Source organism: Janthinobacterium sp. GW822-FHT07H11, from assembly GCF_058798615.1.
Genome location: NZ_CM179507.1, coordinates 913,430 through 968,732 on the forward strand (window position 1 = coordinate 913,430; position 55,303 = coordinate 968,732).

General features: G+C 64.0%; 57 protein-coding genes (2 of these 57 cut by a window edge). 47 read left to right on the forward strand and 10 right to left on the reverse strand.

The features are described 5' to 3' along the window. The 25 genes from AC3RCJ_RS04050 to AC3RCJ_RS04170 form a co-directional block, all read left to right on the forward strand. Window positions 1-3,174: the 3' portion of a DUF3683 domain-containing protein gene (locus AC3RCJ_RS04050; protein WP_492956827.1), read on the forward strand. Its footprint begins 867 nt before the window's first position; 3,174 of the gene's 4,041 nt are visible here — the last part of the coding sequence; the start codon falls outside the window, past its left edge; the stop codon is at window positions 3,172-3,174. After that, the gene (locus tag AC3RCJ_RS04055) at window positions 3,171-3,620 is read left to right on the forward strand and encodes an HIT family protein (RefSeq protein ID WP_492956826.1); all 450 of its coding nucleotides are present in this window, start codon (window positions 3,171-3,173) and stop codon (window positions 3,618-3,620) included. The genes AC3RCJ_RS04050 and AC3RCJ_RS04055 overlap by 4 nt, the downstream gene beginning before the upstream one ends. Before the next feature lie 9 nt (window positions 3,621-3,629). Then, entirely contained in the window at window positions 3,630-4,094 is a 465-nt protein-coding gene (locus AC3RCJ_RS04060) for a gamma-butyrobetaine hydroxylase family protein (RefSeq protein ID WP_492956825.1), read from the forward strand. A 96-nt stretch (window positions 4,095-4,190) separates the two neighbouring features. Next, the gene (locus AC3RCJ_RS04065) at window positions 4,191-4,535 is read left to right on the forward strand and encodes a YciI family protein (RefSeq protein WP_492956824.1); all 345 of its coding nucleotides are present in this window, start codon (window positions 4,191-4,193) and stop codon (window positions 4,533-4,535) included. Window positions 4,536-4,537: 2 nt separating this feature from the next. Continuing rightward, window positions 4,538-5,779: an RNA polymerase sigma factor gene (locus AC3RCJ_RS04070; RefSeq protein WP_492956823.1), complete on the forward strand. Its 1,242-nt coding sequence runs from the start codon at window positions 4,538-4,540 to the stop codon at window positions 5,777-5,779. 29 nt (window positions 5,780-5,808) lie between these two features. After that, on the forward strand, window positions 5,809-6,543 hold the full coding sequence (gene ubiE / locus AC3RCJ_RS04075) for a bifunctional demethylmenaquinone methyltransferase/2-methoxy-6-polyprenyl-1,4-benzoquinol methylase UbiE (RefSeq protein ID WP_034753359.1): 735 nt from the start codon (window positions 5,809-5,811) through the stop codon (window positions 6,541-6,543). 31 nt (window positions 6,544-6,574) lie between these two features. After that, window positions 6,575-7,522, forward strand: a complete 948-nt coding sequence (locus AC3RCJ_RS04080; RefSeq protein WP_492956822.1) for a Tim44 domain-containing protein — start codon at window positions 6,575-6,577, stop codon at window positions 7,520-7,522. Between the two features lie 152 nt (window positions 7,523-7,674). Next, the gene (locus tag AC3RCJ_RS04085) at window positions 7,675-8,313 is read left to right on the forward strand and encodes a ubiquinone biosynthesis accessory factor UbiJ (RefSeq protein WP_492956821.1); all 639 of its coding nucleotides are present in this window, start codon (window positions 7,675-7,677) and stop codon (window positions 8,311-8,313) included. After that, window positions 8,310-9,881: a ubiquinone biosynthesis regulatory protein kinase UbiB gene (ubiB, locus tag AC3RCJ_RS04090; RefSeq protein WP_492956820.1), complete on the forward strand. Its 1,572-nt coding sequence runs from the start codon at window positions 8,310-8,312 to the stop codon at window positions 9,879-9,881. The genes AC3RCJ_RS04085 and ubiB overlap by 4 nt, the downstream gene beginning before the upstream one ends. A gap of 19 nt (window positions 9,882-9,900) precedes the next feature. Continuing rightward, window positions 9,901-10,503 carry a methyltransferase gene (locus AC3RCJ_RS04095; RefSeq protein ID WP_492956819.1) on the forward strand — a complete coding sequence of 201 codons (603 nt, stop codon included), beginning with the start codon at window positions 9,901-9,903 and terminating at the stop codon, window positions 10,501-10,503. Between the two features lie 91 nt (window positions 10,504-10,594). Next, window positions 10,595-10,900, forward strand: a complete 306-nt coding sequence (locus AC3RCJ_RS04100) for an FmdB family zinc ribbon protein (RefSeq protein ID WP_492956818.1) — start codon at window positions 10,595-10,597, stop codon at window positions 10,898-10,900. 40 nt (window positions 10,901-10,940) lie between these two features. Next, on the forward strand, window positions 10,941-11,564 hold the full coding sequence (locus AC3RCJ_RS04105; protein ID WP_492956817.1) for a DUF502 domain-containing protein: 624 nt from the start codon (window positions 10,941-10,943) through the stop codon (window positions 11,562-11,564). Window positions 11,565-11,627: 63 nt separating this feature from the next. Then, window positions 11,628-13,430 (forward strand): aspartate--tRNA ligase, encoded by a 1,803-nt coding sequence (gene aspS / locus AC3RCJ_RS04110; RefSeq protein ID WP_492956816.1) that lies wholly within the window; start codon window positions 11,628-11,630, stop codon window positions 13,428-13,430. 82 nt (window positions 13,431-13,512) lie between these two features. Then, window positions 13,513-13,977 (forward strand): dihydroneopterin triphosphate diphosphatase, encoded by a 465-nt coding sequence (nudB, locus tag AC3RCJ_RS04115; RefSeq protein WP_492956815.1) that lies wholly within the window; start codon window positions 13,513-13,515, stop codon window positions 13,975-13,977. 19 nt (window positions 13,978-13,996) lie between these two features. Next, entirely contained in the window at window positions 13,997-14,290 is a 294-nt protein-coding gene (locus AC3RCJ_RS04120) for a hypothetical protein (protein WP_492956814.1), read from the forward strand. 97 nt (window positions 14,291-14,387) lie between these two features. Then, window positions 14,388-15,209 (forward strand): endonuclease/exonuclease/phosphatase family protein, encoded by an 822-nt coding sequence (locus tag AC3RCJ_RS04125; RefSeq protein WP_492956813.1) that lies wholly within the window; start codon window positions 14,388-14,390, stop codon window positions 15,207-15,209. Window positions 15,210-15,218: 9 nt separating this feature from the next. Beyond that, the gene (gene clsB, locus AC3RCJ_RS04130; protein ID WP_492956812.1) at window positions 15,219-16,382 is read left to right on the forward strand and encodes a cardiolipin synthase ClsB; all 1,164 of its coding nucleotides are present in this window, start codon (window positions 15,219-15,221) and stop codon (window positions 16,380-16,382) included. After that, on the forward strand, window positions 16,379-16,768 hold the full coding sequence (locus tag AC3RCJ_RS04135) for an RNA-binding S4 domain-containing protein (protein WP_492956811.1): 390 nt from the start codon (window positions 16,379-16,381) through the stop codon (window positions 16,766-16,768). Before clsB ends, AC3RCJ_RS04135 begins: the two co-directional genes overlap by 4 nt. Window positions 16,769-17,027: 259 nt before the next feature. Next, the gene (locus AC3RCJ_RS04140; protein WP_492957016.1) at window positions 17,028-17,636 is read left to right on the forward strand and encodes a TetR/AcrR family transcriptional regulator; all 609 of its coding nucleotides are present in this window, start codon (window positions 17,028-17,030) and stop codon (window positions 17,634-17,636) included. Window positions 17,637-17,728: 92 nt separating this feature from the next. Further along, window positions 17,729-19,519: an acyl-CoA dehydrogenase C-terminal domain-containing protein gene (locus AC3RCJ_RS04145; RefSeq protein WP_492956810.1), complete on the forward strand. Its 1,791-nt coding sequence runs from the start codon at window positions 17,729-17,731 to the stop codon at window positions 19,517-19,519. A gap of 14 nt (window positions 19,520-19,533) precedes the next feature. Beyond that, complete coding sequence (locus tag AC3RCJ_RS04150) at window positions 19,534-21,933, forward strand: 3-hydroxyacyl-CoA dehydrogenase/enoyl-CoA hydratase family protein (RefSeq protein WP_492956809.1); 2,400 nt, start codon at window positions 19,534-19,536, stop codon at window positions 21,931-21,933. A gap of 11 nt (window positions 21,934-21,944) precedes the next feature. Further along, on the forward strand, window positions 21,945-22,442 hold the full coding sequence (locus AC3RCJ_RS04155; RefSeq protein WP_492956808.1) for a PaaI family thioesterase: 498 nt from the start codon (window positions 21,945-21,947) through the stop codon (window positions 22,440-22,442). Between the two features lie 68 nt (window positions 22,443-22,510). After that, window positions 22,511-23,707 carry an acetyl-CoA C-acyltransferase gene (locus tag AC3RCJ_RS04160; RefSeq protein ID WP_070221628.1) on the forward strand — a complete coding sequence of 399 codons (1,197 nt, stop codon included), beginning with the start codon at window positions 22,511-22,513 and terminating at the stop codon, window positions 23,705-23,707. Window positions 23,708-23,779: 72 nt separating this feature from the next. Continuing rightward, complete coding sequence (locus AC3RCJ_RS04165) at window positions 23,780-24,559, forward strand: enoyl-CoA hydratase (protein WP_492956807.1); 780 nt, start codon at window positions 23,780-23,782, stop codon at window positions 24,557-24,559. A 200-nt stretch (window positions 24,560-24,759) separates the two neighbouring features. Further along, complete coding sequence (locus AC3RCJ_RS04170; protein WP_492956806.1) at window positions 24,760-25,578, forward strand: hypothetical protein; 819 nt, start codon at window positions 24,760-24,762, stop codon at window positions 25,576-25,578. A gap of 29 nt (window positions 25,579-25,607) precedes the next feature. Here AC3RCJ_RS04170 and AC3RCJ_RS04175 read toward each other — a convergent pair whose 3' ends face one another. Next, window positions 25,608-26,195: a TetR/AcrR family transcriptional regulator gene (locus tag AC3RCJ_RS04175; RefSeq protein WP_492956805.1), complete on the reverse strand. Its 588-nt coding sequence runs from the start codon at window positions 26,193-26,195 to the stop codon at window positions 25,608-25,610. 41 nt (window positions 26,196-26,236) lie between these two features. Between AC3RCJ_RS04175 and AC3RCJ_RS04180 the strand changes: the two genes are divergently transcribed. After that, window positions 26,237-26,764: a dihydrofolate reductase family protein gene (locus AC3RCJ_RS04180; RefSeq protein ID WP_492956804.1), complete on the forward strand. Its 528-nt coding sequence runs from the start codon at window positions 26,237-26,239 to the stop codon at window positions 26,762-26,764. Here AC3RCJ_RS04180 and AC3RCJ_RS04185 read toward each other — a convergent pair. After that, complete coding sequence (locus AC3RCJ_RS04185) at window positions 26,761-27,564, reverse strand: metallophosphoesterase family protein (RefSeq protein WP_492956803.1); 804 nt, start codon at window positions 27,562-27,564, stop codon at window positions 26,761-26,763. The two genes, AC3RCJ_RS04180 and AC3RCJ_RS04185, sit on opposite strands and share 4 nt — an antisense overlap. Window positions 27,565-27,704: 140 nt before the next feature. Here AC3RCJ_RS04185 and bla point away from each other — a divergent pair, with 140 nt between their 5' ends. Further along, on the forward strand, window positions 27,705-28,649 hold the full coding sequence (gene bla, locus AC3RCJ_RS04190) for a subclass B3 metallo-beta-lactamase (RefSeq protein ID WP_492956802.1): 945 nt from the start codon (window positions 27,705-27,707) through the stop codon (window positions 28,647-28,649). Between the two features lie 386 nt (window positions 28,650-29,035). Here the strand turns inward: bla and AC3RCJ_RS04195 are convergent, their stop codons facing one another. Together AC3RCJ_RS04195 and AC3RCJ_RS04200 are read right to left on the reverse strand one after the other, a co-directional pair. Then, window positions 29,036-29,839: a metallophosphoesterase gene (locus AC3RCJ_RS04195; protein ID WP_492956801.1), complete on the reverse strand. Its 804-nt coding sequence runs from the start codon at window positions 29,837-29,839 to the stop codon at window positions 29,036-29,038. 45 nt (window positions 29,840-29,884) lie between these two features. After that, the gene (locus AC3RCJ_RS04200) at window positions 29,885-30,790 is read right to left on the reverse strand and encodes a LysR family transcriptional regulator (protein WP_492956800.1); all 906 of its coding nucleotides are present in this window, start codon (window positions 30,788-30,790) and stop codon (window positions 29,885-29,887) included. 118 nt (window positions 30,791-30,908) lie between these two features. Here AC3RCJ_RS04200 and AC3RCJ_RS04205 point away from each other — a divergent pair, with 118 nt between their 5' ends. Together AC3RCJ_RS04205 and AC3RCJ_RS04210 are read left to right on the forward strand one after the other, a co-directional pair. Further along, window positions 30,909-31,775: a pirin family protein gene (locus tag AC3RCJ_RS04205; protein ID WP_492956799.1), complete on the forward strand. Its 867-nt coding sequence runs from the start codon at window positions 30,909-30,911 to the stop codon at window positions 31,773-31,775. A gap of 53 nt (window positions 31,776-31,828) precedes the next feature. Further along, the gene (locus AC3RCJ_RS04210) at window positions 31,829-32,530 is read left to right on the forward strand and encodes an isochorismatase family protein (RefSeq protein ID WP_492956798.1); all 702 of its coding nucleotides are present in this window, start codon (window positions 31,829-31,831) and stop codon (window positions 32,528-32,530) included. 4 nt (window positions 32,531-32,534) lie between these two features. Here the strand turns inward: AC3RCJ_RS04210 and AC3RCJ_RS04215 are convergent, their stop codons facing one another. Next, on the reverse strand, window positions 32,535-33,311 hold the full coding sequence (locus AC3RCJ_RS04215) for a substrate-binding periplasmic protein (protein ID WP_492956797.1): 777 nt from the start codon (window positions 33,309-33,311) through the stop codon (window positions 32,535-32,537). Between the two features lie 161 nt (window positions 33,312-33,472). Between AC3RCJ_RS04215 and pnuC the strand changes: the two genes are divergently transcribed. Both pnuC and AC3RCJ_RS04225 read left to right on the forward strand, forming a co-directional pair. Beyond that, window positions 33,473-34,051, forward strand: a complete 579-nt coding sequence (gene pnuC, locus AC3RCJ_RS04220) for a nicotinamide riboside transporter PnuC (protein WP_492956796.1) — start codon at window positions 33,473-33,475, stop codon at window positions 34,049-34,051. Window positions 34,052-34,381: 330 nt separating this feature from the next. Then, window positions 34,382-36,940 carry a TonB-dependent receptor gene (locus tag AC3RCJ_RS04225; RefSeq protein WP_492956795.1) on the forward strand — a complete coding sequence of 853 codons (2,559 nt, stop codon included), beginning with the start codon at window positions 34,382-34,384 and terminating at the stop codon, window positions 36,938-36,940. Window positions 36,941-36,963: 23 nt separating this feature from the next. Here AC3RCJ_RS04225 and AC3RCJ_RS04230 read toward each other — a convergent pair whose 3' ends face one another. Together AC3RCJ_RS04230 and AC3RCJ_RS04235 are read right to left on the reverse strand one after the other, a co-directional pair. Next, complete coding sequence (locus AC3RCJ_RS04230) at window positions 36,964-37,749, reverse strand: response regulator transcription factor (protein WP_492956794.1); 786 nt, start codon at window positions 37,747-37,749, stop codon at window positions 36,964-36,966. Window positions 37,750-37,782: 33 nt separating this feature from the next. Then, window positions 37,783-38,091, reverse strand: a complete 309-nt coding sequence (locus tag AC3RCJ_RS04235) for a hypothetical protein (RefSeq protein WP_492956793.1) — start codon at window positions 38,089-38,091, stop codon at window positions 37,783-37,785. A 202-nt stretch (window positions 38,092-38,293) separates the two neighbouring features. Here AC3RCJ_RS04235 and AC3RCJ_RS04240 point away from each other — a divergent pair, with 202 nt between their 5' ends. The 3 genes from AC3RCJ_RS04240 to AC3RCJ_RS04250 all read left to right on the forward strand — a co-directional run bounded on the left by AC3RCJ_RS04240 (window position 38,294) and on the right by AC3RCJ_RS04250 (window position 39,694). Next, on the forward strand, window positions 38,294-38,458 hold the full coding sequence (locus AC3RCJ_RS04240) for a hypothetical protein (RefSeq protein ID WP_492956792.1): 165 nt from the start codon (window positions 38,294-38,296) through the stop codon (window positions 38,456-38,458). 74 nt (window positions 38,459-38,532) lie between these two features. After that, on the forward strand, window positions 38,533-39,090 hold the full coding sequence (locus tag AC3RCJ_RS04245; RefSeq protein WP_492956791.1) for a winged helix-turn-helix transcriptional regulator: 558 nt from the start codon (window positions 38,533-38,535) through the stop codon (window positions 39,088-39,090). Window positions 39,091-39,253: 163 nt separating this feature from the next. Beyond that, window positions 39,254-39,694 (forward strand): CHRD domain-containing protein, encoded by a 441-nt coding sequence (locus AC3RCJ_RS04250; RefSeq protein ID WP_492956790.1) that lies wholly within the window; start codon window positions 39,254-39,256, stop codon window positions 39,692-39,694. 259 nt (window positions 39,695-39,953) lie between these two features. On the opposite strand, the gene AC3RCJ_RS04255 is transcribed toward AC3RCJ_RS04250, so the two are convergent. Together AC3RCJ_RS04255 and AC3RCJ_RS04260 are read right to left on the reverse strand one after the other, a co-directional pair. Next, entirely contained in the window at window positions 39,954-40,607 is a 654-nt protein-coding gene (locus AC3RCJ_RS04255; protein WP_492956789.1) for an FMN-binding negative transcriptional regulator, read from the reverse strand. Further along, window positions 40,608-41,069, reverse strand: a complete 462-nt coding sequence (locus AC3RCJ_RS04260) for an OsmC family protein (RefSeq protein ID WP_492956788.1) — start codon at window positions 41,067-41,069, stop codon at window positions 40,608-40,610. A 107-nt stretch (window positions 41,070-41,176) separates the two neighbouring features. On the opposite strand from AC3RCJ_RS04260, the gene pdxR reads away from it, so the two are divergent. The 11 genes from pdxR (at window position 41,177) to AC3RCJ_RS04315 (ending at window position 52,606) form a co-directional block, all read left to right on the forward strand. Next, the gene (gene pdxR, locus AC3RCJ_RS04265; protein WP_492956787.1) at window positions 41,177-42,661 is read left to right on the forward strand and encodes a MocR-like pyridoxine biosynthesis transcription factor PdxR; all 1,485 of its coding nucleotides are present in this window, start codon (window positions 41,177-41,179) and stop codon (window positions 42,659-42,661) included. Window positions 42,662-42,699: 38 nt separating this feature from the next. After that, on the forward strand, window positions 42,700-43,269 hold the full coding sequence (locus tag AC3RCJ_RS04270; protein WP_492956786.1) for a DNA-3-methyladenine glycosylase I: 570 nt from the start codon (window positions 42,700-42,702) through the stop codon (window positions 43,267-43,269). Then, window positions 43,266-44,894, forward strand: a complete 1,629-nt coding sequence (mnmC1, locus tag AC3RCJ_RS04275) for an FAD-dependent 5-carboxymethylaminomethyl-2-thiouridine(34) oxidoreductase MnmC1 (protein ID WP_492956785.1) — start codon at window positions 43,266-43,268, stop codon at window positions 44,892-44,894. The genes AC3RCJ_RS04270 and mnmC1 overlap by 4 nt, the downstream gene beginning before the upstream one ends. 204 nt (window positions 44,895-45,098) lie before the next feature. Then, complete coding sequence (locus AC3RCJ_RS04280) at window positions 45,099-45,596, forward strand: rhodanese-like domain-containing protein (RefSeq protein WP_492956784.1); 498 nt, start codon at window positions 45,099-45,101, stop codon at window positions 45,594-45,596. Between the two features lie 19 nt (window positions 45,597-45,615). After that, window positions 45,616-46,599, forward strand: a complete 984-nt coding sequence (gene epsC / locus AC3RCJ_RS04285; protein WP_492956783.1) for a serine O-acetyltransferase EpsC — start codon at window positions 45,616-45,618, stop codon at window positions 46,597-46,599. Between the two features lie 7 nt (window positions 46,600-46,606). Beyond that, window positions 46,607-46,831 (forward strand): helix-turn-helix domain-containing protein, encoded by a 225-nt coding sequence (locus AC3RCJ_RS04290; RefSeq protein ID WP_436543391.1) that lies wholly within the window; start codon window positions 46,607-46,609, stop codon window positions 46,829-46,831. 121 nt (window positions 46,832-46,952) lie between these two features. Then, window positions 46,953-47,885, forward strand: coding sequence for a family 2A encapsulin nanocompartment shell protein (locus AC3RCJ_RS04295; protein ID WP_092801784.1), 933 nt, complete (start codon window positions 46,953-46,955; stop codon window positions 47,883-47,885). Then, window positions 47,860-49,674, forward strand: a complete 1,815-nt coding sequence (locus tag AC3RCJ_RS04300) for a family 2A encapsulin nanocompartment cargo protein cysteine desulfurase (RefSeq protein WP_492956782.1) — start codon at window positions 47,860-47,862, stop codon at window positions 49,672-49,674. The genes AC3RCJ_RS04295 and AC3RCJ_RS04300 overlap by 26 nt, the downstream gene beginning before the upstream one ends. Before the next feature lie 172 nt (window positions 49,675-49,846). Beyond that, a complete protein-coding gene (locus AC3RCJ_RS04305) occupies window positions 49,847-50,575 on the forward strand; it encodes a sensor histidine kinase (RefSeq protein ID WP_492956781.1) in 729 nt (242 codons plus the stop codon). Between the two features lie 11 nt (window positions 50,576-50,586). Beyond that, complete coding sequence (locus tag AC3RCJ_RS04310) at window positions 50,587-52,314, forward strand: response regulator (protein WP_492956780.1); 1,728 nt, start codon at window positions 50,587-50,589, stop codon at window positions 52,312-52,314. A gap of 76 nt (window positions 52,315-52,390) precedes the next feature. Then, a complete protein-coding gene (locus AC3RCJ_RS04315; RefSeq protein ID WP_010394693.1) occupies window positions 52,391-52,606 on the forward strand; it encodes a hypothetical protein in 216 nt (71 codons plus the stop codon). Window positions 52,607-52,626: 20 nt separating this feature from the next. Here AC3RCJ_RS04315 and AC3RCJ_RS04320 read toward each other — a convergent pair whose 3' ends face one another. Continuing rightward, window positions 52,627-53,346, reverse strand: a complete 720-nt coding sequence (locus AC3RCJ_RS04320) for a PhaM family polyhydroxyalkanoate granule multifunctional regulatory protein (RefSeq protein WP_492956779.1) — start codon at window positions 53,344-53,346, stop codon at window positions 52,627-52,629. A 148-nt stretch (window positions 53,347-53,494) separates the two neighbouring features. Between AC3RCJ_RS04320 and AC3RCJ_RS04325 the strand changes: the two genes are divergently transcribed. Then, complete coding sequence (locus tag AC3RCJ_RS04325) at window positions 53,495-54,604, forward strand: DUF3108 domain-containing protein (RefSeq protein WP_492965272.1); 1,110 nt, start codon at window positions 53,495-53,497, stop codon at window positions 54,602-54,604. Continuing rightward, window positions 54,605-55,303, forward strand: the 5' portion of a protein-coding gene (locus AC3RCJ_RS04330; protein WP_492964754.1) for a DUF3108 domain-containing protein. 69 nt of this gene lie beyond the right edge of the window; only the first 699 of its 768 coding nucleotides appear in the window; its start codon is at window positions 54,605-54,607; its stop codon lies off the right edge, out of view.

A 55,303-nucleotide genomic window follows, 5' to 3' on the forward strand; every position in this document is an offset into this window, starting at 1 on the left:
GAAGCGGCGGAAAAGGCCGGTTTCGTGTTTGCCGTCGACCCGACGTCCGCGCACGCTTCTTGCATCGGCGGCAATGTCGCCATGAATGCGGGCGGCAAGAAAGCCGTGCTGTGGGGCACGGCGCTGGACAACCTGGCGTCATGGCGCATGGTCGACCCGAACGGCGACTGGCTCGACGTGACGCGCCTCGACCACAACCTGGGCAAGATCCACGATATCGCGTTGGCACGTTTCCAGCTGGAATGGCGCCACCCGAGCACGCGCGACGCCACAAAGCCGAATGCGCCGTTCAAGACGGAAATCCTGGAAATTCCTGGCCGTAAGTTCCGCAAGGAAGGCCTGGGCAAGGATGTGACCGATAAATTCCTCGCCGGCTTGCCGGGCATCCAGAAAGAAGGCTGCGACGGCCTGATCACGTCGGCGCGCTGGATCTTGCACAAGATGCCGAAATTCGCCCGCACCGTCTGCCTGGAATTCTTTGGCCAGGCGCGCGACGCGATCCCATCCATCGTGGAAATCAAGGATTACCTCGATGGCTTGCCGGCCAAGGGCGAGCAATACACGAGCATCCGCCTGGCGGGCCTCGAGCATTTGGACGAGCGCTATCTGCGCGCCGTCGGCTACGCCACCAAGTCGAAGCGGGGCGTGCTGCCGAAGATGGCCCTGTTTGGCGACATCGTCGGCGACGATGAGAACGCCGTCGCGCAAGCGGCGTCGGAAGTGGTGCGCATCGCCAACACCCGCGTGGGCGAAGGTTTCGTGGCCGTCAGCCCCGAGGCGCGCAAGAAGTTCTGGCTCGACCGTGCCCGCACGGCGGCGATCGCCAAGCACACGAACGCCTTTAAAATCAATGAAGACGTGGTGATTCCGCTCAATCGCATGGGCGAATACACGGATGGCATCGAACGCATCAATATCGAGCTGTCGATCAAGAATAAATTGCAACTGGCCGAGGCCCTCAGTGAATTCTTTGCCAAGGGTAATTTGCCAGTAGGCAAGAGCGACGATGCGTCCGACGACCGCGTCGACGATGCGGAAATGCTGGGCGACCGCGCCGAGCAGGCGCAGCAGTTGCTGGCGCAAGTGACGAGCCGCTGGACCTATCTGCTGGCCAATCTGGACCGTCCGTTGATGGATGTGAAGGGCGAATTGGCCGAACTGGGCATGGAGCGCTTGCTGCCCGTCTTCGATGCGCGCCTGCAAACGCAGCCGAACGCCACCCTGTTCGACGTGGTGCAGGACCGCACGGTGCGCGTGACTTGGAAGCAGGAAATCCGCGCCCAGCTGCGCCAGATCTTCAATGGCGCCGCCTTCAAGCTGATCCTCGACGAGGCGACGGCGATTCACGCGCGCATCTTGCGTAGCCGCGTGTTCGTCGCGCTGCACATGCATGCGGGCGACGGCAACGTGCACACGAACTTGCCCGTCAACTCGGACAATTACGCAATGTTGCAGGACGCCCACGAAGCCGTGGGCCGCATCATGATCCTGGCCCGCTCGCTCAATGGCGTCATTTCCGGCGAACACGGTATCGGCATCACCAAGCTGGAATTTTTGACGGAAGAAGAGATCGGCGAATTCCGCAGCTACAAGCAGCGCATCGATCCGGAAGGCCGTTTCAACAAGGGTAAATTGCTGAACCTGCCGGGCATGGGCGCCGACTTGCGCAATGCCTACACGCCATCGTTCGGGCTGATGGGGCACGAGTCCTTGATCATGCAGCAAAGCGATATCGGCGCCATCGCCGACAGCGTCAAGGATTGCTTGCGCTGCGGCAAGTGCAAACCCGTGTGCTCGACCCACGTGCCGCGCGCCAACTTGCTGTACTCGCCGCGCGACAAGATTTTGGCGACTTCGTCGCTGATCGAAGCCTTTTTGTACGAAGAGCAGACGCGGCGCGGTATTTCCATCAAGCATTGGGAAGAGTTCGAGGACGTGGCCGACCACTGCACGGTCTGCCATAAATGCGTCACGCCGTGCCCGGTGAACATCGACTTCGGCGACGTGTCGATGAACATGCGCAATTTGCTGCGCAAGATGGACAAGAAGAGCTTTAATCCGGGCACCAAGGCCACGATGATGTTCCTCAACGCCACCGATCCCGTGACCATCAACGCCACGCGCAAGGTCATGATCGGCTGGGGTTACAAGGCGCAGCGCCTGGGCCACGATCTGTTGAAGAAATTTGCGAAAAAGCAAACCAAGGCGCCGCCGCCATCGACGGGCAAGCCGCCCGTCAAGGCGCAGGTGATCCATTTTATTAACAAGAAGATGCCGGGCAACCTGCCGAAGAAATCGGCGCGCGCGCTGCTCGATATCGAAGACGACAAGGTCATTCCGATCATCCGCAATCCGAAGACGACCACGGCCGATACGGAAGCCGTGTTCTACTTCCCCGGCTGCGGTTCGGAACGGCTGTTCTCGCAAGTGGGCCTGGCCACGCAGGCAATGCTGTGGGAAGTGGGCGTGCAGACGGTCTTGCCGCCGGGCTACCTGTGCTGCGGTTATCCGCAGCGGGGCGCGGGCGAGTTCGACAAGGCCGAGAAGATGATGACGGACAACCGCGTCCTGTTCCACCGCATGGCCAACACGCTCAATTACCTCGACATCAAGACGGTGCTGGTGTCCTGCGGCACCTGCTACGACCAGCTGGCCACGTATCAGTTTGAAAAGATTTTCCCCGGCTGCCGCATCATGGATATCCACGAGTATCTGCTGGAGAAAAACGTCAAGCTGGAAGGCGTCAACGGCACGCGCTATATGTACCACGAGCCATGCCACAATCCGATGAAGCTGCAAGAGTCGGGCAAGACCATCAATTCCCTGATCAGCACGGTGGATAACGTGAAGATCGAGAAGAATGACCGTTGCTGCGGCGAATCGGGCTCGCTGGCCGTCACGCGTCCCGATATTTCCACGCAAGTGCGTTTCCGCAAGGAAGAAGAGATGGTCAAGGGCGCCGACAAGCTGCGCGGCGACGGTTTTACTGGCGACGTCAAAATCCTCACCAGCTGCCCGTCGTGCCTGCAGGGACTCTCGCGCTACAATGACGATTCGGGCACGACGGCCGATTACATCGTCGTCGAGATCGCCAAACACTTGCTGGGAGAAAACTGGATGCCCGATTACGTGAAACGCGCCAATGACGGCGGCATTGAACGGGTGCTCGTGTGAGTTCCACCTGCGAGCTGTGCAACTTGCTCGATGGCTACGCCAACAAGCAGGGTTGTGAAACCTTGCTGTGGCGCAGCGAGCGCCTGTCCGTGGTGGCCGTCGATGACCCTGCATATCCTGGCTTTTGCCGCGTGATCTGGAACAAGCACGTGAAGGAAATGACGGATTTGACGCCGGGCGAGCGCAATTACGTGATGGAAGTCGTGTGGCAGGTCGAGCTGGCCGTGCGTGAAGTGATGGCGCCGGAAAAGGTCAACGTGGCCAGTTTCGGCAACATGACGCCGCATGTGCACTGGCACGTGATTCCCCGCTACCGCGACGACGCGCATTTCCCGCACCCCAGCTGGGCCGTGGTGCAGCGCGAGACGGCGCCCGGGGTGCTGGCCGCGCGCCGCGCCCTGTTGCCGGCCTTGCGCGACGCCATCATTCAACGTTTATCCGCATAAAGTATTGTCATGACTGAAAAAGCAGCAACACCCCAACCGACCGGCTTGACCGTGCACAACCAGTCGCGCGTGCTCGACGTGGCTTTCGACGATGGCAGCACATTTGCGCTGCCGTTCGAATACCTGCGCGTGTACTCGCCATCGGCCGAAGTGCAGGGCCATGGCAAGGGCCAGGAAACTTTGCAATTAGGCAAGCGCCTGGTCGGCATCACGGGTCTGGAGCCCGTCGGCAACTACGCCGTGCAGCCGACCTTCAGCGATGGCCACAATTCCGGCCTGTACACCTGGGCTTATCTGTACAAGCTGGGCGCCGAACAAGCGACCTTGTGGCAAGCCTACCTGGACCAGCTGGCGGCCGCCGGCTACCCGGGCGACAGCGGCCGCGACGCCAAGGCCGACATGACGGTCAAGCAATCTTCCGGCGGCGGCTGCGGTAGTGGCGGCAATGGCGGCGGTTGCGGTCATCAACATTGAGTTAAAAATAATGCGGTAAGCTTGTCGGATAACCGCCGCCCCGTTCGTCGTATGAATGCCCGCGCTTGCGGGCATTTTTCTTTTGGAGAAGAGACTATGGAATACATGATCCTGATCTACGCCGACGAGGCGCACTACGAAGCCATGGCAGAGGGCCAGATGGCCAGCCTGATGGCCGACTTTGCCAGCTATACGCAGGCGCTGGAAGCGGCCGGCGTGCTGCGCGGCGGGGGCGAGCTGGCGCCCGTGGGCAGCGCCACCAGCGTGCGTGTGCGCAATGGCAAGCCTGTCATCACGGACGGGCCGTTCGCGGAAACCAAGGAGCAGCTGGGCGGCTACTATCTGCTCGATTGCGCCCATCTGGACGAAGCGCTGGCCTGGGCCGGGCGTTGTCCGGCGGCGTCCCTGGGCACCATCGAAGTGCGGCCCGTGACGGCTTGAGCATGGCCGGCGACGCCATTGCGGCCGTCGAGCAGGTCTTTCGCCAGGAAAAGGGCAGGGTGCTGGCCGGCCTGATGCGGCGCTTCGGCGACCTGGGCCTGGCGGAAGACGTGCTGCAGGAGGCGTGCCGCAAGGCGCTGGAATGCTGGCCGCGCACGGGCATCCCCGATCATCCGGCCGCCTGGCTGACGTCCGTGGCGCGCAATGCAGGCCTCGACCAGGTGCGCCGCGCGGGCAAGAACATCGGCGATGCCGCCGCCGTGCTGTCCTGCCTGCCGGCGGCCATGCTTGAGGAAGCGCAAGCCATCGAAGACGACCGTTTGCGCCTGCTGTTTATTTGTTGCCATCCCGCGCTGGCGCCCGAGGCGCAGGTGGCGCTGGCCCTGCGCACCCTGTGTGGCTTGTCCACGGCCGAGGTCGCGCGCGCCTTCGGCGTGGCGGAAGCGGCCCTGTCGCAGCGCTTGTTGCGCGCCAAACGCAAGATCGCCGAGGCGCGCATCCCTTTCGAGTTGCCACTGGAGCAAGAATTGCAGCCACGGCTGGCGCAAGTGCTGCACGTGATTTACCTGGTGTTCAGCGAAGGCTATTGCGCCAGCGGCGGCGATAGCCTGCTGCGTGCGGACCTGTGCGCGGAAGCGCTGCGCCTGGGGCGGCTGCTTGACAGCCTGCAGTCCGGCCAGCCGGAAGTGCAGGGGCTATTGGCCTTGATGCTGCTGCAGGCGTCGCGCGGCCCGGCCCGCCTGTCGGCTGGCGGTGAACTGCTGACCCTGGAAGAGCAGGACCGCGGCCTGTGGGATGGGGGCCTCATTGCCGAGGGACTGGCCGCGTTGGCGCTGGCCTTGCCAGTGCGCGCACCGGGGCCATATCAGTTGCAGGCGGCGATTGCCGCCTTGCACGCCCAGGCGCCCACGGCCAGCCAGACGGACTGGCGCCAGATCAGCGCCCTGTACGGCGCCTTGCTGCGGCACAAGCCGGAACCCTTGATTTTGCTCAATGCCGTGATCGCCTGCGCCATGGCGCACGGTGCCGCACACGGGCTGGCCTGGCTGGCGCGGCTGGAAGCCGTGCCCAGCCTTGCCAACTCGCATTATCTGCATGCGGCCAGGGCCGACCTGCTGCGCCGCCAGGGCGACCGGCCGGGGGCGCTGGCGGCGTATGCGCAGGCGGCACTGCTGGCCGTGAATGCGGTGGAAAGGCAATACCTTCTCCGGCGTCACGGGGAAATGCGCCTGCCGCTTGTATAATGCTCGCAAGTTCAAACAGACTGCCTACCATGACCAATACGACCCATTTCGGATACAAAACAGTTGCAGAAGACGACAAAGTGCGCGAAGTCGCCAAGGTGTTCCATTCCGTCGCTGCCAAATACGACGTGATGAACGACTTGATGTCGGGCGGGCTGCACCGTCTGTGGAAGACGTTCACCATTGCCAATGCGGGCGTGCGCCCCGGCTTCAAGGTGCTCGACATCGCCGGCGGCACGGGCGACCTGTCGAAGGCCTTCGCCAAGCAGGCGGGCCCTACCGGCGAAGTCTGGCTGACCGATATCAATGAATCGATGTTGCGCGTGGGCCGCGACCGCCTCTTGAATCGCGGCTTGCTCACCCCCACCTTGTTGTGTGACGCGGAAAAACTGCCATTCCCCGACAATTATTTCGACCGTGTCAGCGTGGCCTTCGGCCTGCGCAACATGACGCACAAGGATGTGGCGCTGGCGGAAATGCGCCGCGTGCTGAAGCCGGGCGGCAAGCTGCTGGTGCTGGAGTTTTCCAAGGTGGCGGCACCGCTGCAAAAGCCGTACGACCTGTATTCGTTCTCGGTCTTGCCGTGGTTTGGGCAGAAAATCGCCGGCGACGCGGAAAGCTATCGCTACCTGGCGGAGTCGATCCGCATGCACCCGGACCAGGAAACGCTGAAGACCATGATGGAAACGGCGGGCCTGGAGCGCGTGCAGTACTACAATTTGACGGCAGGCATTGCCGCTTTGCATACCGGCATCAAGATGTAACTCACCCTTGCCGGTGATTTTAGGAGATGGAATGAAATTGAAGAAATTTATGGTTGGCATGATGCTGGCCGCGACCACGGTATCCATGCTGGGCGAGGCGCTGGCCCGTCCCATGGGCGGTGGCCGTTCGATCGGCCGCCAGTCGCAGAACGTGGGCCGCCAGGCTCCCGCTCCTGCGCCGACCCCGGCACCGGCTGCGGCGCCACGCCAGGCGCAACCGGCGCCGGCCCCCGCACCGGCACCCGCCGCCAAGGCACCGAGCCGCTGGAAGGGCTTGCTGGGCGGCGCCTTGCTGGGCCTGGGCCTGGGCGCGCTGCTGTCGCATTTCGGCCTGGGCGGTGCCCTGGCCAGCATGATCAGCACCCTGCTGATGGTGGCCTTGCTGGCGGGCGCGGCCTTCTTCATCTACCGCATGGTGCGCGGCAAGCGCGATAGCAATGGCAACGCCGGCAATGCGCCGTTCGCGGGCTTTGGCGGCAACCAGCCTGCGCCAGCCGGCAATACCCCGGACATCGGCTCGCGCATTCCGCCGCTGCCGCCGCTGCAGCCCGTCTCGTCCGGCGTCGGCCTGGACAAGCCGGCGCCTGCCGCCGCGCCATGGGGCGTGCCAAGCGACTTCGACCAGAATGCCTTCCTGCGCCACGCGAAAAGCAATTTCATTCGCCTGCAGGCGGCCTGGGACAAGGCGGACGTCAACGATATCCGCGAATTCACGTCGCCGGAAGTGTACGCGGAACTGCGCATGCAGATCCAGGAGCGGGGCGCTCAGCCGGACTTTACCGATGTCGTCACCATCGACGCCGAATTGCTCGGTATCGAGACCAGCGTCAACGATTACCTGGCCAGCGTCAAGTTCACGGGCCTGATCCGTTCCGCGCCGGGCGCCGCGGCGGAGCCGTTCGCGGAAGTGTGGAATATGTCGAAACCCGTCAGCGGCAACAGCGGCTGGGTCCTGGCAGGCATCCAGCAATTGAATTAATTGTCAAAACTTGCTGAATACTGGCTTAAGTCCATGCGGAATGCATGATGCTTGACAGATATTTCCTGCTGAACTGGTAAGATCGAAACCGCCCGCGTTGTTTTACGGGCGGTTTTTCATTTTTAGGGGCGCGCGCGGCGCGCAGTATATCCATGGCTCCATTCTCCGACCTTACACCGATGACCCCCGTCATCGCGACGATTAACCATTTGCTGGCGCAGGAACCGTGGGCGCGCCAGCAGCTGGCCGTGCACGCCGGCAAGCTGGCCTGCATCGATACGGGCGCCGTGGCGCTGCGCCTGCGCGTCGACAGCGCCGGCATGCTGGCAGCGGCGCCGGCCGACATGCCGGCCCATGTCACCATCCGCGTGAAATTGTCCGATGTGCCGCTGATCCTGCAAAACCGCGAGCGGGCGTTTTCCTACGTCAAGATCGAAGGCGATGCCGAATTTGCCAATGCGATTTCGCAATTGAGCAAGGGCTTGCGCTGGGAAGCCGAGCATGACCTGGAAAAGGTCGTCGGTCCCATGCTGGCCACGCGCCTTGTTTCCGGTGCGAAAGATGCCGCCGCCTTTGTCCGCACGGGCCAGCAAAAGCTGGCGGAAAACGTGGCCGAATATTTTCTCGACGAACAGCCCATGCTGATCCGTCCTTCCACCCTGCAAGCGTATTCCGCCGGCGTGACGCGCGTACGCGATGACGTCGAACGCCTGGCCAAGCGCCTCGCCCGCCTGGAAAAGGCGGTTGCCGCCGCCCAGGTGCCGCACCCTACACCGGATTTGTCTACATGATATTGAAATTCCTGCGCCTGTTTAAAATCATCCGTGTTTCCATCAAGTACGGCCTGGATGAGATAGCGATTTCTGGTTTGCAAGTTCCCCGCACGGCCAAGCTGATCGATACCCTGATTTTCTGGCGCGACCTGTCCTCGCCGCGCGGCCTGCGCCTGCGCCTGGCGCTGGAAGAGCTGGGCCCGATTTTCGTCAAGTTCGGCCAGGTGCTGTCGACCCGGCGCGACCTGATGCCGCCCGATATCGCCGATGAACTGGCGCGTTTGCAGGACCGCGTCCCGCCCTTCGATTCCGACCTGGCCGTGGCGCAGATCGTCAAGTCGCTCGGTGCGCACCCGGACCAGCTGTTCGCCCGCTTCGAGCGCGAACCGGTGGCCTCCGCCTCGATCGCCCAGGTGCACTTCGCCACCTTGAAAGACGGCCGCGAAGTGGCCGTGAAGGTCTTGCGTCCAGGCATGAAGAAGCTGATCGACGAAGATGTGGCCCTGATGCACATCGCGGCCGACTGGACCAGCCGCCTGTGGGCCGACAGCAAGCGCCTGAAACCCAAGGAGGTGGTGGGCGAGTTCGACAAATACCTGCATGACGAGCTGGACTTGATGCGCGAGGCGGCCAACGCCAGCCAGCTGCGCCGCAACTTCGCCAACTCGGACTTGCTGCTGGTGCCGGAAATGCACTGGGATTATTGCTCCAGCAGCGTCATCGTGATGGAACGCATGGTTGGCATTCCCGTGTCGCAGATCGACCGCCTGGTGGCGGCCGGCGTGGATTTGCGCAAGCTCTCCAGCGACGGCGTGGAGATTTTCTTCACGCAAGTGTTCCGCGACGGCTTTTTCCACGCGGATATGCACCCCGGTAATATTCTCGTGTCCGTCGCGCCCGAATCGTTCGGCCGCTACATCGCGCTCGATTTCGGCATTGTCGGCACCTTGAACGACTACGACAAGGATTATTTGTCGCAAAACTTCCTCGCCTTCTTCCGCCGCGACTACAAACGCGTGGCCGAGGCGCATATCGAATCGGGCTGGGCGCCCAAGGAAACCCGCGTCGATGAGCTGGAAGCGGCCGTGCGCGCCTGCTGCGAACCGATCTTCGACCGTCCGCTGAAGGATATTTCCTTTGGTCAAGTCCTGCTGCGGCTGTTCCAGACCTCGCGCCGTTTCAACGTGGAAGTGCAGCCGCAGCTGGTGCTGCTGCAAAAGACCCTGCTCAATATCGAGGGCCTGGGGCGCCAGCTCGACCCGGAACTGGACCTGTGGCAAACGGCCAAGCCCTACCTGGAAAAATGGATGAGCAACCAGGTGGGACCGCAGGGCTTCATGGAACGCCTGCGCGCCGAGGCGCCCCGTTATGCGCACATTTTCCCGCAACTGCCGCGCTTGCTGCACCAGGCCCTGACCGTGCACGGCGAACCGCGCGAGAACGACGTGGAATTGATGAAAACCTTGCTGGCGGAGCAACGCCAGACGAACCGCTTGCTGAGCTTTATCGTGTACTTCGTGGGCGCCTTCGCGCTCGGCGCGCTGGGCTTGCAAGTATTCATGCGCTGGCATCAACTGCCGTTTTAACTGTCTGAGGACGTAAGTGATGGCTGACTTCCACAACCGCGATCCCTCGTCTCCCGCCTTCTGGGACGAGCGTTTCGAGAAGCAATTCACGCCCTGGGACCAGGGCGGCGTGCCGTCGCGCCTGCGCAGCTTCGTGGCCGGCAGCCCGGCGCCGCTGCGCTGCCTGATTCCCGGCTGCGGCTCGGCCTATGAACTGGTCTTCATGCTCGATCACGGCTGGGATGCCACGGCCATCGACTTTGCGCCGGCCGCCGTGGCCGCCGCGCGTGCCCAGCTGGGTGAGCGGGCAGGGCAGGTGGCGGAGGCGGATTTCTTTGCCTGGCAGCCAGCAGCGCCCTTGGACCTGATCTATGAACGGGCCTTTTTGTGCGCCATGCCGCGCGCCATGTGGCCGCAAGTGGCGGCCCGCTGGGCGCAGCTGCTGGCGCCGGGCGCCATGCTGGCCGGCTATTTCTTTTTTGACGAGAATGCCAAGGGGCCGCCGTTCGGTATTTCGCGTGAGACACTGCAGGAATTGCTGGCGCCGCATTTCGACTGCCTGGCAGACGAAGCCGTCAGCGATTCCATCGCCGTTTTCGCGGGGCGCGAACGCTGGATGAGCTGGCGCCGCCGGGCGGACTGAGCATGGCCAGCCGAGCGGCTGGGCAATTTCCGTAGGGGATGATGGAAAAGCTTTATAATTCAGGGTTTTTGATGATTTTCTCGGAGTAGAGATGCCGATTTACGCTTACCGTTGTGACGAGTGTGGTTTTGCCAAGGATGTCTTGCAAAAGATCTCCGATCCAGTACTGACGGTGTGCCTGTCGTGCGGCAAGCCCAGTTTCAAGAAGCAATTGACGGCTGCCGGTTTCCAACTGAAGGGCACCGGCTGGTACGCCACCGATTTCCGTGGCGGCACGGCGCCCACCACGGCCATTCCGACGGGCCCGGCCGACAGCGCCAAGCCGGCTCCTGCCGCCGAGAGCACGCCTGCCGCCGCCGCGCCCGCGCCCGTGGCCGCCGCGCCGAAAGCGGACTGACGGCTGCGTCGCGCCGACCGATTCCCTTACCGAGAAACCGATGCGTAAATACTTCATTACCGGATTGCTGATTTTGGTACCGCTGGCCATTACCGTCTGGGTGCTCAACCTGGTGATCGGTACCCTGGACCAGTCGCTGCTGCTGGTGCCGGCGCGTTTCCGTCCGACTTCGCTGTTTGGCTTTGACATTCCTGGCCTGGGCACGATACTGACCATCGTGATCGTCTTCCTGACGGGCTTGCTGACGAATAACCTGGTTGGCAATTACGTGGTGAAACTGTGGGAAAAGTTGCTGCAGCGCATACCCATCGTCAATTCCCTGTATTCGAGCGTCAAGCAGGTATCGGATACCCTGTTTTCCTCGTCGGGCAATGCCTTCCGCAAGGCAGTGCTGGTGCCGTATCCGCACCAGAACTCCTGGACCATCGCTTTCCTGACCGGCGTGCCGGGCGGCGATGCGGCGAACCACCTGGTGGGCGATTATGTCAGCGTGTATGTGCCGACGACGCCCAACCCGACGTCAGGCTTTTTCCTGATGATGAAGCGCAGCGATGTGGTCGAACTCGACATGAGCGTCGATGCGGCGCTCAAATACATCGTCTCGATGGGCGTGGTGGCGCCCGCGGAAGTTGTCGCTGTAACGGCCCCGGCAGCCAAAGAATAAAGGCAGGCGTCCCACGGGGGACGTGGCCGGATTGAACACTCACTAACCTGAACTGAGAATTTTATGTCTATGCGTACTGAATACTGCGGCCTCGTTACCGAAGCCATGCTGGGACAAACCGTCAGCCTGTGCGGCTGGGTACATCGCCGCCGCGACCACGGCAGCCTGATCTTCATCGACTTGCGCGACCGCGAAGGCCTGGTGCAAATCGTCTGCAACCCGGAACAAGCGGACATGTTCAAGGTCGCCGAAGCCGTGCGCAACGAATTCTGCCTGCGCGTGACGGGCGTCGTGACCAACCGTATCGAAGGCACCATCAACAACAACCTGAAGTCCGGCAAGATCGAAGTGGTCTGCTCGGAGCTGGAAGTGCTGAACGCCTCCGTGCCCGTGCCGTTCCAGCTCGACGACGACAACCTGTCGGAAACGACGCGCCTGACGCACCGCGTGCTGGACCTGCGCCGCCCGCAAATGCAGAACAACCTGCGCCTGCGCTACAAGGTGACGATGGAAGTGCGCAAATACCTCGACGCGCTGGGCTTCATCGACATCGAAACGCCGATGCTGACCAAGTCGACGCCGGAAGGCGCGCGCGATTACCTGGTGCCATCGCGCGTCAACGCGGGCAACTTCTTCGCCTTGCCGCAATCGCCACAGTTGTTTAAGCAACTGTTAATGGTTGCCAACTTTGACCGTTACTACCAGATCACCAAGTGCTTCCGCGACGAAGACTTGCGCGCCGACCGCCAGCCTGAATTCACGCAGATCGACTGCGAAACCTCGTTCCTGACGGAACAGGAAATCCGCGACCTGTTCGAGGACATGATACGCGTCGTCTTCAAGAACACGCTGGACATCGACCTGCCGAACCCCTTCCCGGTCATGGATTACGCGACGGCCATGGGCCTGTATGGTTCCGACAAGCCGGACATGCGCGTCAAGCTGTCCTTCACGGACTTGACCGCCGTCATGAAAGACGTGGACTTCAAGGTCTTCTCGGGCGCGGCCAACATGCCGAACGGCCGCGTGGTCGGCTTGCTGGTACCCGGCGGCGGCGCCATGCCACGCTCGGAAATCGATGCCTACACACAATTTGTCGCCATTTACGGCGCCAAGGGCCTGGCCTACATCAAGGTCAATGAAAAAGCCAAGGGCCGTGACGGCCTGCAATCGCCTATCGTGAAGAACCTGCACGATGCGGCATTGGCGCAGATCATCGAACTGACCAACGCGCAAGACGGCGACCTGATTTTCTTCGGCGCCGACAAGGCCAAGGTCGTCAACGACGCCATCGGCGCGCTGCGCGTGAAGATCGGCCACAGCGATTTCGGCAAGAAAGCCGGCCTGTTCGACGACGTGTGGAAGCCATTGTGGGTGGTCGACTTCCCGATGTTCGAACACGACGAGGAAGCGGACCGCTGGACGGCGACCCACCATCCGTTCACGGCGCCGAAAGATGGCCATGAAGACATGCTGGAAAGCAATCCAGGCGCTTGCATCGCCAAGGCCTACGACATGGTCCTGAACGGCTGGGAACTGGGCGGCGGTTCGATCCGTATCCACCGCGAAGAAGTGCAAAGCAAGGTCTTCCGTGCCCTGAAGATCGATGCGGAAGAAGCGCAGCTGAAGTTCGGCTTCCTGCTCGACGCGCTGCAATACGGCGCGCCACCGCATGGCGGCTTGGCATTCGGCCTGGACCGTATCGTGACCATGATGACGGGTTCCGATTCGATCCGCGACGTGATCGCTTTCCCGAAAACCCAGCGCGCCCAGTGTCTGCTGACACAGGCGCCGTCGGAAGTGGACGAGAAGCAACTGCGCGAACTGCACATCCGTTTGCGCGGCGCCGAGCCTAAAGTAGCGTAAGGCGACAGCCTGACCCGTTGAGGGCTGGGGTCAGACGGGGACGCCGAGTCCCGACGGGTCTGACCCCTTTTTTATTGTTGACATGACTCATAAAATTCCCGTTTCCGTGCTGGTCGTCATTCATACGGCTGAGCTCGAGGTGCTGCTGATCGAACGCGCGGGCCAGCCAGGCTTCTGGCAATCGGTGACCGGTTCCGTCGACGCCGTTGATGAACCGCTGCCGCAGACGGCCGCGCGCGAGCTGGCCGAGGAAACGGGCATCGTCGCCGACGGCGAGCGCATCGTGCTGCGCGACTGGAACTTGTCGAATGTGTACGAGATCTACCCGATCTGGCGTCATCGCTATGCGCCTGGCGTGACGCACAACACGGAGCACGTGTTCAGCGTGCAAGTGCCGCGCGACACGGTGATTACGCTGAGTCCCCGCGAGCACCTGCAATATGCATGGCTGCCCTGCCTGGCGGCGGCCGACCGGTGTTTTTCCTCTTCCAACGCGGAAGCCATCCTGCAATTACCGGCCGTGACGGGCCTGGCGCACCATCGTTGATCTCATTCGAAAGCTTTTCATGTTGAATTGGTTTAATCTGTCCCTGCAACAAAAACTGGCCGGCACATTCTGCCTGGCGCTGTGCCTGGTCGTGATTCTGGCGGCCAGCCTGTACACGCCGCCCGAACGCACGCCGCCCGTCGGCTTGCCGCTGATGGTGGTGGGACTGCTGTTGCATCCCGGTATGTTTAGCAAGGGCAAGCGCACGGTGGCCTGGCGCGGCGCGCCGTTGCTGGTCAAGGTGGTGTGGTCCGCCGGCATCGCGGCGGCCGGCGTCAGTGTCGCCAGCGGCCTGGCGCGCATGTTTGCCTGAGCCTGGCGAGGCCGCAGGCGAGCCTATCGAGGAATTAGGTGCGCACGCGCACCTACGGGGGCGCCGCGCGACCCCTGTCTGGGAGTAGAATCAATGCATGAAAATCCGCGTAGCAACTTATAATATACACAAGGGCGTTTCGTCCGTGCGGGGCTTGCCCCGCGTGCATGCCCTGAAGCAGGCGATCGCCCTGTTCGATGCCGATGTTGTCTTCCTGCAAGAGGTGCAAGGCAAGCATGACCGCAATGCGGCCCGCTTTGGCGCCGAGAATAATGGCCACAAGCATTGGCCGGAAGCATCGCAGCATGAATTCTTTGCCGGACCCGAGCATCACACGGCATATGGCATGAATGCCGTGTATGACCATGGTCACCATGGCAATGCCTTGCTGAGCAAGTTTCCCATCGCTTCACAGACCAACCACGACGTTTCCGACCACGCCTATGAACAGCGCGGCATCCTGCATTGCGTGCTGCAGACGCCGCGCGCGGACGTGCACTGCTATGTCGTGCATCTGGGCCTGTTCGAATCGGGCCGGGGCCGCCAGACGCAGGCGCTGATCGAAGCTGTCATGGCGTCGGCGCCCGATGGCGAACCGGTCATCATTGCCGGCGATTTCAACGACTGGCGCAATACGCTCAGCGACAAGCTGCGCAATGCGCTCGGCGTGGTGGAAGTGTTCGACCAGCGCGCGTCGAACTCGGCCTTGGGCGACCTCGTGCGCACCCTGGCGCGGCGCCAGACGAAAACGCCGGTGCCCGTGCCGGCGCGCACCTTCCCCGCCGCCCTGCCATGGTTCCGCCTGGACCGTATCTATGTGCGTGGTTTCCATGTGGAAGGCGCGCAAGTGATGCACGGCACCCTGTGGGCGAAACTGTCGGACCATGCGCCTATCGTTGCTGCACTGAAACTCGCGTAGACTGCCGGCATGCGCTCAGTCAATTTCACTGCCCATAACGATATCCAGCTGCTGTATTGCGGCACCGATTACTTTCCCGCGCTGATAGCGGCCATCGACGGCGCCCGCGCGGAAGTCTATTTCGAAACGTATATCTTTGCCGACGATGCGACGGGCGCCCTGGTGCTCGACGCACTCAAGCGGGCGGCCGCGCGCGGCGTGCTGGTGTGCATGATCACGGACTGGTTCGGCACGGGCAACCGCCGCGTCAATGCCATGCATGCGCAGCTGGAAGCGGCTGGCGTGCATCACCGCATCTTCAATCCGTGGTTCCGGCGCGGCATCACGCGCACGCACCGCAAGATCTGCGTCGTCGATTTCGAAGTGGCGCTGGTGGGCGGCATCAATATCAACGACGACATGTTTTGCGATTACGACCACAGCATCAGCCTGGAAGCGCCGCGCTGGGACTTCGCCGTGCAGGTGAAGGGGCCGCTGGTGGACGCCATCCACGCGGAAGCGCAGGCGCAGTGGGCGCGCCTGGGCAAGATGAACCTGGTGCGGCGCATCAAGCTGTACCGCAAGATGCGCGTGGTCAGCAAGGAACTGGCGAAAAATCCCGTGGTGGCCGGCTTTGTCGTGCGCGACAACCTGCGCAACCGCCGCACCATCCAGCGCGCCTATCTGCAGGCGCTGGGCCAGGCGAGGAAAAGCGTGATGCTGGCCAATCCGTATTTCGCGCCCGGGCACAAGCTGCGCCACGCGCTGGCCCAGGCCGCCCAGCGCGGCGTCGACGTGGTCTTGCTGATCGGCGTGGGCGAATTTCGCATGCAGGATGCCGTGGCGCACTCGTTTTATCCGAAGCTGCTGGCGGCCGGCGTGAAGATCGTCGAATACCGCAAGACGCAATTGCACGCCAAGGTGGCCGTCGTCGACGATGACTGGGCCACGGTGGGGTCGAGCAATATTGACGCGCTGAGCCTGTTTCTGAACCAGGAAGCCAATGTGGTGATCAAGGACGTTGCGTTTGCGCAAAGTTTGCGCCAGCACATAGAGCAGGGCATCGCCGACGGCATCGTGATCCACCAGGATGATTTCAAGCACATCGGCCGTTTCCGGCGCATCGGCTACGAAGCCGCCTTCCTCGTGTACCGGCTGGTGATGCGCATTTTTTCAGTAGGCAAGTACGCATGAACGAGATGACAACGGTCAGGCTGGACAAATGGCTGTGGGCGGCGCGCTTCTTCAAGACGCGTTCGCTGGCCAGCGAGGCCGTCGACACGGGCAAGATCAAAGTGGGCGGCGAGCGCGTGAAACCGGCGCGCAGCCTGCGCGTGGGCGACGAACTGGCCATCGACAATGGCGCGGAAACGTGGGAAGTGGCCGTGCTGGGCCTGTCCGACAAGCGTGGCGCGGCCCCCGTGGCGCGCCTGCTGTACGGCGAAACGCCGGCCAGCATCGCCCGCCGCGAGCAACTGGCCGAGGAACGCAAGCTGTTCCGCGAGCCGGGCAGCACCATCAAGGGGCGGCCGACCAAGCGCGACCGCCGTCAATTGAGCAAGGCAGGCGGCCTCGACTGAGGCGCGCTTGTTGCTGTAAGGCAAGGGCGTGCGCCGCTTTTGCCTGCCTGAAATCGATACAAACACGCAGCCCAAGAATGCTGCGCTGCACCAATAGAACGCCCGCTCTAAAGTTCCCGTTTGACTTTTACGTGGTAGTGGATAATAGTACGAGCGTTCGGATTTTTTCGCGGCGTGCTTTTTTTTACTCGCCGCACCAGTCCGCCAGATCGGCAACTTCACTTTGAGAACGGCACTCTTGAATACCTCAGTCAAATTCATGCGCAAGGGCGAACTGACCCGTGCAGCCATCCTCGACGTGGCACTGGACCTGTCCAGCCGCGACGGCCTGGAAGGCCTGACCATCGGGCTGCTTGCAGACAAAATGAACATGAGCAAGTCGGGCGTGTTTGCCCACTTCGGCTCGCGCGAAGATTTGCAGATGGAAGTGCTGAAGCTCTACCACCATCGTTTTGAGCAGGAAGTCTTTTTTCCCAGCATGAAAGAACCGCGCGGCATCGCCCGCCTGCAATCGATGTATGCGCGCTGGGTCAAGCGGGTCAGCGTGGAAATTGCTTCCGGCTGCATCTATATCAGCGGCGCCGTCGAGTATGACGACCGTCCGGGTCCGATCCGCGAGGCGTTGGTGGCCATGGTACGGGCCTGGCAGGGCGCGCTGCTGCGCTGTGTCGAGCAATCGATCGCCACGGGCGACCTGAAGGCGGACACGGACGCCCAGCAGCTGGTGTACGAGATGTATGGCCTGATCCTGGCCCTGCATCACGATGCGCGCTTCTTGCGCGTGCCGGGCAGCATCGAACGGGCGCAGGCAGGCTTTGTGCGCCTGCTGGCCTCGTACCAGAATCCGGCCGCGGTCAGCCAGGCATAAAGCGTCAAGCAGCAATCGCAGGAATTATCCGCAGCAACGAACAAGCAGTTCACAAGTAAAACACTTTAGCTAAACGCCTTCAGGAGAAAATTATGGGTCAATACGTCGCGCCAATCCGGGATATGCAATTCGTCCTGCACGAGTTCCTGCAAGTGGAAGAAGAACTGAAGCAAATGCCGTCGTACGCCGACGTCGACGCCGACATCATCAACCAGGTGCTGGAAGAGGGCGGCAAATTCACTTCCGAAGTATTGTTCCCGCTGAACCACTCCGGCGACCGCGAAGGCTGCCAGCACGACCCCGTCACGAAAAGCGTGACCACGCCGAAAGGTTTCAAGGAAGCCTACAAGCAGTACGTCGAAGGCGGCTGGGCGGCGCTGGCTTGCGATCCGGAATACGGCGGCCAGGGCTTGCCTGTCGTGCTGAACAATTCGTTCTATGAAATGCTGAACTCGTCGAACCAGGCCTGGTCCATGTACCCCGGCCTGTCGCACGGCGCCTATGAGTGCCTGAAGGAACACGGCACCGACCACCAGAAGGAAGTCTACCTGCCGAAACTGGTGTCGGGCGAATGGACGGGCACGATGTGCCTGACCGAACCGCATTGCGGCACCGACCTGGGCCTGCTGCGCTCGAAAGCGCTGCCTGAGGCGGACGGTTCCTGGACCATCACCGGCAACAAGATCTTCATCTCGGCCGGCGAGCACGACATGGCGGAAAACATCCTGCACCTGGTGCTGGCCCGCGTGCCGGACGCGCCGGAAGGCTCGAAAGGCATTTCGCTGTTCCTGGTGCCGAAATTCCTGCCGAACGCGGACGGCACGGTCGGCGAACGCAACCCGATCACCTGCGGCGCCATCGAAGAAAAAATGGGCATCCACGGCAATTCGACCTGCCAGATGAACCTGGACGGCGCGAAAGGCTGGATCATCGGCCAGCCGAACAAGGGCCTCAACGCCATGTTCGTCTTCATGAACGCGGCCCGCCTGGGCGTGGGCATGCAGTCGCTGGGCCTGACGGAAATCGCCTACCAGAACGCGCTGATCTACGCCAAGGACCGCACGCAGATGCGTTCGCTGTCCGGCATCAAGAACCCGGAACTGCCGGCCGACCGCATCATCGTGCACCCTGACGTGCGCCGCATGCTGTTGACGGGCAAAGCCTACGCCGAAGGCGCGCGCGCTTTCACTTCCTACGTGGCGCTGCAGATCGACCGCGAACTGCACCACCCTGACGCCGACGTGCGCAAGGAAGCGGCCGACGAAGTGGCGCTGCTGACGCCCGTCATCAAGGCTTTTATTACCGACAATGCCTGGATCGCCACCTCGGACGCGATGCAAGTGTTCGGCGGCCACGGCTACATCTCCGAATGGGGCATGGAGCAGTATGTGCGCGATGCGCGCATCAACATGATCTACGAAGGCACGAACACGATCCAGTCGCTGGACCTGCTGGGCCGCAAGATCCTCGGTGACAACGGCGCCAAGCTGCGCAAGTTCGGCGAAAAGATCAAGGCCTTCGTCGAAGACAACGGCACCGATGAAGCGATGAGCGAATTCGTCACCCCACTGGGCGACCTGGGCGACAAAGTCACCAAGCTGACCATGGAAATCGGCATGAAAGCCTTCCAGAATCCTGACGAAGTGGGCGCGGCCTGCGTGCCTTACCTGCGTGTCGTCGGCCACATGATCTACAGCTATCTGTTCGCGCAGATGGCCAAGATCGCCCTCGAAAAAGAATCCAGCGGCGACAAGTTTTATACCGCCAAACTGGCTACCGCACGTTTCTACTTCGCCCGCTTGCAGCCTGAAACGGCAACCCTGATCCGTCAGGCGCGTTCCGGTTCGGCCAACCTGATGGCACTCGACGCAGACCTGTTCTAAGACTTGAGGAAAATATGACCAATTTCATCGTTAAAAAAGTAGCCGTCCTCGGCGCCGGCGTGATGGGCGCGCAGATCGCCGCCCATTGCATCAACGCGAAAGTGCCGGTCGTGCTGTTCGACCTGCCTGCAAAGGAAGGTCCAAAGAATGGCATCGTGCTGCGCGCCATCGAGAACCTGAAAAAGCTGTCGCCTGCGCCGCTGGGCAACAAGGACGATGCGTCCCTGATCCAGGTCGCCAACTACGAAGACAACCTGGACCTGCTGGCCGGTTGCGACCTGATCATCGAAGCCATCGCCGAGCGCATGGACTGGAAACATGACCTGTACCAGAAGGTGGCCCCGCACATCGGCCCGAACGCGATCTTCGCCTCGAACACCTCGGGCCTGTCGATCACCAAGCTGGCCGAAGGCTTCGACGCCGACCTGAAATCGCGCTACTGCGGCGTGCACTTCTTCAACCCGCCGCGCTATATGCACCTGGTCGAGATCATCCCGACCGCGTTCACCAAGCCTGAAATCGCCGACCAGCTGGAAGGTTTTTTGACCACCACCCTGGGCAAGGGCGTGGTCCGCGCCAAGGACACGCCGAACTTCATCGCCAACCGCGTGGGTGTGTTCGGCATCCTGGCCATCGTGCACGAAGCCGAGAAATTCGGCCTGTCCGTGGACGTCGTCGATGACCTGACCGGCTCCAAGCTGGGCCGCGCCAAGTCGGGCACCTTCCGCACGGCGGACGTGGTCGGCCTGGACACCATGGGCCATGTAATCAAGACCATGCAGGACTACCTGCCGAACGACCCGTTCGCCGCCGTCTACAAGACGCCGGAAGTGCTGGCCAAGCTGGTGGAAAAAGGCGCGCTGGGCCAGAAGAGCGGCGCAGGCTTCTACAAGAAGGTCGGCAAGGAAATCCAACGTCTCGATTTCGCCACCGGTGAATACGTGGCCGGCGGCGCCAAGGCGGCCGACATCATCGCCCGCATCCTGAAGGAAAAGGATCCGGTCAAGAAGATGAAGGCGCTGCGCGAATCGACGAATCCGCAAGGCCAGTTCCTGTGGGCGATCTTCCGCGACGCTTTCCACTACATCGCCATCCATCTGGACACCGTGGCCGACAATGCGCGCGACATCGACTTCGCCATGCGCTGGGGCTTCGGCTGGAACGTCGGTCCGTTTGAAACGTGGCAGGCATCGAACTGGCTGCAAGTGGCCAACTGGGTCAAGGAAGACATCGACGCCGGCCACGCGCTGTGCAACGCACCGCTGCCTGCCTGGGTATTCGAAGGCCCGGTCGCTGAAAAAGGCGGCGTGCACACGCCGGAAGGTTCGTATTCCGCCGTGTCGAACAGCTTCGTGCCACGCTCTAACCTGTCCGTGTACGACCGCCAGCAGTTCCGCGCGCCCGTGCTGGGCAGCGGCGCCATCGACGGCAAGACCGCCGGCACCACCGTCTTCGAAGACGAATCCGTGCGCGTCTGGCATACGGGCGACGATGTATTGATCATCTCGTTCAAGACCAAGATGCACGTGATCGGCGAAGGCGTGATTAACGGACTCAAGCTCGCGTTGGCCGAAGCCGAGAAAAACTTCAAGGGCCTGGTGATCTGGCACGCCGACGCGGCCGAAGGCGGCGCCTTCTCGGCCGGCGCCGACCTGCAATCGGCCCTGCCGGCCTTCATGCAGGGCGGCGTGAAAGCCGTCGATCCGATCATCGCCGAACTGCAGAACACCTTCATGTCGCTGAAATACGCGAACGTGCCGGTGATCGCCGCAGTCGCTGGCCTGGCCCTGGGCGGCGGTTGCGAGCTGGCGCTGCACGCGTCCAAGCGCGTGGCCTCGATCGAGTCGTATATCGGCCTGGTGGAAGTGGGCGTGGGCCTGATTCCTGCCGGCGGCGGCTTGAAGGAAGCGGCGCAGCGCGCCTACAAGGAAGCCAAGGGTAACGATATCCTGCAATTCCTGAAGACGGGCTTCACCAATGCGGCCACCGCCAACGTGTCGAAATCGGCGCTGGAAGCGAAGAAGATGGGCTACCTGAAAGAAGACGACGTCATCGTGTTCAACGCCTACGAGCTGCTGCACGTGGCCAAGGTCGAAGCGCGCGCCATGTTCGACGCGGGCTTCCGTCCGCAACTGCCATCGCTGATCCAGGTCACGGGCCGTTACGGCTGGGGCACCATCAAGGCGCAGCTGGTCAATATGCGCGACGGCGGCTTCATTTCGGCGCACGATTTCAAGCTGGGCGAGATGATCGCCGAGATCGTATCGGGCGGCGACGTGGACCAGGGCAGTTTCGTCAGCGAACAGTGGCTGCTGGATATGGAACGCAAGGCATTCCTGGAGCTGTTGAACCATCCGAAAACCCAGGAACGGATCATGGGCATGATGCAGACCGGTAAGCCGGTACGCAACTAAGCACAGCGTCGATGACGATCCTGTCCCTCGTATTTAAAGTACTGCTGCGCGTGAGGCCAAGCATGGTGTATGACCGTATCAAACAACAGATGATGGACACCTTGCCCTTCGTGCGGCTGCTGGGGATCAGCATCGACGAGATCGGCGCCGGCACCTCCAAGGTGTCGCTGCCGGACGATCCCAAACTGCATAATCACCTGGGCACGCAGCATGCGGGCGCCTTGTTTACCCTGGCCGAAACGGCTTCCGGCGCGGCCATGGCTGGCGGCTTCGCCGAGCTGATACTGGGCTTGCGCCCGGTGGCCAAGGAGTCGCGCATTCAGTACCAGAAGGTGGCCCGGGGCGCGACGCGCGCCGAAGGCCGCGTGCCGGGCGACCTGGCTGCCTTGAAGGCGCAGCTGGCGCAGGATGGCAAGGTGGCGTTTCCCGTGGCGGTCGATATCTTCGACTCCGAAGGCACGCTGGCGGCACAGGTGACGGTGGACTGGTATTTGTCGCAGAAGCGCTAAGCGGCAACCTGACTACCCCGGACATTCGACAGAACACGAACCTCGTTCAACATCTTTGAAAGCATAAAATGAGCAAACAACTTCAAGACGCCTACATCGTCTCTGCAACCCGCACCCCGATCGGCAAGGCGCCACGCGGCATGTTCAGAAACACCCGCCCGGACGACCTGCTGGTGCGCGTGCTGCAATCGGCCCTGGCACAGGCGCCTGGCCTGGACCCGGCCTTGATCACCGACGCCATCATCGGCTGCTCGTTCCCGGAAGCGGAGCAGGGCTTCAATATTGCGCGTAACTCGGTGCTGCTGGCCGGCTTGCCGAAAACCGTGGGCGGCGTCACCGTCAACCGTTACTGCGCCTCGGGCATCACGGCCATTGCCATGGCGGCCGACCGCATCCGCGTGGGCGAAGCCGACGTCATGATTGCCGGCGGCATCGAATCGATGTCGATGGTGCCGATGATGGGCCACCACCCATCGATGAACCTGGACATGTTCAGCGACGAGAACATCGGCATGGCCTACGGCATGGGCCTGACGGCAGAAAAAGTGGCGCAGCAATGGAAAGTGTCGCGCGAACAGCAGGACGCGTTCTCGGTCGAATCGCACCGCCGCGCCATCGCCGCGCAGCAAGCCGGTTTCTTCAAGGCGGAAACGACGCCCGTCGAAATCATCACGCGCACGCCGAACCTGGCTACCGGCCAGGTGGATGTATCGCGCCGCACGGTCGACACCGACGAAGGCGCGCGCGCCGATTCGTCGATGGAGTCGCTGGCCAAACTGAAACCGGTCTTCGCCGCCAAGGGCACCGTCACGGCCGCCAACAGCTCGCAGATGTCCGACGGCGCCGGTGCGCTCCTGATCGTCAGCGAAAAAATCCTGCGCGAGCATAACCTGACCCCGCTGGCGAAATTCTCCTCGTTCGCCGTGCGCGGCGTGCCGCCGGAAATCATGGGCATCGGTCCGAAATTCGCCATTCCAGCCGCCTGCGCCGCCGCCGGCATCACGCAAGACCAGCTGGACTGGATCGAGCTGAACGAAGCGTTTGCCGCACAGGCATTGGCCGTCATCGGCGACCTGGGCCTGGACCCATCGAAGGTCAACCCGATGGGCGGCGCGATCGCCCTGGGCCACCCGCTGGGCGCCACCGGCGCCATCCGCGCCGCTACCGTCATCCACGCGCTGCAGCGCACCAAGCAGAAGTACGGCATGGTCACGATGTGCGTGGGCGCCGGCATGGGCGCCGCCGGAATTTTTGAACGCGTCTAAGTTCGACGGGCTAAAGCAATAAAACAGGGCGCTGAGGGATGACTCCGGCGCCCTTTATCATTTGGAGACGACATGGATATTTTGTGCAGCAAGAGCGAGGGCGTTCTGACCCTGGAATTCAACCGTCTGGAACGCAAGAATGCGATCACGGGCGCCATGTACCAGACCCTGGCCGATGCGCTCGTGGCGGCCGAGACGGACGACGCCGTGCGCGCCATCCTGATCTGCGGCAAGCGCGAGATTTTCACGGCCGGTAATGACCTCGATGACTTCATGAAGACGGCGCGCCCGAAGGATGGCTCGCTCGACCATGACCGTCCCGTGTTCCAGTTCATGCGCGCCCTGTACGGCAGCAGCAAGCCCGTGGTGGCGGCCGTGTCCGGCCCCGCCATCGGCATCGGCACGACCTTGCTGATGCACTGCGACCTCGTGTACGCGGCCGACAACGCCAGCTTCTCGATGCCGTTCACGCAGCTGGGCCTGTGCCCGGAATTCGGTTCCAGCCTGCTGCTCACGCAATTGGCCGGCTACCCGCGCGCGGCGGAAAAACTGATGCTGGGCGAAGCATTCCCGGCCAGCGAAGCGCTGGAAATGGGCCTGGTGTCGAAAGTCGTGCCCCTGTACGACTTGATGACGTTCGCGCAAGGCCAGGCGGCCAAGCTGGTGGCCCTGCCGGCGGCCTCGATCCGCGCCACCAAGCGCCTGATGAAGCAAAGCCGCATGGAGCCGATGAAGGCGGCCATTGCGGAAGAAAACACGCTGTTCAGCGCCATGCTGGGCGGGGCGGAAGCGAAGGAAGCGTTTACGGCCTTCTTTGAAAAGCGCAAGCCCGATTTCAAGAAGTTTGCCTGAAGACGGCAGCTGAATGAAGGCGAGGCGCGCGGGGCCTGGCCAGACCCGGGACATTTTTCGCCAACGATACGATGTCCGGCACCGCACTTACGCCTTGCCCGCCATCGCCGCGCATCGTCAGTGATGCGGTAGCGCCCGGGCATGCTGCGTGCTTTTTTTGTATTTATTGTATTATGACAATATTTATCAAGGAGCGTGCGATGGTGAATATTGCTGCGGCAGGAATGCCGCCTTGGCGGGAAAACCACGCCTCTTCCATTTATGCTGCCGAAGGCAAGACAGCGCTATCGGAAAAGGCAGCGCCTGCGCAGGCGAACAGCGGCGTCGGCGCTACTGCGCAAGACACGGTGATTTCCACCCTTGCCTCGCGCCTGTCCATGGCGGCATCGGTCACCGGTGCGAACATGCAGGGATTGGATCGCCAATCGCTCGCTGCCAGGATCAACAGCAATACCGATGCCATCCTTTACACGCTCGATGACGAGCATAAAGCGGCCGCCGCAAGGCAGGTGCCGGAACCGAATGATGCGGCCTCCGCAAGGTCCGCCGCCGCGGCCACCGCGTATGTGGACGGCAAGGCGCCGAATCCTTTCGCCGGCTTGTCGCGCGAGCAATTGGCGACCATCGTCCAGGATGAAAGCGGGGCATTTACGGTCAACGAGCGGCGCGCCGCCTTCATGCAGGCATACCGGGAAGAAGAAACCTGGCGCGAACAAGTGGTGGCCGAAGCCATGCGGGAATACAACACAACCGGCAAGATGACCATTTTCTTCAAGTCGGTACTAGCGCATTTCAATGACCTGCCCAAGCTGGAACAAGCTCTTTATCCCGAAAACTATGCCAGCGACCTGGAAGATAAAATCGAGCTCGATTTTAATTATTTTAATCACGCTGCCGGGGATGCTCCGGCAACGCCAGGCTCGCTTGCCGACCTGCTGAAAAAACAGGATTCCCTGCATGCTCTGGATCTGTTCGACTTGCTGGGAGCGGGGGCGGACAATATGCGGAAAAAGCGCTAGTCCCGCTCGCCCCGTATCGCGGGTCGCTTTCAGCTTGTTGCCCGCATGCCCGCCAGGATCAGGCCGACCGAGGCGTGCCAGTGCGTCTCGCTGGCCGGCCTGCCCGCCAGCGCATGGCCGTGCAGGAAATCGACGATGGCGTCACGGCCGCGCAGGCGCATCTTTTGCGGCAAATCAAGGCCTTCCAGGGCCAGCTCGAACAGCGCCGTAAACCGCTCGGCGACATCGGCTTGCGTGACCAGCCCGCGCGCCATCAGGCGCACGAAATACGGCGTGGCACTGACCAGTTCCAGGTATAGCGCGCACAGCGCGAGCAGGCGCCGCCGCGGTGCCTGGCGCCGCGTAAACGGCGGCTGGCACGGATCGAGCGCGGCAAAGCGCTGCGCCATCAAGGCCAGCAGCAAGTCTTCCTTCCCCGCATAGTAGTGATACAGGGCCATGGCATCGACGCCCAGGCTTTGCGCCAGCGCGCGCATGGAAAACGCTTCGCCTTTTTCTTCCAGCAGGGCCAGGGCCGCCTGCAGGATGGCGGCGTTGTCCAGCGCGGGCGCGGCGCGGCGCGGACGGCCCACGCCGCGCACGGGAGATTCCATGGCTTGAAGTTTTGGGGTTTTCATGGGCATAATTCTACACTGTAGAATTAATTGAAGGAGCACCCATGCAAAAAACTTTGGTCAGCGTTTTTCTCGGCATCAGCATCGACGGCTGTATCGCGGGAGAGGATGGCGACCTGTCCTGGCTGGCCGAGCTGGCCCCCGACTCGCCCGACGCCACCGGCTACACGGCCCTGATGGCGCAAGTCGATACCCTGCTGATCGGCCGCACCACGTATGAGGCCGTGCTGGGATTCGATCCTTGGCCGTACGCGGGCAAGCGCGTGGTGGTATTGAGCCACCGCGACTTCGCGCCGCGCCATGGCGAGCAGCGCCGCGAAGGCAGCGTGCGATCAGTGCTGGAGGGGCTGGCAGGGGAGGGCTGCCGCCACGTGTACCTCGATGGCGGCGCCGTCATCCGCGCCGCTTTGCGCGAGGGCGTCATCGACAGCCTGACCCTGTCCGTGCTGCCCGTGGTGCTGGGCAAGGGCGTGCGCCTGTTCGAGGGCGGCTTGCCGCGCAGCGACTGGCGCCTGGACGCAACGCGCCAGCTGCCCAGCGGCGTGGTGCAGCTAAGCTATCGGAAAAATTAAACCGCGCTGGCGATGTCGACGATGAAGCTGGGATCGTAGCGTTCGTTTTCCGGCGTGCCGTCGGGCCGCTTGTAGCCGCAGGGGTTGCACACGACGCGGCAGTCCTGGACGCGGTAGTCGAGCGAGGCGTGCATGTGACCGTGTACCCACAGGTCGGCCTGCGCCACCAGCTCATCGAGCTGCGAGGCGAAGGCGGGTGAGCCGAGATTGTTGGCGTATTGCGCTTCCACCGACAGCATCGAGGGCGCCATGTGCGTGATCACCACCGTCTTGCCGTCGAAGGGCTGCGCCAGCTGCTGTTCCAGCCAGGAGCGGTGCTGCGCGTGCAGCCGGGCCGTGTCGGCGGCGCACAAGAGGCGCGGCGCATCGCCGCCCGTGCTGATGCGCTTGTAGTCGGGCATGTAGGCTTGCGCCGCCTGCAGTGCCTCTTCCCGGCGCTCGGCGCCGAACAGCAGGAAATCCGTCCACAGGGTGATGCCGAGGAAGCGCACGCCGTCCAGTTCCACGGCGTCGCCGTCGAGCAGGCGGATGTTGGCGCCATGTGCATTGGCGCTGGCGCAGGCGTCGCGCACGGCGTCCTGCATGTGTTCGAGCTGATGCCCATAGCCTTCGTGGTTGCCGTGCACGTACAGCACGGGCAGGGCGCCAAAGGTGCGCGCAGCCCAGGCGATGGCATTGCTGCCCGTGTCGATGTCGCCGGCCAGGATCACCAGGTCGGGGCGGCTGGCGGGCAGGTTGATGGCGGGCGTGTCGGCACCCCAGACTTCCAGGTGCAGGTCGGACAGGATCAGCAAACGCATGGCAGGAGGTGCGGCGAGGCGCACGGCAGTGTATGGGCCTCTATCGTAGCGCAAGTCGCTGCGCCCGTCTGCTTGACCGCGCCAGGGTGACAACGGTACCCTGTGGCATCCATTCATCGAGCCTATTTTCCTGGAGCCACATGCCGCCTTTCTTCTTTCCCAAGACCCTGCTCTGCGCCGCGCTGGCCGCCATGGCGTTGCCGTTTGGCGCGCATGCCGCCCCGCCCGCCGTCGATCCCCTGACGCAACCGATCGCCTCGCCGTATGCGGCGCAGTGGAACCGCCCGCAGCAGCCGGCGCGCATCCACGGCGACACGTATTACGTGGGCGTGGGCGGCTTGAGCGTGGTGCTGGTCGACACGGGCGAAGGCTTGATCCTCATCGATGGCGCGCTGCCGCAATCGGTGGCCGCCATCAAGGAACATATTCTCGAACTGGGCTTTCGCCTGCAGGACATCAAGTTCATCCTGAATACGGAAGCGCATTTCGACCATTCGGGCGGCATCGCCGCGCTGGCCCGCGACAGCGGCGCGCAAGTGGTGGCCAGCCCGCTCGGTGCGCAGGCGCTGCGCGCCGGCTCGGTGCTCGCCATGGACCCGCAGGCGGGTGAAATCGATCCCATGCCGGCCGTGGAAAACGTGCGCGAGATCGCCGATGGCGAAACCCTGCAGCTGGGCGACGTGGCCATCACGGCGCGCTACACGCCCGGCCATACGCCAGGCAGCACCAGCTGGACCTGGGTCTCGTGCGAGGATGCAGAGCGCAAGGAATGCCTGAACGTGGTGTTCGGCGCCAGCCTCACGCCGGTGGCGGCCGACGATTTTCATTACCTGGCCGATGAGCGCCATGCGGACCTGACGCCGGCCTTCCGCCGCGTCATGCAGGACTTCGCCAGGCTGCCGTGCGACATCCTGATCTCGGCCCATCCCGACCACTCCGGCGGCGACCTCAAGCTGACGCAATTGCTGGAAGGCGTGACGCCGAATCCCTTCATCGATACGCAGGCGTGCCGCAACTACGCCGCCAGAAATGAAGCCAAGCTCGATGCCCGCATCGCCAAGGAAAAGGCGGCTGCGACAAAATGACGACGTAGGCGCATGCGCCATGCCAGGCGGTTGACGCACTGCCGCATCCGGCGCGGAATCGTCATCCGTAGTGCAGATCTAGCAGACAAAGGAAGCCCCATGTTCGAGCAGGCTGGCAGCAAGTTCTACAAGCATTAGCCCCGCGCATGGCGCCCGGGGCCATCGGCAGCATTGCCGATCCCGAGCCGGTGTCCTATCAACCCCGGTGAGGAAACTCGCCGGGGTTTTTTGTTTTGGACGACCGGGTTGAAAGGAAACACCATGAAAATCAAGGTGAAAGCCACGCCCAGGCCGCGCAACCCGCTGGTGGCGGCCGCCGGGCTGGCAAGCACCGCCTGCAGCAGTGGCTGGCGGGGCGTCTGAAGCCTGACGATTCGCGCGCTGGATTAACGCGATTGCAGCTCGACGATGAAGTTCGGATCAAAACGGGGATTTTGCGGCGTGCCGCCGCGCGTCTTGTAGCCGCAGGGGTTGGCTATGACGCGGCACCGGCCGATCCGGTAGTCGCGCGAGACGTGGAGGTGGCCATGCACCCACAGGTCCGCCTGCGCGGCCAGTTCATCGAGGCGCGAGGCATAGGCGGGCGAACACGCCTCGCTGCCGTACGCATCGTCCACCGACAGCAGCGACGGCGCCATGTGGCTGATGACCACTGTCGCGCCATCAAAGGGTTGCGCCAGTTCGCGCGCCAGCCAGGCCTTTTGCTGTGCGTGGAACATGGCGGTGTCGGCCGCGCGCAGCTTGCGAAAGCCCATGTTGGCCAGGCGGATGCGCCTGTAGTCGTTCATGACGGCTTCGGCGTCGCGCATGGCTGCTTGCCGCGTGTCGTCGCCGAGCAGGCGGAAATCCGTCCACAGGGTGGCGCCCAGGAACCGCACCTTGCCGCCGGCGGGGTCTTCGATGACGTGCGTGCCGCAGTCGAGAAAATGCACGTTCTGCGTGGCGGCGCACGCTGCGTGCAGCTCCTGGCGTACCTTGTCGAGGTGATGGCCATACGCTTCGTGGTTGCCATGCACGTACAGCACCGGCAGGCCCGCAAACGCGGTGGCGGCCCAGGCGACGGCACGGGTGCCCGTGTCGATATCGCCGGCCAGGATCACGGCATCGGGACGGCTGAGCGCGAGGTCGCCTTGCGGCGCATCCTCGCGCCACAATTCATGGTGCAGGTCCGACAGTATCAATATACGCATGCGGTATCGGGGCGATTGGAGAAGATGCCATCGTACCTGAGTGCCTCATTCTTCGCCCAGCGCGGCGAATTCGTGCGCCAGGTAGTCGATCAGCGCGCGCACGGCCGGCAGCAGACCGCGCCGCGAGGGGAAGACGGCGTGGATGATTTCGCGCTGCGGCCGCCACTGCGCCATCAGCGGCAGCAGGCTGCCATCGGCCACCTGCCCGGTGATCATCATGGTCGGCAGCTGCACCAGGCCCACGCCGGCCACGGCCGCGTCGCGCAGGGTCAGCATGTCGCCCGTGACGAAGCGCGGCGTGTGGCGCAGCTGGGCGCGCGCGCCGTCCGGGCCATGCAAATCCCAGTGGTACTGCTGTTGCGGCATGCCCAGGGCCAGGCTGGGCCAGTCGGCCAGGTCGGCCGGCGCTTTCGGCAGCGGGGCGCCGGCGAATAGCAACGGGCTGCCCACCATGCACTGGCTGCGTTCGGCCAGCACGCGCAGCACCAGGTCGCTGTCGGGCAGCGGCGGCGGGCGCACGCGGATGGCCACGTCAAAACCTTCTGCCACCAGGTCGACGCGGCGGTTGCTCGCTTCGAGCAGCAGCGTGACCTGCGGATGCTCGCGCATGAAGCGGGCCAGCATGGGCGCGACCAGCGAATGCAGCAGGGCGATGGGACAGGACAGGCGCACCGTGCCGCGCGGCGCGGCGCGCGTCAGCTCGATCGCTTCCTGCGCCGCTTCCGCTTCCACCAGCATCGCCTTGCAATGCTCGTAAAACGTCTGCCCCACGTCGGTGACGGAGAAATGCCGCGTCGTGCGCTGCAGCAGGCGCACGCCGAGGCGTTCTTCCAGCAGCGCGATGCGCCGGCTCAGTCTTGATTTCGGCATGCCCAGCGCGCGCCCGGCCGGCGCGAAGCCGCCATGGTCGACCACCTGCACAAAATAATACAAGTCATTCAAATCCTGCATGCCGCCTCCTGGCTGTTCTATTCATGGAACGCTGATGGCTGATTTTACCGTCTACCGCCTTGATCGTTGCAAGTCTATTCTGTCTCCATCGTAATGCAAACCCCAACAGGAGATCGAGATGAACAAAGTCACAGGTATCTACAGCGCACCCCGCCAGCACTGGGTTGGCGACGGTTTCCCCGTGCGCTCGATGTTTTCGTATAACGGCCATGGCAAGCAGCTGAGCCCATTCCTGCTGCTCGACTACGCCGGCCCCGCCGAATTTGCGCCCGGCACCCGTCCGCCCGGCGTCGGTTCGCATCCGCACCGCGGCTTCGAAACGGTGACCATCGTCTACAAGGGCGAAGTGGCGCACCGCGATTCGACGGGCCAGGGCGGCGTGATCGGCCCCGGCGACGTGCAGTGGATGACGGCCGGCGCCGGCATCCTGCATGAAGAGTTTCACTCGCCTGCCTTCACGCAGTCGGGCGGCACGCTGGAAATGGTGCAGCTGTGGGTGAACCTGCCGGCGAAAGACAAGATGACGGCGCCCGGCTACCAGGCCATCACCAGCGAGACGATACCCACGCTGGCGCTGCCCGATGGCGCCGGTTCGGTGCGCGTGATCGCCGGTGACTTCGAAGGCCAGCACGGACCGGCCCGCACGTTTTCGCCGATGCAGGTGTGGGATCTGCGCCTGGCCCAGGGAAAGCAGACGGAGTTGCCCGTGAGCAGGGGCTGGAGCACGGCGCTGATCGTCCTGCACGGCACGCTGCTGGTCAACGGCGAGAGCGTGCTGCGCGAAGCGCAGATGGCGCTGTTCGAGCGCGATGGCGACAGCATCACCGTCGAAGCGAACAGCGACGCCGTGGTGCTGCTGCTGAGCGGCGAGCCGATCAAGGAACCCATCGTCGGCCATGGTCCGTTCGTCATGAATACCGAGGCGGAAATCGTGCAGGCGTTCGAGGATTTCAACAGCGGCCGCTTCGCCCGCATCGCGAAGTAATTTATGCAGTACCCATGCCGCATCCCGCGGCATGGTTTTTTCAGGAGACCACCATGAGCACCCCCGCCAACTTCCAAGGTTTGCCACCGATGATCGATCCCGACGACGCCGTCATGCTGCTGATCGACCACCAGAGCGGCCTGTTCCAGCTGGTGCGCGACATCGAGCAGCATGTGCTGCGCGGCCACGTCACGGCGCTGGCCAAGCTGTCGCGCCTGGCCAACATGCCGACTTTTACCACCGCTTCCGTGCCCGACGGCCCGAATGGCCCCTTGATCCCGGAAATCCACCATTTCAACCCGGAAGCCGTCTATATCCCGCGCACGGGCCAGATCAACGCCTGGGATAATCCGGCCTGGGTCGAGGCCATCGAAAAGACGGGCCGCAAGACCCTGCTGATCGCCGGCACGCTCACCAGCGTGTGCATGGCCTTCCCCACCATCAGCGCGCTGGCGGCCGGCTACAAGGTGTTTGCCATCATCGACGCCTCGGGCAACTGGTCGAAGATGGCCACCGACATCACCATGGCGCGCGTGGCGCAGGCCGGCGCCGTGCCGATCGACACCTATGCCGTGCTGGCGGAAGTGATGAGCACCTGGAACCGCGCCGATGCGATGGCATTCGCCGCCATCATGACCGACCACATCGTGCCGCCGTACCGCGCGCTGATCGAAAGCTACGACAAGGCGCAGGGCGTGCAAAAGAATGGCCGCGAAACGAAGCTGGAAATCCTGGAAGCGGCTGCCAAGGGCTGATCGCTTACGGCGCTTCGTAGCGGGCACGTATCGCCGCCAGCGTGCCGCGCTGTTCCAGGCGTGCGATGGCGGCGTTCAGGCGCGCCAGGTCGGCGCTGCTGGTGCTGCGCGCATTGAGCATCAGGTGGACCGGTGCGCGCAGCGCCAGGAAGGGCAGGGCGGACAGCGCCATGCCTTGCTGGCGCGCTTCGTGGCGCACGGCCAGCACGTCGCCCAGCAGCAGGTCGGCACGGCCCGCGTCGAGCATGCGGATGCCCTGCTGGAAGCTGCCGAACACATTGAGCCGCATGTCTTTTTCCAGCGCGGGCCGGGCGGCCGCATATTCCTCCCCATACCAGCCCACCTTGGGCGCCAGCAAGGTGGCCTTGCTGTGCAAAAGCTGGCTGATGCTGCCGATATGGCGCAAGCTTGCCATCTTGCCCGGCTTGCTGAAAACGCCGACGGTCTCGTCGCGATAGCTGACGGAAAAGCGCGCGTAAGCCTCGCGCTCGCGCGTGTAGGAAGCGGCCGGCATCAGGTCCAGGCCCCCCTGCTGGAACAGCAACTGGCGCCGTGCCGTGGGCAGTTCGGGCAGGGTGACGAGGCTGCAGCGCGCCTCCTTGAAGATGGCGCGCAGCAATTCCAGGTCGAGCCCGGTAGTGCCGCCACGCGCATCGCGGTACAGATAGGGCGGCCATTGTTCCAGCGCCATTGTCATGCGGCAGGCCAGGGCGGGTGTTGCGCATATGCCGAGCATTGCCGCAAACAGGAAATGGCGCAAGCGCATACGGGGTGTTTCCATAGAGTTTCAACTTGATATTCAATTTGCCAGAATGGCCAGGGAAGTCAAGTGGCATGTGCGACATGCCGCCTTTCCTGGATGCATGGCCTGCGGCGACGGGCAGCCCAAATCGGCTATAGTGGCGCGGTGCATCCACCCTCCGCCCCGCAAAGGATTACCGCTTGACTCCCCCGCTCGAGATCGCCGCCAATGTGCTGATGACCGCCTCCATCGTCCTGGCCGGACGCAACAACATTCATTCCTGGTGGATCGGCATGGTCGGCTGCGTGCTGTTCGCCGTGCTGTTTTACCAGGTCAACCTGTATGCCGACGTGCTGCTGCAGCTGTTTTTCATCGTCACCTGCGTCATCGGCTGGCTGCAATGGCGGCGCGGCGCGGGCGGCAAGCCGCTGCCGATCACGCGCACGGGCTGGCGCAGCCTGGCCTGGATCGTGCCTGCCGGTGTTGCCGCCGTGTTCATCTACGGCATGCTGCTGCACCGGTTCACGAATGCCTACGCGCCCTTCATCGATTCAGCCGTGCTGGTGTTCAGCATCATCGCGCAATTCCTGCTGATGAGCCGGCGCATCGAAACCTGGGGCTTCTGGCTGCTGGTCAATACGGTCGCCGTGCCGCTGTACTACAGCCGTGGCCTGCACCTGACGGCCGTGCTGTACGCCGCCTACTGGATCAATGCGCTGGTCTCCTGGTACTGGTGGCGCCTGCAGGCTGGCCGCGCGGCCGCCGTGGCCGATGCCTGACCTGGCATCATCGGCAAGGCCTTAGATTCAAATCATATATACAATCAATTTTTAATTCGTTCACGCCATAAAGACACCGCGATATAGTGGCATTTCCCCGCTTACCGGTGTCTTTTATGTTGCGCTTTACTCTTTCTGCCATTTTTTCCGCCACCCGGCATCAGCTGACCATGCAATGCATGGCGCAGTGGATGCCGATGCGTGCGCGTCCACGCATCCCGTAATTTCTTAACACCCCCGTCGTCGCTTGCCCGTAGGCCCATCCGGCCCGCGTGCCCCTGCTCGGCCTTTTTTATCTGAAGAAGGCTGCAATCCCAATAAGAGGAAACCATGTTCAAACCACTCGCCATCAGTCTTGCCATCGCCGCCGCCTTCCCCGCCTTCGCCCATGCCGAGGAGGAGATCGCCAGGGTCAACGTCACCGGATCGAATATCCGCGTCAGCGAAAAAGAGGGCGCCAGCGCCGTCCAGGTCATTACCGCCAAGGAATTGAAAGCCAGCGGCAAGACCAGCGTGTCGGACGTGCTGCGGTCGATTTCCGCCAACAGCGGCAACAGCTACAACGAACAGTACACGGGCAGTTTCTCGGCCGGCACCTCGGGCCTGTCGCTGCGCGGCATCGGCCAGAAAAATACCTTGATCCTGGTCAATGGCAAGCGCGTGGCCAGCTATGCGACGGCGCAAAACCTGCAGGAAACCTTTGTTGACCTGAACAGCCTGCCGATGGCGGCCGTGCAGCGTATCGAGGTACTCAAGGATGGCGCCTCGTCCGTGTACGGCTCCGATGCCGTGGCCGGCGTGGTCAACATCATCCTGTACAAGGAATTCACGGGCACGGACATCACGGCGCAGTGGGGCGGCTCGACCGAGGGCACGGGCCAGCATGAAAAGAGCGCGGCGCTGCAGACGGGCTTTGGCAAGCTCGAGGAAGACGGCTACAGCCTGGTCTTCTCGGTCGATGCGCAGCAGCGCGACAAGCTGCAGCAAAGCGACGTGGCGTGGATGCGCGATGCCGACTTCCGCAAGCAGCAGCGGGGCAGCCTGGGCTGGGCCATCACCAACTACGCGGGCACGGACCCGACCCGGACCTTGGGTGGCGTGCGCGGACCATTGCAACTGGTCAATTATGGCGACATCACGCCCGGCAAGACGGGGCAAGTGCTGGCGTATAACCCTTCGCCATACAAGACCCTGATTCCCGGCATCCAGCGCATCCACTCGGCCGCGCGCGGCACCCTGAAGCTGAATGCGGACACGGAAGCGTATGTCGACTTGCTGCACAGTTACTCGCGCGCCGACCAGACCTTCAGCGCGCCCTTGACGGTGAACAATGCCACGCGCGTGTGGAACAATGCGACGCAAGCGCTCGACACGATTCCCGTCGTGCTGCCCGTGGGCCACCCGAATAATCCCGGCGCCACGCCCCTGCCGTTCACGGCCACCCTGTTCGACCTGGGACCGCGCCTGAAGCAGGACAAGGTCACGTTCTACCGCGCGCTGGCGGGCGTCAAGGGCACCCTGGCGGGCTGGGACTGGGATGCGGCCGTGGGCCACTCGAGCAGCAAGCTGGAGGAAACCGTGCAGAACTTCGTCAACCGCTACGCATTCCAGCAGGTGCTGGCCGACGGCAGCTATAACTTCTTTGACCAGGCGCAAAACAGCGAAGCGGTGCGCAACCGCCTGCGCCTGTCGACCCTGCGTCCGGCCGAGTCGACGCTCGACACCGTCGACTTTTCGGCCGCGAAGGATTTGTGGCAATTGCCTGCCGGCCCGCTGGGCTTTGCCGCCGGTGCCCAGTGGCGCCGCGAAAAGATGGATTCGCAAACCTCGACGGCCGTGCTGTCCGGCACCGAGCTGCGCCCGGCGATCAACATCATCAACGGTGCGCGCAGCGTGTCGGCCCTGTTTGCCGAATTCAACGTGCCGGTGGTCAAAGACCTGTCCGTCAACCTGGCGGGCCGCGCCGACCATTACAGCGATTTCGGCAATGCGTTCTCGCCGAAAGCCAGCGCCCGCTACCAGGCCGCGCCGTGGCTGCTGGTGCGCGGCACCGTGTCGCGTGGCTTCCGCGCGCCGTCGCTGCCGGAAATCACGCAGAGCACGGCCGTCAGCTATGTCAGCGTGCTCGACCCGCGCGACCCGATCACGCCGACGCAGACGCGCGGCGTGACGGCCATTACCATCGCCAACACCGCCTTGCGTCCGGAACGGTCGAACAACCTGAACCTGGGCGTGGTGGTGTCGCCCACCAGCAGCTCGAGCATCGGCCTCGATTACTACCGCATCAGGCAAGATGGCGTGATCGGCACGGAAAGCGCCACCACCACCATCGCCAACGAGGCGACGGCGCCGCAAAAGATCACGCGCGACGCCGACGGCCGCATCACGACCCTGTACCGCCAGTACCGCAACCAGGGCCAGCGCGAAGTGTCGGGCATCGACCTGGACCTGCGCCAGCGCTTCACCGACAAGGACTGGGGCAAGCTGACCCTGGCCGGCCAGCTGAGCCGCGTGCTGCGCTTTGCCGAACCGCTGTCCGACGGCGCGCCGCTGACGGACGGCGCCGGCACCAATTATTTCGGCTCCATCCCGAAATGGCGCGGCGTCACCTCGGCCACCTGGGAACAGGGCAAATGGTCGTCCACCCTGACCTGGAATTACGTGGGCAGCTATGCGCAGAACACGCACCTGGACGAGTCGGTGGCCGCCTTCAGCACGTTTGACGTGACCACCAGCTGGCAGGTGACGCCCGCGGCGAATGTCACCTTCATCGTGCAGAACCTGGCCAACAAGCGCGCGCCGTGGGATTACTCGGCCTCGGGCTTTGACTATACGCAAGCCGATCCGCGCGGACGCTTCGCCTCGCTCAAGCTGAACTATAAGTTCTAAGGCGCGGGGGGCATGCGTGCCCCTCAGTGCCCGTTCGACACCTGCCGCTGGCCCGTCTGCTCCTGCAGGCGCTGGCGGTAGGCGCTGGGCGTGACGCCCATGCGCTCGCGGAAGGCCGTGGCGAAGTTGCCCGCGTTGTGAAAGCCGATCAGCAGGGCGATATCCTGCACGTCGATCTCGGTCTGCTGCAGCAATTCCACCCCGCGCGCGATGCGCGCCTCGCGGATGAAGGCGAAGACCGTCATGCCCGTCTGCTCGCGGAACATCAGGGTCAGCTTTTCGCGGTAGGTACCGACGCTGCGGGCGATTTCGGACAGGTTGGGCAGGCTGCCCAGGTTATCGAGGATCAATTGCTTGACGGCATTGACGAAGACCAGGTCGGGATGCTGCTGTTTCTCCGCGATGTCCAGCACGCCGGGCAAGGTGATGTTGCTTTTGCGCATCAAGCCGAGGTGGATATGGATGCGCGCGGCCAGTTCCGCCGGCGTAAACGGCTTCGAGATGTAATCGACGCCACCGACCTGCAAGCCCATGATGCGCTCGTTGGCGGCATCGGCGCCACTGAGGAAGATCACGGGTATCTGTTCCGTTTCGGGGTTGGCCTTGAGCAAGCGGCACGCCGTGTAGCCGTCCATCTCGGGCATGCGCACGTCGAGCAGGATCAGGTCGGGTCGCGTGGCCAGCGCCAGCTGATAGCCTTGATAACCATTGAAGGCGATGCTGAAACGGTAGGGCTGCTCGCTCAGCAGTTCCATCAGCATGCGCTGCTCGAACGCAGAATCGTCCACGATCAAGATGTTTTTTTTCATGGTTTCGCTGGTCGATGGCATGGCATGGATGACTTAACCAAATAGCAAGTTGTGGTTTATTATGCCTCGCTTTTCTTTTTTTTTCTGTTTTTCTCGTATTTCAAAAGATGTTTCTCCGCAAGAAGAAGCAGCGATTTCGCGGATCGCTAATAATTCAATCGTGCATTGATTTAGAGCAATGTCGATTATTAAAAAATCTGTTTTGCCTATGCTGCAAAAACGCTGAAATCCCGCTGTCTCGCGACTCTCGGCCCAAGGATTTTGTTGTCTTGGTTTGCGTGCCCAAAAAAACGCCGGCAATACCGTGACTATCCTCGAATCCTGCACTTTTGAAGGGTTCATTCATGATGTTTCATCATCAGGAGGTTTCATGTTGCGAGCTACGTTCCCCCGTCTTGATCACGGTGCACTGGCTACTGCCGTTAACGTCAGTACGACGCTCAATGCCCGGTGCCGCAATACCACGCCGTACGCGGTGGACTGGCATGCGGGCACCTGCAAGCGGGCCATCCCGGCCGCCGTCCACTTTTAAGCCGAGTCCGCCATGACGGTCCATCTTGCCGCCGTGATGCGCCCGTCCCTGGCCGCCACCATGCAGATCTTGCCCCTCACGATACCTTCCTGCGCCGAGCGGCATGCGGCGGCCATCCAGCGGCAAAAGACCGGCTTGCCACGGCGGCCGGTACGCACGGTGACGGCCACGATGTAGTTGGCGCGAATGTTTCTGTATGGGAATTAGAATTTTTTCGATCGCTGTGCTGGAATTTACGGGAGGAGATGGTCATGAAACATACCAATTTTAATAATTTGCCTTGCCCCATCGCACGCAGCCTGGGCAAGGTAGGCGAATGGTGGAGCATCCTGATCCTGCGCGAGGCGTTTTATGGCAAGACGCGCTTCGACGAGTTTGAGAAAAGCCTGAAAATCGCGCCCACCATCCTCACGCGGCGCCTGGCCGACCTGGTGGAAGGGGGCCTGATGACGCGCCGCCTGTATTGCGCCAAGCCGCCCCGCTACGACTACGTGCTGACCAAGCCGGGGCGCGCCTTCAAGCCTGTTTTGCTGGCCTTTATTGCCTGGGGTAATGAAAACTTCGCCCCGGAAGGCGCCAGCCTCGTCATCGCCAGCCGCGATACGGGCCTGGCCGCCGATCCTGTGCTGGTCGATGCCATGACGGGCTTGCCCATCAATGACGAGTATTACGCGTTTGCGCCCGGGCCGGCCGCCAGCGACAGCATGCGCAGCATCATCCTGGAAGCGGAAAAAAGCAGCGGCATCGCGCCCAAGCCGAAGGCGCCAGCCGCCAACCGGGGCTGGGTGGCGGAGGGGCACCTGGCTTGATGCCCGCCGCAGGCTAGATGTTTGGTCAAAAGCAAAACGGGTGTCGCGGCGCGGCGTTACTGTTGCACGACGCAAGCGTTTTTTGCGCGTGACAAGTGCGGCGCAAGCCCGGCTATCGCGGCATGGCGCCTTCCGTGACCTGTTATCCGTAAGGAGTACCGCGATGAGCTTATTGCCCCCACCCGCATGCCGCGCCGCCATGGCGCTGGCGCTGGCCGCCATGCTGGGCGCCTGCACCCATGGTCCGCATCATCCCGGCGGGCACGACGTCACCCTGAGCGGCGCGCAGGAAGTGCCGGCCAATACCAGCACGGCCAGCGGCAGCAGCAATATCCGCGTGGGCCACGACCGCAGCGTCAGCGGCGGCGTGCGCTACACGGGCATGGTGGCCACGGTGGCGCATATCCATGAAGCGCCGGTGGGCGTGAATGGCCCCGTCATCGTGCCGCTGCTTAAAACCGCCGAAGGCATGTTTGCCGTGCCGCCCGACACCATGCTGACGCCGCCACAGTATGCGAGCTACCAGGCCGGCAAGCTGTATGTCAACGTGCATAGCGCCGCCTATCCGGCCGGCGAGATCCGCGCCCAGCTCAAGCCGGAATAAGCGCTGGCAGCCTTACTTCAGGACCTCCTTGGGGCCGCGCGAGCGGCCCTTTTTTTGCGCCAGGCGGGCCGTGGGCGGACGCGCCGCTACGAGGGCTGTCCATGCTGTCCATCCTTGCCATCACGTTTCCCTTCTTCGTCCTGGTGCTGTGCGGCGACCTGGCCGTGCGGCGCGCGCCGCTGCCGCTGGCCGCCATCGGCGGCTGGAACAGTGTTGCCCTGTCCTTCGCGCTGCCCTGCATGCCCGTTTTCGGCGGCCGTCAGCTGGCTGGCGTGAGGTTGGCGGCGATCAGCGCGCCCAGCGCTTGCGCCGCGCCGGCCTGGTGGTCGAGCGCCAGGCCGCGCGCCATGCTGGCCTGGTCTTGCATGCTGCGGTTCTGCCCCAGCTTCCATTTGCCCTCCAGGCGCGTGAGGGGAATTTCGATGCCGACGATGGCTTTCAGCAGCTTGTCGATATAGCCGGCCGGCGCGTCGCCCACTTGCCACGGCGTGGCTAGCCCCGCCTCATGGCGCGCCGTCAGCCGCGCCACCAATCCCAGCAGCCACGCCGGGTCATCGATGGCGCGCAGGGGGCCGTGCGCATGCACCACCGCGTAGTTGAAGGTGGGGACTTCCTTGCCGCTGCGCTGCTTTTCCGCATACCAGGCGGGCGTGATGTAGGCGTGCGGTCCCTGGAAGATCACCAGTGCTTCATCGTTCCCGCCGGCCGCGCGCCACAGCGGGTTGGCGCGCGCCACGTGGGCGCGCAGGATGCCGAATGGCGCATCCGGCGTGGGCGCGGCGATCTCGAACGGCAGATGGTCGGCGCACAGGCCATCGGTCCCGTGGCGCACCAGCGCGCCCAGCGGATGTGCATCGATCAGGCCATGCAGCACCTCGAGGCGCTCTTCGCGAAAGGTGGAGGGCGTGTACATCTAGTCGGCTCCTGCCACGACCACGTCGGCCTTCAGCGAATTGGCGATGTAGCAGCGCTCGTGCGCGTCATGGTGCAGGGCGGCCAGCGCCTCGGGCGAGGGCGGCGTTCCCGCGAAGGCGATGCGCGGACGCAGCACGATGCGCGTCATGGCCAGGCGTCCGGCGGCATTCTTGCCCAGTTCGCCGACGGCGGCGTCGCGGTAGTCGTCGATGACGTAGCCGCGCTGGGCCGCCAGCGACAGGAAGAACAGCATGTGGCAGCTCGACGTGGCGGCCACCAGCGCCTCTTCCGGGTCGATATTTGCCGCCACCGACATCGGCAGCGGCACGGACAGGGGCGACGACGAGGCGGCTACCGTCAGGCCGCCGTCGAACTGCCATTCATGGCCGCGGCTGTAGCGCTGGCCGGCGAAATCCTGGCCGTCGCGCTGCCAGGCCACGGTGGCGAAAAACTGATGCATGGGTACTCCACGGGAGTGAGGGGATGCGCCATCTTAACGCCAGTCTTGGCTATTTAAAACAGCCAATAAGTGCTATCTTGAAGCTACCAATTTAAAAGCCTCCTGACATGCCAGCTTCCCACCTGCACCAGCTCATCGCCGCCTTGCCGCTGCAGCGCGGCGCCGCCGAACCGCTGTTCCGCCAACTGTATGCGGCCGTCAAGGCCGCCATCCTCGACGGCCGCATGAGTCCCGGCATGCAGCTGCCGCCCACGCGCGAGTTTTGCCGCCTGCTGGCCGTGTCGCGCCAGACGGTGCTCAATGCGTATGCGCTGCTGACGGCCGAAGGCTACCTCGATGGTACCGTGGGGCGCGGCACCTTTGTCAGCGGCGACGTGCCGGCCCCTCTCGCGGCCCCGGCGACAGCGGCACCGGGACTGCTGCGGCCCCTGTCCGCGCGCGGGCAGGGCGTGGTGGCGGCCATGCGCCAGGTGGCGTTTCACCGTGGCCCGCTGCGCGCCTTCCGCGTCGGCATGCCGCGCATCGACCATTTCCCGTTCGATGTGTGGAACCGCCTGGAAGCGCGGCGCTGGCGCCGCCCCGACCACCAGTTCGGCTACGGCGACCCGGCCGGCTACCTGCCGCTGCGCGAACTGCTGTGCGTCTACCTGAAGGCCTCGCGCGGCATCCAGTGCACGCCGCAGCAGATCGTCATCACCTCCGGCTCGCAGCAGGCGCTGTTCCTGCTGTCGACCATTTTGCTGGCGCCCGGCGAGTCTGCCTGGATGGAGTCGCCCGGCTACCGGGGCGCCAGCGGCCCGCTGCGCGCGGCCGGCGCGCGCGTCTTTCCCGTGCCCGTCGATGCGCAGGGCCTGGACGTGGCGTATGGCGTGGCGCACTGCCCGCAGGCGAAGCTGGCCTACGTGACGCCGTCGCACCAGATGCCGCTGGGCGTGAGCATGAGTTTGCCCCGCCGCCTGGCCCTGCTGGCCTGGGCCGCGCAGCACAAGGCGTGGGTGGTGGAAGACGATTACGACAGCGAATACCGCTACACGGGCGCGCCGCTGGCCTCGCTGCAAAGCCTGGACCGGGCCGGCTGCGTGGTGTACGTGGGCACCCTGTCGAAGGTGCTGTTCCCGGGGCTGCGCCTCGGCTACATGGTGGCGCCGCCCGCGCTGGCCGGGGCGCTGGTGCAGGCCAAGGCCGTGATGGACCGCCACACGGCCATCGTGCCGCAGATGGCGCTGGCGGACTTCATCGCCGAAGGCCACTTTGGCCGGCATATCCGCCGCACGCGCGACAGCAATGCCGAGCGGCGCGACCTGCTGCTGCGCGGCCTGGCGCGCGAACTGGGCGACCAGCTCGCGTGCGGTCCGGCCGACAGCGGCCTGGAACTGTGCGCGTACTTTCGCGGCGATCACGATGAAGAAACGGTCGCGCGCGCGGGACTGGCGCGCGGCATCGAACTGCGCCCGCTGGGCCATTATGCCGATCCGGCGGCGGGACCGCTGTGCACTGCGCCGCCCGGGCTGCTGCTGGGCTTTGCGGCGATTGCGCCGGCCGAGATGGCGCACGGCTTGCAGGAACTGGGACGCATCCTGCGCGGCCGATAAACTATACTGGCGGTTGCCCGCACCTGAAGAACACGACCATGACCATTACCCGCTGCGCCTGGGCCAATCCGGCCAATCCCCGCTATCTCGCGTATCACGACACGGAGTGGGGCGTGCCCTGCCACGACGAGCGCCGGCTGTTCGAGATGCTGAACCTGGAAGGCGCGCAGGCGGGCCTGAGCTGGGAAACCATCCTCAACAAGCGCGAGACCTACCGCGCCGCCTTCGACGGCTGGGACGCGGAAAAGATCGCCGCGTATGGACCGGACAAGGTGGCGCAGCTGCTGGCGGACCCCGGCATCGTGCGCAACCGCCTGAAGGTGGCGGCCGCCATCACGAATGCGCAAGCCTATTTGCGCCTGCGCGCCGAGGGCCACACGCTCGACAGTTTTTTGTGGGCGTATGTCGACGGCCAGCCCATCGTCAACAGCTGGCAGCCGGGCGCATTCCCCGCCACGACGGCCCTGTCCGACACACTGTCAAAAGACTTGCTCAAGCGGGGCTTCAAGTTCGTCGGCTCGACCATCGTCTACGCCTACATGCAGGGCATCGGCATGGTCGACGACCATGCGCCCGCCTGTTTTTGCCGCACGGGCCGCCGCGCATGAAGGCCATGGTCACGCTCGATACGGACTTCGACGGCGCGCGCTTTCGCGCCGCCTGCGCCCGGTATGGCGGCGGCAAGCTGCACTACATCGCGCTGGCGCCCCGTCCCGTCGACGCCAGCCAGTTGCCTGAGCCTTGGCGCGGCCTATGGCCGCCCTGCGTGCCGGGCCAGCACCGCATGGCCTCGAGCGACGGGCTGGTGGTTCTCGACGTGCTGATCGGCGATCCGGACGCTTGCCTGGCGCAACTGTCGGCCCGCGTCGATGAGGCGTATCTGGCGTGGGTGCCGGCCTCCATGCCGGTGCTGGCGCGCCTGATGGCCGACGGCGCGCGCCTGCACGCCGTGCAGCTCGACGATGCGCAGCGCCTGGCGCTGCAAGGAAGCGGTTTTCTCTTCGACGACAGTCCATTGCGCGCCGTCTTTCATGCGCGGCACGACGCGCATGCGGCCCCCGTGGCGCCGCAGCGGTGCGCCGTCGTCATCGGCGCGGGCGTGGCCGGCGCGGCCGCCTGCGAACGGCTGGCCGCGCGCGGCTGGAAGGTGACCCTGGTCGAGCGCCACGCGCAGCCGGCCAGCGAAGCGTCGGGCAACCTGGCCGGCATCTTCATGCCGCTGATGTCGAAGGACGACAATATCGCCACGCGCCTGGTGCGCGCCGCCTACCTGTACTCGCTGAGCCGCTGGAAAGACCTGGGCGGCATCGGCGCCGCCATCGAGGGGGCGCAAAGCGGCGTGCTGCACCTGGCGCGCGACGGCGCGCATGCGCAGGTGCAGCGGCAGATCGCCGCCAGCGGCCTGTATCCGCGTGAATTTGCCCGCTGGCTGGAAGCGCCCGAGGCGACCACCATGCTGGGCGCGCCGGCGCCCGATGGCGCCTGGTGGTTCGCACAGGGCGGCTGGGCGCGCCCGTCCTCCGTCTGCGCGGCCATGCTGGACGCCTGCGGCAGCTTGCTCACGCGGCGCTTTGCCAGCAGCGCCCTGCGCCTGGAGCGTGGCGACGGCGAGTGGCTGGTGCGCGATGCCGAAGACACCCTGATCGCCGCCGCACCCACCGTCATCCTGGCGGCCGGCACGGGCGCCATTGATTTTGCGCAGGCGGCCGGCTTGCCGCTCGATGCCGTGCGCGGCCAGGTCACGCACCTGGCCGAAGGCAGCTTGCCGTCGCTGCCGTTCGTCGTCTGCCGCGAAGCCTACATGACGCCGGCGCACCAGGGCGTCGTCTGCGTGGGCGCCAGCTACGACGCGGACGCGGACGCCAAGCTGCGCCCATCGAGCCAGGAAGAAAATATCGCCAAGATCGCCGACATCCTGGGCCTCGCCCCGTTCGAGGCGCCGCTGGCCGGGCGCACGGGCTTTCGCTGCATGGCAGCGGACCGCCTGCCGCTGGCGGGCGCCTTGCCCGACCCCGGCGTGCCGGGCCGCTGCGAGCGCCTGCGCGACGTGCCGCGCTGGCCCGGCCTGTTTGGCTTGCTCGGCTATGCCTCGCGCGGCCTGATCTGGGCGCCGCTGGCGGCCGAGCTGCTGGCCTGCCAGCTGGAGGGCGAGCCGTTGCCGCTGGAGAGTCAATTGGCTGCCGCACTGGATCCTGCCCGTTTTTTACTGCGTGAGCGCCGCCGGAACGCCTGAAAAGTCCATGGCGCTGTTGTCGTGCCTCGCCGTACATTCGGCACTCCGCCTGGCCCCGGGCATTTTCAGACGCTCCACACCTCGATTCCCCCATATACGTTTTTCAGCTTTCCAAACTCTTTTTAATTTGTTTTCCGAACAACATAAGTTCGCTACAGTGGACGTGTGCTGGTTTTTGACGACGACGTAAAAAGAGGTGGAAAGATGGCTGCTGCAGAACTGGTTTTCGACCCCCGCGCCGCGCACGGCGAGGCGGCGTTTGACGAAGTACTGAATAACGCGCGCACCCAGGCGCAGACGCAGGGCTTGCCGTATGCGGGCATCGTCAGCGCGCAGGATGCGTGGCAACTGGTGCAGGCCGGCAAAGCCGTGCTGGTCGACGTGCGCACCAACGAGGAACGCACTTTTGTCGGCTATGTACCCGCCTCGCTGCATGTGGCCTGGGCCACCGGCACGGCCATGAACCGCAATCCCCGCTTTGTGCGCGAACTGGAAGCGAAGGCGGGCGGCAAGGAGGCCGTGGTGGTGCTGCTGTGCCGCAGCGGCAAGCGCTCGGCCGCGGCTGCCGAAGCGGCCGCCAAGGCCGGTTTCACGCAGGTCTTCAATATCGCGCAAGGCTTCGAGGGCGACCTCGACGAACAGCGGCAGCGCGGCCACAGCGGCGGCTGGCGCTGGCATGCGCTGCCTTGGCTGCAAGATTAATGCTCTTCCCGGGACCACCATGAACCAGCGTGCCTTGCCTTCCGCCTCCCTTGCCGCCCAGCCGCAGTGGGAGTTGCGCCAGATCGTCGATGAATTGCGCGCCGTGCGCGAGCGCTGGCGCGACGGCTTGCTGCGCCACCAGGAGTGCGGCGCGCGCGAATTCCCCTCGCGCCAGCACTTGCGCGACATCGTCGACGCCCTGTGCGCGGCCCTGTTCCCCATGCGCCTGGGACCGCTCGACCTGCAGCAGGAGAGCGAGGATTTCTTTGTCGGCCACACGCTCGACACGACCTTGACAGGCTTGCACGAACAGGTGCGGCGCGAACTCAGTTACCACGCGCGCCAGCATGGCTTGCAGCAGACGGTGCCCGTCGAACAGCAGGCGCTGGCCATCGTGCAGCGCTTTGCCCGCGCGCTGCCGCGCATCCGCGCCCAGCTCGACACCGACGTGGCGGCCGCCTTCCAGGGCGATCCGGCCGCGCACAGCGTCGATGAGGTGCTGCTGTGCTATCCGGGCATCCTGGCCATCATCCATTACCGCCTGGCGCACGCGCTGTATGCGCTGGGCGCGCCGCTGGTGGCGCGCATCATCGCCGAAGTGGCCCATTCGCAGACGGGCATCGACATCCACCCGGGCGCCGTCATCGGTTCCAGCTTTTTCATCGACCATGGCACGGGCGTGGTGATCGGCGAGACGGCCATCCTGGGCGAACGGGTACGCCTCTACCAGGCCGTCACCCTGGGCGCCAAGCGCTTTCCCGCCGGCTTTGATGGCGTGCTGAAAAAGGGACTGGCGCGCCACCCCATCGTGCAGGACGACGTGGTGATCTATGCCGGCGCCACCATCCTCGGCCGCGTGACCATCGGCCAGGGTTCCGTCATCGGCGGCAACGTCTGGCTGACCCGCAACGTGGCGCCCGGCAGCCATGTGACGCAAGCCCACAACCAGCAGGAGGCGCAGGAGTCGCCGCCGCCGCACCCCGCCTTTGCCCACCACCCATGAGGACAGCATGTTGATCAAACAGTTTGGACTGGCCGTGCGCCAGTTGCGCGAAGGGCGCGGCTGGTCGCAGGAGCGGCTGGCCGAAGCGGCCGACTTGAACCGCTCGTTCATCGGCGAAATCGAGCGGGGCGCCGCCACGCCGTCGCTGCTGACGGTGGAAAAACTGGCCGGTGCGCTGGGCATCGGCCTGGCGGGCTTGATGGCCCGCTGCGAGCCGGAGCTGGTGGATTAAAGCGGGTCGATTCAGCGCCACGATGATGGCGATAGCATGTTGAGAGAAGAGGGGAGACACCCGATACTTTATTTGTTTTTCAGATAAGCATATCCACTTTTCTCATCAGGAGTATTTGTTCATGGCCGAAGCAACCCCCGATAGCCAGTTTGCGCTGGGCGACAACGCCGCGCGCCAGCTGGCCAATGCAAGCAAGAGCGTCCCCCAGCTGTCCACCATCACGCCGCGCTGGCTGGTGCACCTGCTGCAATGGCTGCCCGTGGAAGCGGGTATCTACCGCCTCAATCGCGTCAAAAATCCGAAGGATGTGCGCGTGGCCTGCTCGCAGCGCGATGAGTCGGAACTGCCGCAAACCTTTGTCGACTACGACGAGCAGCCGCGCGAGTATTTTCTCAATGCCGTCAGCACGGTGCTCGACGTGCACACGCGCGTGTCGGACCTGTACAGCAGCCCGCACGACCAGATCAAGGAGCAGCTGCGCCTGACCATCGAGACGATCAAGGAGCGCCAGGAAAGCGAATTGATCAACAATCCCGACTACGGCCTGCTGGCCAGCGTGCACGACGACCAGCGCATCTTTACCCTGACGGGCGCGCCCACGCCGGACGACCTCGATGAATTGCTGACGAAAGTGTGGAAGGAGCCGGGCTTCTTCCTCGCCCATCCGCTGGCGATTGCCGCCTTTGGCCGCGAATGCACGCGCCGCGGCGTGCCGCCGCCCACCGTCAGCCTGTTCGGCTCCCAGTTCTTGACCTGGCGCGGCGTGCCGCTGGTGCCGTCCGACAAGCTGCCGATCGAGGACGGCAAGACGAAGATCATCCTGCTGCGCGCGGGCGAACAGCGGCAAGGCGTGATCGGCCTGTTCCAGCCTGGCCTGGCGGGCGAGCAAAGCCCGGGCCTGTCCGTGCGCTTCATGGGCATCAACCGCCACGCGATTTCGTCCTACCTGATTTCGCTGTATTGTTCGCTGGCCGTGCTGACCGACGATGCGCTGGCCGTACTGGAAGACGTGGAGATCGGTAAATACCATGACTACCCAGACACCTACAAGTGATGGCGCGGCGGCCCTGGCGCCGTCGTCCCTCTTGCCCGACGAAGCGACCCTGAACCGCCTGGCCGGCGAGTTTTTCGCGCGCCTGCCTGGCCTCGCGCCTGCGCTTGACAAGACGCCCAGCCTCGGCGGTTCCGGCAGCGTGCTCGATGCGGCGCCCCGTTATGTCAACCGTGCGCCGCCGCAGCCCGGCCCCGCGTTCGCCGCCATCGCCCCCGGCGTGGCGACGGCGCAAGTGCCGCCCGTGACGCCGCCTTTGGAAGCGCCCATCGCGCCGGCACCGGCCTCCGTGCCGACGCCGCGTTTGTCGGCGGTCAATGCGCCCGGCGTGCCATCGCCGTATTATTTTATCGGCGGCGCGCATGGCTATCCGGCGTCCGGCAGCAAGCTCGATGGCCTGGCGCAGCAGGGGCTGGGAGCATCGGTGCCCGATGATTTAAGCGGGCTGTTTGCCACGCCGCAGCGCTCGCCCGCGCGCCAGTTGCCCGTCTCGCCATCTGACAGCCAGCCCGCGTTCTATTTCCAGACCGAGTTGCCCTCGGCGACGCAGCCCGGCCAGCACCGGCCCCCCGCGCCGTTCGACGTGCACGCCGTGCGGCGCGACTTTCCCGTGCTGGCCGAGCGGGTCAACGGCAAGCCGCTGGCCTGGTTCGACAATGCGGCCACCACGCACAAGCCGCAGTCGGTGATCGACCGCGTGTCGTATTTCTATGCGCACGAGAATTCGAACATCCACCGCGCGGCCCACGCGCTGGCGGCGCGCGCCAGCGATGCCTATGAAGCGGCGCGCGCCAAGGTGGCCGCTTTTCTCGGCGCCGCCTCGCCCAATGAAATCATTTTCGTGCGCGGCGCCACGGAAGGCATCAACCTGGTCGCCCATACCTTCGGCCGAAAATACATCGGCAGCGGCGACGAGATCATCGTCTCGCAGCTCGAGCACCACGCCAACATCGTGCCTTGGCAGCAGCTGGCGGCGGAAAAGGGCGCGACCCTGCGCGTGATCCCCGTCGACGACAGCGGGCAGATACGGCTCGACGAGTTCCGCAAGCTGCTCAACGGGCGCACGAAACTGGTATCGGTGACGCAGGTGTCGAATGCGCTGGGCACGGTCACGCCCGTGGCGCAGATCATCGCGCTGGCGCATGCGGCCGGCGTGCGCGTGCTGGTCGACGGCGCGCAGGCCGTGTCGCACCTGCGCGTGGACGTGCAGGCGCTCGGTGCGGATTTCTATGTGTTTTCGGGGCATAAGGTGTTCGGTCCGACGGGCATCGGCGCCGTGTATGGCAAGGCGGACTTGCTCGAACAATTGCCGCCATGGCAGGGCGGCGGCAACATGATCGCCGACGTCACGTTCGAGCGCACCGTCTACCAGGGCGTGCCGAACCGTTTCGAGGCGGGCACGGGCAATATCGCCGATGCCGTGGGCCTGGGCGCGGCCATCGATTACGTGCAGCGCATCGGCCTGGACAACATCGCCGCCTACGAGCACGCGCTGCTGGACTACGCGACGCACCAGCTGCAAGCGATTCCCGGCGTGCGCCTGATCGGCACGGCGCTGGACAAGGCCAGCGTGGCCTCGTTCGTGCTGGCCGGCTATGAACCGGCGGAAGTGGGGCGCGCCCTGAACGACGAGGGCATCGCCGTGCGCTCGGGCCACCACTGCGCCCAGCCGATTTTGCGCCGCTTCGGCGTGGAAGCGACCGTGCGGCCCTCGTTCGCCTTCTACAACACGTATGAGGAAATCGACCGCATGATCGCCGTGGTGCGCCGCCTGGCGGGCGCGCGCCGCTGATATTGCCAGTTTGTCAGGCTGATGCCGCCCCTGTGCCAGCGGGGGCGGCATTGTTGCGTCATGTCACGGACTTTACGCGCGGCTGGCTGGCGCCTGCGGGCTGGCGGTATAATTTATCCTTGGCAATATTCAAGCCGCGGCGCCGTGCCGCCGGCGCCCGAGGAGATATCCGGTGGAAGATCAACACAGCTCGCCCGAGCTATTCCTGTTCCTGGCGTCGACCGTGCACGACATGAAAAATTCGATCAGCGTCGTCAGCGGCACCCTGGAGTCGCTGCTGGCGGCCGAACAGGCGAAAGACGCCCGACAGGCCAACCTGGCCGACCCGGCCTACCTGCAGATGGCGCAGATGCTGTACCAGACCAAGCGCCTCAACGATAACCTGATCCAGCTGCTGGCCCTGTACAAGGAAGTGGGCAAGCCCGGCTACCCGTTCGACGTGCAGCCGCAACTGGTGAGCCAGGTGATCGACCAGGTGGTGGACCAGGAAAAGATCCTGCTGGCCTCGAAGGGCATCCGCCTGGAGACGGCCTGCCCGCAGGACCTGATCTGGACCCTCGATGAAGACCTCGTGATCGGCGTGCTCGCGCATGCCATCAACAACGCCATCCGCTACACGCAGGACACGATACGCCTGTCGGTGCGCCAGGCAGGCGACCTGCTGGAGTTGCGCGTGGAAGACAATGGCGCCGGCTATACGCAGGCGCTGCTCGACGCGGGCAGCGCGGCCATGGACGGCATGGCGGCCGGCGTGAATTTTTCCACCAACAGCACGGGCCTGGGCCTGTATTTTTCCAGCGAGGTGGCAAAGATGCACCGGCACCGTGGGCAGAGCGGCAGCATCGCCCTGGAAAATGGCGGCGCCCTCGGTGGCGGCTGCTTCATGCTGCGCCTGCCCTGAGCGAGGACGCCATGACAGACAGCCACGCCACCGCCGCCGAAGCGGGCAGCACCGACTGGGCCGACAAGCATTACCTGCTGGTCGATGACTTCATCGGCATCCGCATCCTGCTGCGCGAATCCTTGCGCAACCTGGGCGCGCGCCATATCGACCAGGCGGCCAGCGGCAGCGAAGCGATGAAGCTGCTGGCCAAGACGCGCTACGACGTGGTGCTGTGCGACTACAACCTGGGCGAGGGCAAGAACGGCCAGCAAGTGCTGGAAGAGACGCGCGTGCGCAACCTGACGGCGCCGTCGAGCGTCTGGCTGATGGTGTCGGCCGAGAAAAGCGTGGAATCGGTGATGGGCGCGGCCGAGCACCAGCCGGACGCCTACCTGATCAAGCCCATCACGGAAGGCGTGCTGCTGACGCGCTTGAACCGCGTATGGCACAAGAAGCAGGTGTTCCGCGAAATCGACCAGGCGTGCATGGAAAAGGATTACCTGCGCGCGGCCAGGCTGTGCGATGCGCAGATCGCGGTCAACAAGCTGCACGAGCTGGAATTGCTGCGCATGAAGGCATCGCTGCTGCTGAAGAGCGGCGAGCCGGAAAAGGCCCGCGCCGTGTATGAAAAAGTGCTGGTCGAGCGCGATTACAGCTGGGCCAAGGCGGGCCTGGGCAAGATCCGCATGAATAATGGCGAACACGAGGCGGCGCGGCAGATCTTCCAGGGCGTCATCGTCGAGAACAAGTATTACATCGATGCCTACGACCAGATGGCCATCGCCTACCAGCTGATGGGCCAGCACGAGGAAGCGTGCGGCGTGCTCGAGAAGGCGGCGCGGCTGTCGCCCAATTCCGTGCCGCGCCAGCGCAACCTGGGGCTGGCGGCCCTGAAAATTGGCAATATCGGCATGGCGGAAAAGGCTTTTCGCAAATGCGTGGCCATCGGCGAGTTTTCCGTCATGAAGACGCCGGACGCCTACCTGGGCCTGGCGCGCGTGTGCGGCCTGAAAAAGGAGGCCAAGGAAGCGCTGCAATGGCTGCTGCTGGCGCAGCGCGAATTCCCTCCCGAGCAGATCGGCTTGCGCGCGAAGATCACGGAAGGCCTGGTGCACCATGAAACGGGCGACTACCGGCGCGCGCGCGCCTGTGGCGACGAGCTCGAGGCGATGCTGCTGGACAATCCCGCGCGGCCGGACAAGGCCATCTGCATGGAACTGGCCACCTTGCTGTTTGCCGTCGGCGTCAAGGATGCGCCGGCTGGCCTGCTGTGCTACGTGGTGAAGAACAACCATGACAACCAAGTGGTGCAGGATGAAGTGCAGAAAATCTTCGACAAGGCCAAGATGGGCGACGAAGGCACCAGCCTGATCATCGCCTCGCGCAAGGAAGCGTCGGACTTGATGAACAAGGGCGTGCTGCTGTGGAAGACGGACAAGCTCAACGAAGCCGTCAGCTGGATGCGCACGGCGCGCGACAAGCTGCCGAACAATCTGCGCATCCTGTTCAATTCGGCGCAAATCATCGTCTCCTTCCTGGAACAGCGCGGCTATCAGCCGGCGCTGGCGGCAGAGGCGAGGGAGGTGTTGCTATATGTAGACAAAATTGCACCGGGGCAGCAACGCTTCGCACAATTGATGGAGCAATTGGTGCAGCTGACCCCGCCAGAGGTGGCGCAAGCGGTGCCTGTGGCGCGGGAAAATGCACCGGCGGCAGGCGAAAATGGGGCAAAAACCGTGCGCGAGCGTGGCGGATGATAAACTAGGGGCCAGCGTGGCTTGGGCGCCAGCTTAATCCGGGCTTGAGTTGCTTTACAACAATAAGGAAGAAAATATGCGTGATGTGGTCAATGAAGTATACAAAAAGATGAAAGTCGGCAGCATTGCCTGGGTACGCCCGGTGGCCGCCAAGGGAGACACGCTGGAGACATTCCAGTCTTCGTACGAGCACGCCAAGGCGCTGGCCGACGAAGGCCTGATCACGATCGGTGACGTAAAACGCCAGGCCGACAACATGATCGAGGCGATCCGCATTCATCGTATCGCCTGATCATATCGCTGTCCTGGGCATCAGGCCTTGCCTGCTGCCCTGGCCTTGGGCGCCGCGCGTTTCGCCGCCGCCTTGCGCACGGGCGCCTTGGCCGCCGCGCCTGCCTCGGCAGGTTTGCCCGGCTTGCCTGCCGCCGGCTTGGCCTTGGCCGCGCCGCCAAAGGTGGCCGCCGCCGCACTGGCCGCGTCGGGCGACATCGCCGTCGTCACCGCCTGCTTGAACTGATCCTGTAACAAATTCCACCAAGCACTTGGATTGGCCAGCTGGGCTGCCGCATGCGTGCCCGCATCGCTGGCGGCGCTTGCCGCCGGCGCTGGCTCAGGCGCCCGTTCCGGCGCGGGCGGGGCCGGTGCCGGAACAGGTGGTGCCGCTGCCGCTTGCTGGAAGAACGCGGACGCGTATGGCACGGAATCGAACAGCGATTTTTCGCTGGCGTCGGGCTGGGTAATGGCGGCGGCCAGCGAGGCACCCATCGATTTCAAGGTGGCGATGGTGCCGCGCTGGACTTCCAGCGCCTGGATGCTGCCGCGCAGCATGCTGGTGTTCAGGTTCAGCCAAGCTTCGACGGCTTTCAAGTCATTGATTTTCTTGTCCAGCTCTTCGACCGACATGGTGGGCGCCGTGATGCCCGGCATGCCCATGCCGGGCACGCTCATGCTGCCCCACAGGTTTTTGACGAAGTCGAGCGTATCGGTCACAACTGCTGCGCCCGGAATCTGGGGCATTTGCGGGTTTGCCATGCGAAATCTCCTGGTAAGTCAATTTCCCTAGCGTAGCAGATATCGGCTTGCAACTGACGCAAAGTCGCCAACATTTTCTTACATAAAACATGGGAGCTTGAGCGGGGGCAAGGGCGGAAAACGCGACGAAAGCGTTACACTACGGCCTATGATGCCCGTTTCCTTTTTTTCGCCGCCGCGCCGCCGCACCGTCGTCTTTGTCGCGGTGATCGGCGTCTTGCATTATGCGGCGCTGGAATGGCTGACGTCGCATGCGGGCACGGCGCCGCAGGGGCAGGACAGGGCGCAGGTGGTGAACATGGCCCTGATCGCCGAGCCGGTGAAGCCGGTGCCGCCGCCACCACCGCCCAAGCCGCTGCCCAAGCCCCGGCCGCCGCCACCGCCGCCGCCGACGGCCTTGCCGTCGAGTGAAACGGCGCTGTTGACTGCGCCGGCCAGCGAAGCGCCGCCAGGCCCGGCGGGACCGGAACCGGCGGCGCCGCCGACACCGGCCATCACGGCGCCGGCGCCGGCGGCGGTGGCGGACACGCCCGCGCCGGCCAGCGCGCCGCCACCGCCGCTACCCGAGCAGGCGCGGCGCTACAAGACGAACGTGCCGGCATCGGCCCAGTTCGACCTGCAGGTGGACCGGCGCGATGCCGATGGCACCAAGTGGCAGGGCGTGGCCGCCATGGCGTGGCAAAATAGGGGCGACAGCTACCAGCTGACGCTGGAAGTGGGCCTGAGCATGCTGATCACGCGCATCAACCTGCTGGTATTGACCAGTGAAGGCGTGATCGACGACGCGGGGATCGGGCCTGTCACGGCCACCGAAAAGCGCAAGGGGCGCGCGCAAACGGCCACGCATTTCAAGCGGGCCGACAAGGCCATCACCTTTTCGGCCACGACGGCCACGGCGCCATGGCAGGAAGGCGCGCAGGACAAGGCCACGCTGCCGTTCCAGCTGGCCGCCATCGGCCGCGCCGATGTCAATCAGCTGGTGGGCAATATCGACATCCTCGTCGGCGAGGAAAAGGAAGCGACCGTGTTCCGCTTCCAGCTGGTGGGCGAGGAAGAACTCGAGACGAAGATGGGCCGGCTGGTGACCTGGCATGTGCGCCGGCCGCCCAAGCCGGGCACGTATTCGTCGCAGCTCGATATCTGGCTGGCGCCGTCCATGCAGTGGTATCCGGTACAAATACGCAACACCGAAGCGAACGGGGCGCTGACTACGCAAACCGTGACCCAAATTCGCGTCAATGACGCTACAGGAAAATAAATGACTACTTTGAAAACTTTGAAACGTATTCTGATCACCAGCCTGCTGGCCGCTACCCTGTCCCCCGTCATGGCGGCGGACGAGCCCGTCGAACACCCGGTCATCAAGCGCCCGTACAAGCTGGCGCCCTCGGCTGACCTCGTGTATTCGATCAAGGCCAAACAGCGCGGCATTTCCCTCTCCGGCGAATCGGTCAGCAACTGGCGCGTGGGCGATGGCAAGTATTCGCTGCTGGCCGAAACCAAGGCTGCCCTGTTCGGCAAGATCCTCGAGCAGCGCAGCGAGGGAACGGTGGACGATTATGGCCTGGCGCCATTTCAATTCGTGGAAAAGCGCTTCCGCAAGGATGCCGTCACCACCACGTTCAAGCGCGACAGCAAGACCATCGTCTTCAGCGAGGGCGATGAAAGCTATCCGCTGAAAGGCGGCGAGCAGGACCGCAACAGCACCGTCTGGCAACTGGCCAGCGTGGCGCGCGCGGCGCCCGAGAAATTCGTGCCCGGCTCGGAATGGACCTTCTTTGTCGCCGGCGGCCGCGACGCCGAACCGTGGACCTTCAAGGTCGTGAAGGAAGAAAAAGTCGCCACGGGCCAGGGCGAAGTGCATGCCATCCACCTGGTCAAGGCGCCGCCGCCGAACAAGCAGGGCCAGCAGGTTGACCTGTGGCTGGCGCCGTCGCTGGAATGGTATCCCGTCAAG

Bases quoted from the DNA above. Each gene is read 5' to 3' on its own strand.
- AC3RCJ_RS04210 (WP_492956798.1), top strand. From the start codon at position 31,829: ATGAGCACCCCCGCCAACTTCCAAGGTTTGCCACCGATGATCGATCCC.
- AC3RCJ_RS04060 (WP_492956825.1), top strand. From the start codon at position 3,630: ATGACTGAAAAAGCAGCAACACCCCAACCGACCGGCTTGACCGTGCAC.
- AC3RCJ_RS04250 (WP_492956790.1), top strand. From the start codon at position 39,254: ATGAGCTTATTGCCCCCACCCGCATGCCGCGCCGCCATGGCGCTGGCG.
- epsC (WP_492956783.1), top strand. From the start codon at position 45,616: ATGAACCAGCGTGCCTTGCCTTCCGCCTCCCTTGCCGCCCAGCCGCAG.
- AC3RCJ_RS04165 (WP_492956807.1), top strand. From the start codon at position 23,780: ATGGATATTTTGTGCAGCAAGAGCGAGGGCGTTCTGACCCTGGAATTC.
- AC3RCJ_RS04150 (WP_492956809.1), top strand. From the start codon at position 19,534: ATGACCAATTTCATCGTTAAAAAAGTAGCCGTCCTCGGCGCCGGCGTG.
- AC3RCJ_RS04290 (WP_436543391.1), top strand. From the start codon at position 46,607: ATGTTGATCAAACAGTTTGGACTGGCCGTGCGCCAGTTGCGCGAAGGG.
- pdxR (WP_492956787.1), top strand. From the start codon at position 41,177: ATGCCAGCTTCCCACCTGCACCAGCTCATCGCCGCCTTGCCGCTGCAG.
- AC3RCJ_RS04095 (WP_492956819.1), top strand. From the start codon at position 9,901: ATGGCTGACTTCCACAACCGCGATCCCTCGTCTCCCGCCTTCTGGGAC.
- AC3RCJ_RS04145 (WP_492956810.1), top strand. From the start codon at position 17,729: ATGGGTCAATACGTCGCGCCAATCCGGGATATGCAATTCGTCCTGCAC.
- AC3RCJ_RS04205 (WP_492956799.1), top strand. From the start codon at position 30,909: ATGAACAAAGTCACAGGTATCTACAGCGCACCCCGCCAGCACTGGGTT.
- AC3RCJ_RS04295 (WP_092801784.1), top strand. From the start codon at position 46,953: ATGGCCGAAGCAACCCCCGATAGCCAGTTTGCGCTGGGCGACAACGCC.
- AC3RCJ_RS04100 (WP_492956818.1), top strand. From the start codon at position 10,595: ATGCCGATTTACGCTTACCGTTGTGACGAGTGTGGTTTTGCCAAGGAT.
- nudB (WP_492956815.1), top strand. From the start codon at position 13,513: ATGACTCATAAAATTCCCGTTTCCGTGCTGGTCGTCATTCATACGGCT.
- AC3RCJ_RS04155 (WP_492956808.1), top strand. From the start codon at position 21,945: ATGACGATCCTGTCCCTCGTATTTAAAGTACTGCTGCGCGTGAGGCCA.
- AC3RCJ_RS04175 (WP_492956805.1), bottom strand. From the start codon at position 26,195: ATGAAAACCCCAAAACTTCAAGCCATGGAATCTCCCGTGCGCGGCGTG.
- AC3RCJ_RS04105 (WP_492956817.1), top strand. From the start codon at position 10,941: ATGCGTAAATACTTCATTACCGGATTGCTGATTTTGGTACCGCTGGCC.
- AC3RCJ_RS04070 (WP_492956823.1), top strand. From the start codon at position 4,538: ATGGCCGGCGACGCCATTGCGGCCGTCGAGCAGGTCTTTCGCCAGGAA.
- AC3RCJ_RS04185 (WP_492956803.1), bottom strand. From the start codon at position 27,564: ATGCGTTTGCTGATCCTGTCCGACCTGCACCTGGAAGTCTGGGGTGCC.
- AC3RCJ_RS04300 (WP_492956782.1), top strand. From the start codon at position 47,860: ATGACTACCCAGACACCTACAAGTGATGGCGCGGCGGCCCTGGCGCCG.
- AC3RCJ_RS04260 (WP_492956788.1), bottom strand. From the start codon at position 41,069: ATGCATCAGTTTTTCGCCACCGTGGCCTGGCAGCGCGACGGCCAGGAT.
- AC3RCJ_RS04215 (WP_492956797.1), bottom strand. From the start codon at position 33,311: ATGGAAACACCCCGTATGCGCTTGCGCCATTTCCTGTTTGCGGCAATG.
- AC3RCJ_RS04240 (WP_492956792.1), top strand. From the start codon at position 38,294: ATGACGGTCCATCTTGCCGCCGTGATGCGCCCGTCCCTGGCCGCCACC.
- AC3RCJ_RS04270 (WP_492956786.1), top strand. From the start codon at position 42,700: ATGACCATTACCCGCTGCGCCTGGGCCAATCCGGCCAATCCCCGCTAT.
- AC3RCJ_RS04230 (WP_492956794.1), bottom strand. From the start codon at position 37,749: ATGAAAAAAAACATCTTGATCGTGGACGATTCTGCGTTCGAGCAGCGC.
- ubiE (WP_034753359.1), top strand. From the start codon at position 5,809: ATGACCAATACGACCCATTTCGGATACAAAACAGTTGCAGAAGACGAC.
- AC3RCJ_RS04225 (WP_492956795.1), top strand. From the start codon at position 34,382: ATGTTCAAACCACTCGCCATCAGTCTTGCCATCGCCGCCGCCTTCCCC.
- AC3RCJ_RS04235 (WP_492956793.1), bottom strand. From the start codon at position 38,091: ATGAACCCTTCAAAAGTGCAGGATTCGAGGATAGTCACGGTATTGCCG.
- clsB (WP_492956812.1), top strand. From the start codon at position 15,219: ATGCGCTCAGTCAATTTCACTGCCCATAACGATATCCAGCTGCTGTAT.
- bla (WP_492956802.1), top strand. From the start codon at position 27,705: ATGCCGCCTTTCTTCTTTCCCAAGACCCTGCTCTGCGCCGCGCTGGCC.
- AC3RCJ_RS04120 (WP_492956814.1), top strand. From the start codon at position 13,997: ATGTTGAATTGGTTTAATCTGTCCCTGCAACAAAAACTGGCCGGCACA.
- AC3RCJ_RS04125 (WP_492956813.1), top strand. From the start codon at position 14,388: ATGAAAATCCGCGTAGCAACTTATAATATACACAAGGGCGTTTCGTCC.
- AC3RCJ_RS04180 (WP_492956804.1), top strand. From the start codon at position 26,237: ATGCAAAAAACTTTGGTCAGCGTTTTTCTCGGCATCAGCATCGACGGC.
- aspS (WP_492956816.1), top strand. From the start codon at position 11,628: ATGTCTATGCGTACTGAATACTGCGGCCTCGTTACCGAAGCCATGCTG.
- AC3RCJ_RS04170 (WP_492956806.1), top strand. From the start codon at position 24,760: ATGGTGAATATTGCTGCGGCAGGAATGCCGCCTTGGCGGGAAAACCAC.
- AC3RCJ_RS04085 (WP_492956821.1), top strand. From the start codon at position 7,675: ATGGCTCCATTCTCCGACCTTACACCGATGACCCCCGTCATCGCGACG.
- ubiB (WP_492956820.1), top strand. From the start codon at position 8,310: ATGATATTGAAATTCCTGCGCCTGTTTAAAATCATCCGTGTTTCCATC.
- AC3RCJ_RS04245 (WP_492956791.1), top strand. From the start codon at position 38,533: ATGAAACATACCAATTTTAATAATTTGCCTTGCCCCATCGCACGCAGC.
- AC3RCJ_RS04315 (WP_010394693.1), top strand. From the start codon at position 52,391: ATGCGTGATGTGGTCAATGAAGTATACAAAAAGATGAAAGTCGGCAGC.
- AC3RCJ_RS04325 (WP_492965272.1), top strand. From the start codon at position 53,495: ATGATGCCCGTTTCCTTTTTTTCGCCGCCGCGCCGCCGCACCGTCGTC.
- AC3RCJ_RS04140 (WP_492957016.1), top strand. From the start codon at position 17,028: ATGCGCAAGGGCGAACTGACCCGTGCAGCCATCCTCGACGTGGCACTG.
- AC3RCJ_RS04200 (WP_492956800.1), bottom strand. From the start codon at position 30,790: ATGCAGGATTTGAATGACTTGTATTATTTTGTGCAGGTGGTCGACCAT.
- AC3RCJ_RS04195 (WP_492956801.1), bottom strand. From the start codon at position 29,839: ATGCGTATATTGATACTGTCGGACCTGCACCATGAATTGTGGCGCGAG.
- AC3RCJ_RS04320 (WP_492956779.1), bottom strand. From the start codon at position 53,346: ATGGCAAACCCGCAAATGCCCCAGATTCCGGGCGCAGCAGTTGTGACC.
- AC3RCJ_RS04080 (WP_492956822.1), top strand. From the start codon at position 6,575: ATGAAATTGAAGAAATTTATGGTTGGCATGATGCTGGCCGCGACCACG.
- AC3RCJ_RS04135 (WP_492956811.1), top strand. From the start codon at position 16,379: ATGAACGAGATGACAACGGTCAGGCTGGACAAATGGCTGTGGGCGGCG.
- AC3RCJ_RS04160 (WP_070221628.1), top strand. From the start codon at position 22,511: ATGAGCAAACAACTTCAAGACGCCTACATCGTCTCTGCAACCCGCACC.
- AC3RCJ_RS04280 (WP_492956784.1), top strand. From the start codon at position 45,099: ATGGCTGCTGCAGAACTGGTTTTCGACCCCCGCGCCGCGCACGGCGAG.
- AC3RCJ_RS04310 (WP_492956780.1), top strand. From the start codon at position 50,587: ATGACAGACAGCCACGCCACCGCCGCCGAAGCGGGCAGCACCGACTGG.
- mnmC1 (WP_492956785.1), top strand. From the start codon at position 43,266: ATGAAGGCCATGGTCACGCTCGATACGGACTTCGACGGCGCGCGCTTT.
- AC3RCJ_RS04255 (WP_492956789.1), bottom strand. From the start codon at position 40,607: ATGTACACGCCCTCCACCTTTCGCGAAGAGCGCCTCGAGGTGCTGCAT.
- AC3RCJ_RS04065 (WP_492956824.1), top strand. From the start codon at position 4,191: ATGGAATACATGATCCTGATCTACGCCGACGAGGCGCACTACGAAGCC.